This window comes from Mycobacterium adipatum, from assembly GCF_001644575.1.
GTDB lineage: Bacteria > Actinomycetota > Actinomycetes > Mycobacteriales > Mycobacteriaceae > Mycobacterium > Mycobacterium adipatum.
Genome location: NZ_CP015596.1, coordinates 5,760,529 through 5,801,417 on the forward strand (window position 1 = coordinate 5,760,529; position 40,889 = coordinate 5,801,417).

The following is a 40,889-nucleotide window of genomic DNA, read 5'->3' on the forward strand; positions in this document are numbered from 1 at the left end:
CGATTCAGGAGAACATCGGGGCCGGTGTCGGCACGGTCATGTTCGCTGTCATCACCGGCGCGCTGTTCGCCGTCGCGCTGACCGTCGTGTCGGCGACCCTGCAGCGGCACCGGGTGGTGGCCGACCCGCGACTGGTGGCCGTCTTGGTCGCCGGTGCGGGTTTCGTCAGTGTGGCCGCCGTGCCGTGGGTGGCCTACCCGGCCAACCTGCCCGGCGTGGGGGCGCCGGAGACCGCCGGCGATCGCACCACGGCCTATCTGGCGCTGCTGATCGCGTCGGTGGCACTCGCGGCGGTCGCGGGTATCGCCGCGTTGCGCATGGCTGCCCGGTTCGGCGGCTGGGTGGCGGGGGTGAGCGGTTGCGTTGGGTACCTGGCAGCGATGGCGGCGGTGATCATGGCTCTCCCGTCATACGACGAAACACCCGCACCCCTCACGGATCTGGATGGCACCATCCTGTTCCCCGGCTTCCCGGCCGGTCTGCTGGCCGAGTTCCGCAGCGAAGCACTGATCTGCCAGGCCGTGTTGTGGATCGTCCTGGCCGGCAGCTTCGCCGTGCTCCTCCCCCACGTGCTCAAGACACGCCCCGCCAGAAACACCGGAGGTGCACTGTATGCGCATCGTTGAGTTCACGCCCAGCCCCGATCAGTATGTGTGGACGTTCGGCGGCGCCGAACCGGTGCTGGAGGTCGCACCCGGGACGGCGATGCGACTGTGGACCGAAGACGCCTTCGCGGGCCGGGTCACCTCCGCCACCGACCGGCCGAGCGAGGTGCTCAATCCGAAGGAACTCAATCCTCAGACCGGGCCTTTCCACGTCACCGGCGCCGAGCCCGGGGACACCCTGGCGGTGCACATCGTCTCGCTGGAACCGGCGCGGGACTGGGCGGCTTCGACGACGATTCCGTTGTTCGGCGCTCTCACCGGAACCGATCGCACCGCCGGACTGCAGGCGCCGCTGCCGGAACTGACCTGGATCTACGCGGTCGACCGAGCCGCCTCCTCGGCGACGTTCGTCGCGCACGACAGCGATTTCACCTGGGAGCTGCCGCTGGCACCGATGTTGGGCACGCTCGGCGTGGCGCCGGCCCTCCGGGAAGTCCGCACCACCCTGGTGCCCGACTACTTCGGGGGCAATATGGACACCCCCGAACTCCGGGCGGGCACCACCGTCTATCTGGGGGTCAACGTCGACGGCGCCGCGTTCTCGGTGGGCGACGGCCACTACCGCCAGGGCGAGGGCGAGACCTGCGGCACCGCCTTGGAGGGGGCCATGAACGTCACGTTGATCGTCGATCTGATCAAAGGACATGCACCCGCCTGGCCGCGAATGGAGCACGACGACGCCCTGCTCACCGTGGGATCCGCTCGCCCGCTTGAGGACGCGTGGCGGTGCAGCCAGGTCGAGATGGTGCGCTGGCTCGGCGAGCTGTACGGGCTCACCACCATGGACGCGTATCAACTGTGCTCCCAGCTGTGTCGCTCACCACTGGCAAACGTGGTGGACGTCAACTACAGCGCGGTGACCAAGATCCACAAGACGCTCCTGCCACCCACCGACCCTTACCGGGGCATGCACCGGCTGATGCGGCAGCGCGCCGGCGAGTTGACCTAGCGACGGAGTCCCCGGCGGGACCCGAGGCCGTCGCCAGACACGACACCGATGCGGGTGCCCCATGTCGCCGACCGCCGTTGGGCGTTCTGCCCGGTAGCCTCGAACTCGTGGCAGGCAGGGCGATACGGGCGGCAACGTGCATCGGGGCCGGGGCTCTCGCGCTCACCGTGGCGCTGTCGGGCTGCAGTGAGAGCACCGACGGCAATCCGGTCGGTTCAGCGCCCTCGGGTACCGAACCGGATTTCCCGACCTCACGGCCGACCCGCACCACCACGGCCACGCCGGTGCCGCCTCCGCCGTCGGCGACGCCGCGGTCCCCGGGGGCCGAGGCCCTCGCACCGCAGAACGGCTACGTCTACATCGAGACGAAATCGGGGCTGACCCGCTGCCAGATCAGCGCCGACGCGGTGGGCTGCGAGGCGGAGTTCGAGAACTCGCCGACCATCGACGGGTTCCCGGCCAACGGGGTGAACGTGGCGGCGAACGGCGCGGTCACCTGGGTGTCCGGGAACCTCGGCGACATCCCCACCGTGCCACTGGATTACCGCACCTACACCGCACTGGGGTGGACCATCGAGGCGGCCGAGGACGGCACCCGTTTCACCAACGACGGCAGCGGGCATGGCATGTTCGTCCGCATCGAAGGGGTCCAGACGTACTGATGAACCGGGTGGTCACATGAGCATTGCTCGCCGAGAACGCGCTGCACTGGTAGACACCATGCGCGCCGCAGGACCCGACGCAGCCACGCTGTGCGAGGGCTGGACGACCCGCGATCTGGCGGCGCATCTGGTGGTCCGCGAGCGCCGCCTGGACGCCGCACCCGGGATCCTGATACCCAAGTTGGCCGGGTACACCGCACGGGTGCAGGAACGGCTGACGGCGTCGACCGACTGGCCCGCCCTGCTGGCCCAGGTCGAGGACGGCCCGCCGCTGTACTCCCCATTCATCCTGCTGGACCCACTGGTGAACGTCGCGGAGATGTTCATCCATCACGAGGATGTCCGTCGTGCCGGACCATCTTGGGAGCCAAGGGTTCTCGATGAGGACACCACGGCGTCGCTGGCCAAGCAGGTCAGCTCGTTCGCGCGGATGACGTTGTCGAAGACCCCGGCGCGAGTGTCCTTGGCGACGCCGCAGGGCAAGGTGCTGGCGACAGCGGGCAAGGGCTCGCCGGTCACGGTCATCGGCGAGCCGGGCGAGCTGTTGCTGTTCGCCGCGGGACGAGAGCCGGCCAGGGTGACCTTCCAGGGCGCCGCCGACGCCGTCGACGCCGTGCGGGGCGCCCACCGCGGTCTGTGACGCGGGCACGGCACGGCCACTAGGCTTGCCGGCATGCCTTCCCTGGACTTCCGCGTCTTCGTCGAACCACAGCAGGGCGCGAGCTACGCCGACCAGCTCGCCGTCGCGCAGGCAGCCGAACAACTCGGCTATTCGGCCTTCTTCCGGTCCGACCACTACCTGGCGATGGCCGGTGACGGCCTGCCCGGCCCCACCGATTCCTGGGTGACACTGGGTGGCATCGCGCGCGAGACCAGCACCATCCGATTGGGCACCATGGTCACCTCGGCCACCTTCCGGCACCCCGGGCCGTTGGCCATCGCGGTCGCACAGGTCGACGAAATGAGCGGCGGCCGAGTCGAACTCGGCATCGGTGCCGGCTGGTTCGAGGCCGAGCACCTGGCCTATGCCATCCCGTTCCCACCGCTGGGTGAACGCTTCGACCGGCTCACCGAGCAGTTGCACATCCTCACCGGACTGTGGGGCACCCCGGTCGGGGACACCTTCGACTACCCGGGCGCGCACTACACCGTCAAAGACTCACCGGCGCTGCCCAAGCCCGCGCAGACACCACACCCGCCGATCATCATCGGCGGCGGCGGCCCGAAGCGGACCCCGGCACTCACCGCGCAATTCGCCGACGAGTTCAACATCCCGTTCGCCTCGCTGGAAGACCTGACCGCGCAATACGACCGGGTGGCCACCGCGGTCGCCGCCGCCGGGCGCGCCCCCGACTCGCTGGTCTACTCGGCCTGCTTCGTGCTGTGCGCGGGCAGCGATGAACCCGAACTCACCCGCCGCGCCGCCGCGATCGGCCGGGAACTCGACGAGATGCGCGGCAACTCACCGCTCGCCGGCACCGCCGGTGAGATCGTCGACAAGCTGGGCGCCTTCACCCGGGCCGGAGTTCAGCGGGTCTACCTGCAGGTTCTGGACATGTCGGACCTCGATCACCTGGCGTTCTTCAGCTCGGAGGTCATCCGGCAGCTGGAATGATCCGGGGCTACTATCGGTGGCCGTGACGGGCGATCCCAAGTGGCATGAGCGAACGCCCACCCTGCTGGCCGCCAGTGCGGCCGCGCTGGCGGCCATCGGTCTGATCGTGTGGTTGACGATGTTCGTGGTCCGCCAGGTCGACACCACCGAGCCGGCACCGCTGGAGTATGTGGCCCCGTTTTCGGATTCGTCGTCGACCGTCGACGACTCGTCGACCACGACCTCCACGATCACCAGCACCAGTCCCCCGGAGACCAGCGACATCATCGACGTGATCGGCCCGTCGTCCTCATCGGAGACGTCCTCGTCGGAACGTCCGTCCCGCACACCACGCTCGCGGACGAACGACGACGATGATGACGAGGACGAGACCACGACGACCCGGCGGCGGGCCCGTCAGAACGAGACCAGGACGCTCTACCCGGCGCCGTAGCGGCTATCTGCCTCGCGCGTGGAACTCGGCGACCAGGCCCTCGGCGCTGCGCACGGCGGCCCGGCAGGCCCGGGTGGTGAAGGGATCGTTGAGCGGGTGGTCGGCGCGGCGGCGCCACCGTTGGGTGGCCGCGAACGCCGCCCGCGGGCCGTCGTTCGGGGCGTCGGGCCCCAGGCCGAGCCTGCTGGCCGCATCCGTCCCCGACCCGCCGATCAACCGTCGCAACGAAGCCATCTCGTCCTCGGTCAGGGTGGTCGGTCGGGAACGTAGCTGACTCAGGAGGCGCAGTTCCTCGAACGCGTGTGCGTCGGCGAGCAGCGGGTCGATGTCGGCGAGGATCTGGCGGCTCGCATAGATCGGGTTGACCTGGACGAAGCGCCGCAGCGACAGCAAAGCGGTGTGCGCCTTGAGCAGGTCGGAGCGCTGCGCGAACTGCTGGTCGATGACATCGCGCAGCGCGATCAGTCCGCTGCGCTCCAGCAGCTCATCGGCCAGCGACACCGAGTCGCTGATACCGGCGCTGAGCACCGCGATGGAGATCCGGATACCGAACATCCCGAACCGTTGCAGCAGGGCCGCGCGAGTCGCGGCGTCCACCGGCAGCGCGGCGTCCTCGCGCACGAAGCGGTCCACGCTGAGCATGGCCCTGGCCAGCTCGGCGGGCGGCACCCCGGCCAGCTTCTCCAACGCGACGAACTCACTCTGGCGCAGCGTGCGCGCGGTCAGCGCGAGCAGCCCCGACACCGGCACCACGGCCTGGCAGATCCCGGTCTTGTCCATCTCGGCGGTGAACCGGGTGGCGACATCGCGGGCCGACAGCATGGCATCGATGCGGCCGGCGCCGATCTCGTCGGCGCGTGAGGCCACCCCGATCACCCCGAGCGCACCCGAGGATCCGGCGGTGCCCCCGACCAGCTCACCGATCTGCTTGAGCAGCGCGATATCGGCGGCGTTGAGGGTGCGCAGCAGGAACACCACGGCGTCCACCCGCGGCACCCCGTCCTCGGGCACCAGCAGCCGCAGCGTGCGCTGCGACACGTCCCGCGACAACGACGAGGTGCCCGGTGTGTCGATGATCGTGGTGTCGATGAGCTCGGCGGCCGGCCACTGGACGTCGAGATCCTCGACGTCCTCGGGGTCCAGGCCGGCGAAGCTGAACGTCAGGCTGCGTTGCTGGTCGCCGGACGCGCGCGCGATCGGAACGTTCGACCTGCTGCCGTCGCGGTGGTTGGCCGTCACCTTGGGCGCCGGGCCGTGCCGGAACCGGGTCACGATGCGGGTGGCCTCGGTGGCGTCGGTGGGGGCGATGTCCTCTCCGACGAGCGCGTTGACGAGCGTCGATTTACCGGCCTTCAGCGTCCCGGCCAGCGCGATCCGCATCGGTTCGTTGAGCCGGCGCTCGATCTGTGCGAGCTCGGCGTGCACCTCGGGGCGCTGCCGGTACGCCGGATCGGCTCGGTAGGCAGCGATGGTGCCCCCGAGAATTGCGCGGACGTGATCGCTGGTGCTCATGAGTGGCTGCGAGTCTAGGCGGCCACGAGCTTGTCCACGTTGTCGACGACCTGCGTGAGGATGTTGAGCTGGCGTTGAAGCTCCTTGATCCGGGCGTTGCGCTCGTCTTCGGCCATCTTCGCCGACGCGAGGGTGGCCTGCAGCGACTCGTTGAGCGAGCGGCTGGTCTGGTTGGCGATACCGCGGTAGTGGTCGCGCAGTTGGCGTTGCACCGCGCGCAACCGATCCCGGGATTCCTTGTTCACAATGAAGGCGATGTCATCGACGAAGCGGCGCGCATTGGTCTTGGCCTCGTTGCGCACGCGCAGCATCCGGTTCTCCATGTCCTCCTTGTAGGCCTTGCGGCCCAACAGGAATCCCGCGCCCAGGGAGAGCGGGTTGAACATGCCGAGCCCGGCGAACGAGGTGAGCATGCCGAACATCAGGATGCCGCCGTAGGAGCCGCGCATCCCGGTGACCACCTTATGGCCGGCCTTGATCGGTTTGGCCTCCAGCCTGGCCACCGGTTTGAACTCGCCGAAACCGGCACCCATGTCGCGGGCGCTGACCTCGGGGAGCTCCACCACGTCCAGGCCGGCCTCGGTGAACAACCGGGCCACCTCGGCGGCCAGCGCCTCGGCACGCTGGTAGGCCCAGACGAAGTTGTCACCGACCGCCGTCGCGACCGCGTTCTCCAGTTCGGTGCCGATCTCGGCCCAGTGCTGGGTGGGGTCGCAGGAATCGATCACCTTCTCGGTGTGGGCGGTGATGTGGCGGAACCTGTTGCGCAGATCGTGGTCGACATCGGCGGTCAGATCGGCGATCCCGTCGTTGAGGGTCTGCTGCCAGAGCGCGGTCTGCTGCAACGCATCGTGGGCTTCCTCCTTACGCCGCTCCAGTTCGGCGGTGAGCCGCTCCCGGGTGCCGGGATCGTTGAGCACCGACAGCTCACTGTCCACGATCAGCGTCAGATGTTCTGCGGCGGCGCGGATCTCACCGAGCACGTGATCGCGGATCCGGTCGTTCTCCCGGGACATCACCTTCTCGGACAGAAACTTGATGATGGCCGGGAAGTTGGACTCCTCGTTGAGTTCCTTGTCGTTGAGGGTGACGGCATGGCTGCGCAGCACCGAACTCGCCGCGATCATCGGGGTGGCGACCCCGGCGCGCCGCAGATGGGCCTCGTTGGCCGCGACGACATCGCGCCAGTACGGGTACAGGTCGGTCTTGGTGGCGACGATCGACGCGAGCGGGCATATTTCGACGGCCTGCCGGATGAAGGTCATCTCCGGTTCGGTGAACTCCTGGCTGGTGTCGCTGACCATCAGGACGGCGTCGGCGTCGGGCAGCAGGCCCAGGGTGGCCGACAGATGCGGTTGGCCGTGCCCGCCGACACCGGGTGTGTCGATGAAAGCCAGCCCGTTCTTGAGCATCGGACTGGGCACGCCGACCTCGACGCGTAGCACCTCGCGCCCTTCGGCGGCCGGCGCCCGACGCAGGTCGTTCTTCAACTCCGACATGTCTATATCGACGAGTTCGGCGTCGGCGCCGTCGGGGGTCATTACGACCAGCCGCGCGGTGGGCGTCTCGGCGTAGCAGACGACGGTCGGCAGGACGGTGCTCTCGTCGTCGCCGACCCGGGCCACCGGGATGTTGAGCAGCGAGTTGAGCAGTTGGCTCTTGCCCTGTTTGAGCTGGCCGGCGATGACCACCCGAATCTGCGGATCGGTGATCCGCTCCTTGGCGATGCGCAGCCGTTCCGCCAGGTCGGCGCGTTCGTACAGCCCGGCGATCTTGGTGGTGTGGTCGATGAGCTCGACGATCACCTTGACAGGTCGTGCCGGCGCATCGGGTCCGGACTTCGGTTGCGTCATCTCGTCCTCTCCTGCGTGTCAACCGTAGGCGCGCCGACTGGCGGGGACCAGGAAGCGGTCCCCGCCAGTCGGGTTGTCGCGATGGGCGGTGTCAGAACAGTCCGGCGTCGACGTTGGTCTCGATGGTGTTGTCCACGTCGAGGGTGTTGTTGACCGAGTTGTCCACCGAGTTGTCGATATCGGTGTCCACGACGGTGGTGGTCACGCTGTCGTCATCGCTGGCGTCCAGCGAGCCGGAGTTGTCGATGATGGTGATACCGCCACCGTTGCCGGCGTCTCCACCGCTGGAGTGGCCGCCGCCGATGAGGCCGCCCCCGGCCACCGAGCCGCCGCCGTTGCCGCCGCTGGTGTCGACATCGTTGACCACCGGGGCCTCGTTGTCGGAGATGATGTCGTCCCCGGCGATCTGGGAGTTGTCCTCGACGTCGTTCTCGTCGCCGATGATCACCGGTGAGTGGTTGCCGGTCTCGACGTCCACCTTGGTGTTGTCCGTGACGTTGTCGTCGCCGACGACATTGCTGTCACCGGTGACGTTCTCGTCGCCGACCACATTGCCGTTGCCGGTGGTGACGGTGCCGGCGTTGTCGCCGTCGACCACGACCCCGCCGTCGGTGGCGGTGTTGGAGGTCTTGTTGCCGAAGGTGATATCGCCGAAGCCCAGGTTGAACCCGCCCACCTGGGAGTTGGCCCCCGAGCTCTGGTCGGGGCTGAGGAACTCGGCGTTGGTCCGGTTGTGGCTGGCGATGTCGGTCTCCGGCGCGAAGGTGCGCTGCGGGGCGTACATCGGGGCGAACGAGTTGGCCAGGCTGTGGTGGTCGGCGACCGCGCGCTGCAGGCCGAGCACCGGGTCCCCGCCGCCGAGGGCCACACCGGCGGGCGCCGCGGTCGCCGCGACGGCCGACAGCTGGGCGGCGGTGACGTTGGGCAGGCCGGCGTCGCGCAGGGCCTGCTCCGGGTCGGCCACGAAGGCGCCGGCCAGATCGGGGCTGCGGAACAGGTCGAGGATGTAGTCGATGATGGTGGTCATTTCGGTGCCTTCCTAGATTCTGGGGTCAGGATGTTGGTGAGTTCCTGTCGCTGGGTGGTCCGGCGAACTGAGGACAACGTTATGAGCGCGAAGAGTTCGCTGAAACGGGGTTGAATCCCCTCCTCCACCAACCCCGTACCGGGGTGTAGGGGGTGCCCCCATTAGGGGATTAGGGGGTTGTCGGGGGCTATCCAGCGGACACCCGAAAAAGCCCGCCCCACCACGAATTTTCGTGGTGGGGCGGGCTTGGGGTCGAGGGGCTTGGGGTCGAGATCAGTCGAAGATGTCGAATCCGGACGCGTCCGGGGCGTCGTCCCAGTCGAGCCCCGGGAGGCCGTCGGGCCCCGCCACATCCTCGATCACGGTGTTGACCGGCACATCTGCGTATCCGTCATCGAGGCCCTGGATCAACCCGGGCTCGTCATCGGTGACCGCGTGCACATCGGGGACCGGCAGGTCGTCCAGCCCGTCGGCGATCACCGGGGTCGAGTCCTCGATGCCGAAGGCATCGAACGCCGCGGTGGCGGCACCGCTGGCCCAGACGTTGCCGTCGACCGCCGGAAGGGTGCCGGCCCAGCTCGTGGCGTCCAGGCCGGGTAGCGCCGAAGACACCGATTCGGCAACCACCGGGATCAGTTGGTCGACGTCGGCGCTGGTCACATCGGGCAGGTGGGCGTCAGCGATGGTGGCGGCGGGATCGGCGGCGTAGCGTGCGGCCGCGTCAGGGTCGCGCACCAGCGACATCACGAAGTCGAGCAGTGTGTTGGCCATGAGTTGATCTCCGCACCATCTTCCGGGAGTTACATCCGAAGCTTGTGAACCGATGTTATCGACGGCGGGTGCCGCTGAGATCGGTGTTGAACCCAGCCGCCGCCGACACCCATTAGGGGATTGCCCATTAGGGGTTCCGACACGTTAGGGGGATTACCGGTTCGCCGGGGTCCCTGCCATTAAGGTTGAACCTTGCCTACAAGTGAGGGGAGCAGCTCCGTGAGCGACTCGCTCGGTTTGTCCGTCGGGATGACCAATCTGGTGGCGGCCCGCGAGGGGCGGCCACCGGTCACGCGCCGGTCGGTGCTGACCCTGTTCGACGACCGGGCTCCCGAGGTCGGCGTCCCCAGCGAGAACCCCAACCTGAGCCAGCCCGGCCTGGTGCTGGGCGGTTTCGTGGACCGCGTCGGCGACCCGGTGCCGTTGGTGGCCTCCGACGGGTCCTCTCACCGCGGCGATCAGGTGCTCGCCGAGGCACTCGATGCCATGGCCCACACCGTAGGCGGCGGCAGCCCGATCACCATCGCGGTACCCGCGCACTGGGCGCCCGCGGTGGTGGGCGCCCTGCAGACCGCGCTGCGCAACAAGCCCGGGCTGGCCGCCGCGGCGGTGGTGCCGGATTCGCTGGCCGCCCTGGCCGGTCTGCGTGCCGCAGGCAACCTGCCGAGCCAGGGCGTGGTCGCGCTGGTCGATCTCGGTGGCACCGGCACCAGCGTGACGCTGGCCGATGCCGGCGCCCAGTTAGCGCCGATCGGGGCGACGCTGCGGTACCCCGATTTCTCCGGCGAGCAGATCGATCAGGCTCTCCTCGACCACATCCTGACCGGCATCGCCGATGCCGGGAGCGCCGACCCCGCGGGCACAGCCGCGGTCGGGTCGCTCGGTCGCCTGCGCGATGAGTGCCGGCGGGCCAAGGAGAGACTGTCCGCCGAAACCGCCACCGTGGTGCCGGTGGAACTGCCCGGACTGCGCTCCGATGTCCGGGTCACCCGTGCCGAACTGGACCAGCTCATCGATCCGCCGCTGGGCGGCCTACTTGCCGCGATCGAAGAAGTATTGCAGCGCAACGGCATTGCGCCCGGGCGGCTGAGCGCGGTGGCCACCGTAGGCGGAGGCGCCGCCATTCCGCTTGTCACACAACGACTCTCCGAGCGCCTTCAGGTTCCGGTAGCCACCGGGCCGCAGGCCGCGACCCTGGCGGCCGCCGGCGCAGCCCTGGTCGCCGACCTTGCCTCCGAAGCGGGCGCGGCGACCGGCCTGGCACCGGCCGCGAGCCCGGATTCGGCTCCCACCGGAATGGCGCCGACGATGGGCTGGGCCGGTGGGGCCGCCGCTGCCGACGCCGGAGCTGCCGGCGGGCTGGCATGGTCCGAGGATCAGGAGGCGCCGACGGGTGAGCCGGTCCCCTACCAGGGTCCGGATTACGAGACCGGTTATGCCGCAACACCGACCGACGCCCGGCCGCCGGTAGCGTTCGCCCCTGACGAGGATGACTACCCGGTCGAGCCGGAACCGCTGCCCTGGTACAAGCGCCCACCGCTGCTGTTCGGTGCTGCCGCCGCGGCCGCGCTGCTGGCGGTCGGCGGACTCGCCGTCACCCTGACCGGCACCAGCAGTCCCAGCGGCCCGGTCACCGAGACCGCGACGAGCTTCTCCACCGAACCGGGCCAGCCCGGTGAACCGGTGGCGACCGAACCCACAACGGTGACGATCACCGGCGACAACGGTGTGGTGACCACGTCCGTGGCACCGCCGCCGCCGTCGTCGACCACCACGACCACCACGACACCGTCGACGACGTCGTCCACCACCACCACCACGACCACCACCACCACGACGACCACCACGACGACGACCACGACCACCACGACCCCGCCCACCACCACGACGACGAAACCGGTCACCACGACCACCCAACCGCCCGTCACCACGACCACGGTGGCGCCCGCGCCGGAGCCCGAGCCCATCCCGGAACCCGATCCCGTGGAGCCTGTCATCGAAGGCGCATAGCCGTCGTGCGCGCAGACTCCGACGCCGTTTCGGCACTGATCAACGCACCGACCGAACCGGTCAAGGTGCTGGTCTGCGGAGGCATCGGTACCGGTAAGACGGCGCTGCTGGGCACGGTGCGCGCGGCGCTCCGGGAAGCCGGGGTGCCGGTGTGCGCCCGCGCCACCGACGACGGACCGGGCGCGTTGATCGTCGACGACGCCCATCTGCTCCCCGATGACGAACTGGAGCTGTTGCGCCGGCGGGCCGCCGAACCCGGGCGCACCGTCGTGGTCGCGGCCGAACCACTGGCCCAGCAGCACGCCTTGCGGGCCCTGACCCTGGCACTGACCCGGGAGAACCCCGCGGTGACGTTGGGCGCCCGGACGGCAGCCGACCTGACAGCTCTCGAGAACGCCGATGCCGTACTCGAAGCGACGGCGGGGATACCGTTTCTGGTCGAGGCGGCCGCGGTCGCCGACGTGCCGGCAGAGGCCGCCCGGTTCGCTCTGGTGGAGCGGCTGCGCCGGCTCGACCAACCGGTGCTCGACACCCTGCTGCTGTGCTCACTGGATGCCGGCCTGGGGCCCGACGATATCGCGGCGGCACTGCGCGTGGATACCGTTGCCGCCCAGTCCCTTGTGGACCGCGCCCGGGCCAGCGGGCTGTTGGAACCCGGGCCACACCAGGCGTTCCGGCAGACCCTGCACGACGCGGTGGCCGAGATCGTCGGCACCGCGCGCCACCACGACACCGAAATCGCACTGCTGCGTTCACAACTCGACATGACCACGCTGTCAGCCGATCTGGCGCTGCGGCTGGCAGAACACGGGCTGCGGGACACCCGGCTCGCGGAGGCGCTGGCGGCGTTGGCGGCACGCCACCGCGACGAACCCGCCCGCGCCGCCCGGCTGTACCGGGCGGCGTCCGACGCCGACTCGACACAGTTGAGTACCGACCTCGGTGATGCGCTGGCGTTGAGCGGGGACTGCGCGACAGCGGCGCGACTGGCCGATGGACTGTTGGGTTCCGGCGATCCCTCCCAGCGCGCCGCGGCGGTGCGCATCGCGGCGAGTGTGTCCATGCATGACGGCGGCGCCACGGCCGCTGCCGACCTGTTCCGCTGGCTGGGGCCATACCCGGATGCGTTCGTCGCGTCGGCGGCCGCCGTGGTGGCGGTGGGCGCCGGGGACGCCGGCGCGGCGCGGGCCGCCCTCGATGTTGAGGACACCGGCCCACCGACCTCGACGGCCCGCGCGGCGCGCAGCCTGGCCGAGGGCCTGCTGTTCACCCTGGATCGTCCGTTCCCGGCCGCCATCGGCCGGCTGAATCAGGCCATCACCGCGGAATGGTCCTCGGCCTTGGTCGCTCCGGACAGCCCCGCGGCCCTGGTGACGTTGGTCGCGCTGCACGGCGGAGATCCGGTACGCGCGCGCAGCATCATCGGGCGCGCCGCCGGCACCGCACCCGGGCACGGCGCGGTTTTCACCGCCCACCGACATCGACTGCTGCTGGGCTGGACCCGGATGCTGGACGGTCAGCTCAACCGGGCCACCGCCGATGCCACCGCCGCCGGCTCGGCGGCCCTGCACCGTCGCGACGCGCTCTGGGCGGCGGCGCTGCGGACCGCGATCGCGCGCCGCAGCGGTGACACCGGTGCGATGCAACAACACTGGTATGCGGCGATGGAGGTGCTCGCCGAGTACTCGCTGGACCTCTACGCACTGCTACCGCTAGGCGAACTGTGGATCGCCGCCGCCCGGTTGCGTCTGGTCGAGCGGATGCAACACCATCTCGACGACGCCCTCGGCCTGCTGGACACGCTGGGCCGGCCACCGCTGTGGTCCGTGCCGCTGCACTGGGCGGGCGTGCACGCCGGCATCTTGGCCAACTCGCCGGATGCGGTTGCCCCGCACGGTCAGGCACTCACCGCGGCCGCGGCCGGAAGCACCTACGCGCGGGCGCTGGCGGCGGCCGGCCGGGCGTGGCTGCGGGTGTTGGCCAACCAGGTCGATGTCGACGACGTGTCGGCCGCGGCGCGGGCACTCGCCCAGTTCGGGCTGACCTGGGATGCCACCCGGCTGGCCAGTCAGGCCGCGTTACAGACACCGGATCCCCGGGTGTCCGGGGTGATGCTGCAACTCGCGCGGGACCTGAAGTCCACCAACGCCGACGCCCCGGTGGAACCGGACGCCCCGGATGCCGTCGAGCCCGCGGTGCGGCCGGCGGGGATCGGCGGGCGTCCCGGCGCGGTGCCGTCATCCCGGTTGTCCGAGCGCGAGCGCGAGGTCGCCGAACTGTTGCTGCTGGGCATGCCCTACCGCGATATCGGTAGTCAACTCTTCATCTCGGCAAAGACCGTCGAGCATCACGTCGCCCGTATCCGGCGCCGCCTCGGCGCGGGATCCCGAACGGAGATGCTGTCGATGTTGCGGGCCCTTTTGGGAACCCCGGCCTGAGCGTGCAGACCCCGCACAATGGCGACCAACTAGTGAGTTAGGACAGCCTTGCTAGCGGTACGACAACCGGTGATGTAACTATGAGCAGGCAAATAGCCTAAGTTACTGATCAGTAACTATACTCAGGTTACCAGCCAGTAACTTAAAACTCGGGGAGGCACGCGGTGCAGCACACGCTCGAAGTGAGCAGGTTGGTCCTCGCAATGCTGATGACCGCCGTCGTCTTGGTGTTCGCCGCCAAGCGCGTGCTGTGGTTGACGAAGCTGATCAGCTCCGGCCAAAAGGTCGGCGACGAGCGTGGCCGCAAAGACCATCTGGTCACCCGCTTCCTGAACCAGAACAAGGAAGTCTTCGCCCAGTCGAAGCTCTTGAAATGGTCGATCCCCGGCATCGCGCACTTCTTCACCATGTGGGGCTTCTTCGTCCTCGCCACGGTGTATGTCGAGGCCTTCGGCGTGCTGTTCAACCCCGAATTCCACATCCCGCTGGTCGGCCGCTGGCCGATCCTGGGCTTCCTGCAGGACTTCTTCGCCCTCGCCGTGCTGCTGGGCATCGTGACGTTCGCCATCATCCGTATCGCCCGCGAGCCCAAGAAGATCGGCCGCGAATCGCGTTTCTACGGATCGCACACCGGCGGCGCCTGGGAGATCCTGTTCATGATCTTCCTGGTCATCGCCACCTACGTGCTGTTCCGCGGCGCCGCGGTCAACGTGCTCGGCGAGGAGTTCCCCTACCAGTCCGGCGCGTTCGTCTCCGACGCGATGGCGTGGCTGCTGGCCCCGTTGGGCGCGACCGCCAACATGTGGATCGAGACCCTCGCACTGATGGGTCATATCGGCGTCATGCTGGTGTTCCTGCTGATCGTGCTGCACTCCAAGCATCTGCACATCGGCCTGGCGCCGATCAACGTCACCTTCAAGCGGCTGCCCGACGGCCTGGGTCCGCTGCTGCCGATGGAGCACAAGGGCGAGCTGATCGATTTCGACGATCCCGCCGAGGACGCGGTGTTCGGCCGCGGCAAGATCGAGGACTTCAGCTGGAAGGGCTACCTCGACTTCACCACCTGCACCGAGTGCGGCCGCTGCCAGTCCCAGTGCCCGGCCTGGAACACCGGTAAGCCGCTGTCCCCCAAGCTCGTCATCATGAACCTGCGCGACCACATGTTCGCGAAGGCGCCCTACCTGATCGAGGGCAAGGAGATGCCCGAAGAGGGCTCCGTCGACTTCGAGAAGCTGGGCGACAGCCTGCACGGACACGGCGTGCCCGAGGACGGCTTCGCGCGCATCGAGGGCTCCGGCCCCGAGCAGGCGCTGCGCCCGCTCGTCGGCACCGCCGAGCAGGGCGGCGTCATCGATCCCGACGTGCTGTGGTCGTGCACCAACTGCGGCGCCTGCGTCGAGCAGTGCCCGGTCGACATCGAGCACATCGACCACATCGTCGACATGCGCCGTTACCAGGTGATGGTCGAATCCGAGTTCCCCGGCGAGCTCGGCGTGCTGTTCAAGAACCTGGAGAACAAGGGCAATCCCTGGGGCCAGAACGCCAAGGACCGCACCAACTGGATCGACGAGGTCGACTTCGACGTGCCGGTGTACGGCCAGGACGTCGACTCGTTCGAAGGTTTCGAGTACCTGTTCTGGGTCGGTTGCGCGGGCGCCTACGAGGACCGCGCCAAGAAGACCACCAAGGCCGTCGCCGAACTCCTGGCCACCGCGGGGGTGAAGTACCTGGTGCTGGGCACCGGCGAGACCTGCACCGGCGACTCGGCGCGGCGTGCCGGCAACGAGTTCCTGTTCCAGCAGCTCGCGGCGCAGAACGTGGAGACCATCAACGAGCTGTTCGAGGGCGTGGAGGCCGTCGACCGCAAGGTCGTGGTTACCTGCCCGCACTGCTACAACACGATCAACCGCGAATACCCGCAGCTGGGCAGCAATTACACGGTGGTGCACCACACCCAGCTGCTCAACCGCCTGGTCCGCGACAAGCGGCTGATCCCGGTGACCTCGGTCGATCAGCAAGTCACTTACCACGATCCGTGCTTCCTGGGCCGGCACAACAAGGAGTACGAGGCCCCGCGTGAGCTGGTCGGCGCGGCCGGCGCGACACTCACCGAGATGCCGCGGCACGCCGATCGCGGACTGTGCTGCGGTGCCGGTGGCGCGCGGATGTGGATGGAAGAGCACATCGGCAAGCGCGTCAACACCGAGCGCACCGAGGAGGCCATCGACACCGGCGCCTCCACCATCGCGACCGGTTGCCCGTTCTGCCGCGTGATGATCACCGACGGTGTCGACGACGTGGCGTCCACACGCAGCATGGAAAAGGGCCCCGAGGTGCTTGACGTGGCCCAGCTGCTGCTGGGCTCGCTGGACACCAGCCTCTACACGCTGCCCGAAAAGGGCACGGCCGCAGCGGCTTCCGCGCAGCGCGCCGAGGCACGCGCCGCCCTGGAGGCCGAGGCCGAAGCGGTGGCCGCACCTGTTGTCGAAGAAGCGGCCGAGGAGCAGGCCGCCAAGCCTGCCGCACCGGCCGCCGCCGCGGCACCGGTCACCGGTCTGGGCATCGCGGGCGGCGCCAAGCGCCCGGGCGCCAAGAAGGCCGCCGCACCCGCGGCAGCCGCACCCGCTACCGAGGCTGCCGCACCCGCGGCACCGGTCAAGGGACTCGGAATCGCCGGCGGGGCAAAGCGTCCCGGCGCCAAGAAGGCCGCCGCTCCGGCAGCCGAAGCCGCCCCGGCCGCCGAGACCGCTCCCGCCACGCCCGAACCCGAGGTGAAGGGGCTCGGCATCGCCTCCGGCGCACGCCGTCCGGGTGCAAAGAAGGCGCCCGCCGCGGCGGCGCCCGCTGCCCCGAAGCCCGCGGAGACCGCGTCCGCCGAGCCGGCCGCGACCGAGCCCGCCGAACCGGGCAAGCCCGAGCCGCCGGTGGTGGGCCTGGGTATCGCCGCCGGCGCACGCCGCCCCGGTGCGAAGAAGGCCGCTCCCAAGGCGCCCGCCGCCGAACCGGCTCCGGCCGCCGAACCCGCCGCCGAGGCCGAGGTGCCCGCCGAGGCACCCGAGCCGCCGGCGTCGTCGAACGGCTCGGGAGGCGACGACCGCGTCGTCGGTGACGAGGCACCGGTGAAGGGGCTCGGCATCGCCAAGGGCGCCCGCCGCCCCGGCAAGCGCTGAGGCTCCATCTGCGCGAGTGGCCAGTTATGACACGGTTTCAGCCCGAATACGTGTCATAACTGGCCACTCGGCCTGGTTCTAGACCTGTTTCAGCTGGAATGGCGTCGCACTGGTGATGCCGCCCGGACAGGCACCATTGGAATCGGCGGACAGCACGCCGCGGAGCGTCGCCGGATCGAGCTCCATCGAAATGACCGCCGGCTGGAAACTGCCATCGGCACAAATGAAACCGTCGGGTTTGGTCACCGAGAAATACCAGACGCCATTTGTCAGGGTCATCGGGCTCGTCCAGCCCTGATTGCTCGCGACGGTCCCCGCGCAGCCGGCCGGCCCGCAGGTACTGGCGATCTGCCAGATGTTCTCCGGATCGCCCTCCGCACCGGAGAAGGTGCCGTTGAGCAGCGGGGGCTGCGCCTGCGCGGGAGCGGCGAATGCCACACCCACCGCCATCGTGATACCGAATACCGCACCCAGCGAACGTGTTATCGACGTCATAATGATCGGGAAAATAGCACCACGCCACCGTAAAACGGCGCATACGCACCGGATATCGCCGTCAATTTATGGCCAGGGTGTCGAATTGTTACGTCACTCAGAAAATCGGTTTGCCCGACCGTGGGAGACTTGATGCCGTGAGTACCCATCAGCTGCCGGACAAGACGTGGCATTCCAGCCAGCAGCCTCGCCTGCGCACGTTCGCCCAGTCGACGAAGCTGCAGGACGTTCTCTACGAGATCCGCGGCCCGGTACACGAACACGCCTCCCGGCTGGAGGCCGAGGGCCACCGCATCCTCAAACTCAACATCGGCAACCCGGCGCCGTTCGGATTCGAGGCCCCCGATGTGATCATGCGCGACATCATCGGCGCCCTCCCGCACGCCCAGGGCTACTCCGATTCCAAGGGCATCATCCCGGCGCGGCGCGCGGTGTTCACCCGCTACGAGCTCGTCGAGGGCTTCCCCAAGTTCGATGTCGACGACGTCTTCCTGGGCAACGGGGTCTCCGAGCTCATCACCATGACCCTGCAGGCGCTGCTCGACAACGGCGACCAAGTCCTCATCCCGGCCCCGGACTACCCGTTGTGGACGGCCTCGACCGCACTGGCCGGCGGCACCCCGGTGCACTACCTGTGCGACGAGACCCAGGGCTGGAACCCCGATATCGCGGACCTGGAGTCCAAGATCACCGACCGCACCAAGGCGCTGGTGGTGATCAACCCGAACAACCCGACCGGCGCGGTGTACAGCCGCGAAACGCTGGAACAGATGGTCGCGCTGGCCCGCAAGCACCAGCTGTTGCTGCTCGCCGACGAGATCTACGACAAGATCCTCTACGACGATGCCAAGCACATCAGCCTCGCGACGCTGGCACCGGACATGCTGTGCCTGACGTTCAACGGCCTGTCCAAGGCCTACCGGGTGGCCGGATACCGCTCGGGCTGGCTGGTGATCACCGGCCCCAAGGAGCACGCCAGCAGTTTCATCGAGGGCATCAACCTGCTCGCCAACATGCGACTGTGCCCGAATGTGCCTGCCCAGCACGCGATTCAGGTCGCGCTCGGCGGACACCAGAGCATCGACGACCTGGTGCTGCCGGGCGGCCGGCTGCTCGAACAGCGCGATACCGCCTGGACGAAGCTCAACGAGATCCCCGGGGTCTCCTGCGTCAAGCCCGAGGGTGCGCTCTACGCCTTCCCGCGGCTCGACCCGGAGGTGTACGACATCCACGATGACGAGCAGCTGGTGCTGGATCTGCTGCTGCAGGAGAAGATCCTGGTCACCCAGGGCACCGGATTCAACTGGCCCACACCGGACCATCTGCGCATCGTGACGCTGCCGTGGTCGCGGGATCTGGCCAATGCGATCGATCGGCTCGGCAACTTCCTGGTCAGCTACCGGCAGTAGCCCCAGGCCCGCCGCCTACGCTGTTGCGGTGGCGCATTCACATTCGCATTCGCTGAGCGGTCCGGCGCCGCTGGGGCCGCTGGCGGCCCGCATCGTGGTCGGCTTGCTGATCGCCCTCGGTGTGCTGACACTGGCCGGCGCGGCCTGGCTGTGGCCCAGCCAGCAGAAGGTCGACATCCCGCTGCCCTTCCAGAGCTCGGCCGGTGGCAGTGTCAGCACCGAGGCCGGGCACGTGCAGGCCGTCACCATGGCCCAGTGCGGGGGCCCGTCGGTGGGCGTGGTGATCACCGCGCCGCCGGCGCCGACGACCGGCGCGGACGCGCACTGCACCCAATCGTTCATCGCCATCGATTCCGGCCCCAATGCCGGCGCCTACACCCTGCTGGAATTCAGCGGCGGCCCCGGGCAGCCGCAGCTGGCGGTCGGCGACGATATCCGGATCACCCGCGCCGTGGATCCCACCGGGACCACCGCGTACTCGTTCTACGACTATGAGCGGGCCTGGCCGTTGGCGGCGCTGGCCGCCGCCTTCGCGGTGGTGGTCGTCGCGATCGCAGGCTGGCGGGGGCTGCGGGCACTGATCGGTATCGTCGTCGCGTTCGGGGTGCTGGTGGTGTTCATGCTGCCCGCGCTGCGCGACGGCGCCGGCGCGATACCCGTCGCGCTGGTGGCATCCTCGCTGATCCTCTACGCCGTGCTCTATCTGGCGCACGGGGTGAGTCTGCGCACCAGCGCGGCGCTGCTCGGTACCCTGACCTCGCTGGTGCTCGCCACCGTGTTGTCCTGGGGTGCAATCGAACTGACCCAGCTGACGGGGTTGTCCGAGGAGGAGAACAACGCCGTCGCCACCTACCTCGGCGGGGTCTCGATCACCGGACTGCTGCTGGCCGGGTTCATCATCGGTTCGCTCGGCGTGCTCAATGACGTGACCGTGACGCAGGCGTCGACGGCCTTCGAACTCGCCGAGCACAGCGACTCGCGCCGGGCGGTCTTCTTCGGCGCCATGCGGGTGGGCCGTGACCATATCGCCAGCACCGTCTACACCCTGGTGCTCGCCTACGCCGGCAGTGCGCTGCCGTTGCTGCTGCTGTTCAGCGTGGCCAACCGCTCGCTGGGCGACGTGCTGGTCAGCGAGAGCGTGGCCATCGAGATCGCCCGGTCCGCGGTCGGCGGTATCGCGCTGGCGCTGTCGGTGCCGCTGACCACGGCGATCGCCGCGGTGCTCTCCACACCTACCGTCGCAACAACTCCAGCAGATACCCCCCGTAACCCGACTTGAGCAGACCTCGCGCCCGAGCGGCGAGCTGATCGTCGTCGATGAAGCCCAGCCGCCACGCCACCTCTTCGGGAGCGCTGATCTTCAAGCCTTGGCGCTGTTCGATGGTCCGCACGAAATCGCTTGCGTCCAAGAGGGAATCGAAGGTCCCGGTGTCCAGCCACGCGGTGCCGCGCGCCAGCGTCTCCACCGACAACCTGCCCTGCTGCAGGTAGATCTGATTGATTTCGGTGATCTCGTACTCACCGCGCGCCGACTTCTCCAACGACCGGGCGATCTCCACCACATCGTTGTCGTAGAAATACAGACCGGGCACCACGTAATGCGATTTCGGCTCGGCGGGTTTCTCCTGCAGCGACAACGCCGTGCCGTCGGCATCGAACTCGACCACACCGTAGGCGGACGGGTTGGCCACCCAGTACGCGAAAATGGCTCCGCCGCTGACATTCTGGAAACGCCGCAGACCGGTACCCAGGCCCGGCCCGTAGAAGATGTTGTCGCCCAACACCAATGCCACCGTATCGTTGCCGATGTGCTCGGCCCCGATGACGAAAGCCTGCGCCAGGCCGTCGGGTTGGTCCTGCACGGCGTAGGTGAGGTTGATGCCCAGAGCCGAACCGTCGCCCAGCAGCCGGTGGAATGCGGGCGCATCGTGGCCGGTCGTGATGATCTGGATATCGCGGATGCCCGCCATCATCAGTGTGCTCAGCGGGTAGTAGATCAGCGGCTTGTCATACACCGGCAGGAGTTGCTTGCTGATCCCCAGGGTGATCGGGTGGAGCCGGGTGCCCGACCCGCCGGCCAGGATGATGCCGCGCATCTAGGTGTCGAGGTCCCGTTCGGACAGGCCGGTCGCGGCCAGCGCAGCCTCCAGGGTCTCGTGCCGGAACACGGAGGTGACGTGGTCGTGCACCACCCGGAACGCCGAGGCATCGGGTCGTCCGTCGGCACCGGTGGCGGTCTGTTCGGCGACGACGACGCCGTCGTGCACATAGAGCCTGCCGACCTCCACCACGCCACCGCCGGAGTTCTGCACCCAGTCGAGCAGGGCCTGGTGTCCCTGCAGCGCGCCCTCGGAATCGCCGACCTCGATGTCTTCACTGCACAGGGCGAGCAGGGTGTCGTAATCGGCGGCGTTCAGTGCGTCGTGCCAGGCGAGGACGGTGGCGATCTCCGAGGTGCTCATGGGTACAACTCTAGGGTCCGGCGGGCAGGCGCGAAGCGACCCGGGATCAAAAGGGCGTGCCGGCCAGCCAGCCGTCCCACACCGCGGCGTCGCCGAGGATTTCCAGACCGGCTTGCGCGGCGGTGCGGCGGCGGGTGATGGCCAGCAGCAGATCGACCGCCCGGCCGCGCACGGCCGCGTCTCCCTTGCCGTGGGCGTGCGACCAGGACAGCCCGTCCTCGTCGTGCACGATGGTCCACTCGCCGGTCGGACCCAGCCCCTCGTCGGTGGCGTGCAGGTGCAGCGTCTGCCCGCGTGCGATGGGTGTGTACCGGGCGGTGGCGAGGTCGATCCACTCGCTGACACCATCGGCGGCCAGGTCGGCGGGCAGGGTGAATTCCCTGCCCAAGGCCATGGCGGCGTCCGCCCGGTGCACGATCTGCTCGTGCACGCGGCGCCGGATCCACCAGCCCGGAATGTGCGGGCCCACGAAGGTCCACACCTTGGTGTGCGGGCCGATGCGTTCCACGGTGTCGATGAGGGCCTGCGCGCCGTCATTGAGCCAGTCGATCGCGGCGTCGAGATCCTCGGGCGGTTTACCCTCGCGGACCTCGCGCGGGTCCAGCGGCTCGGTACGGCGTTCGGCGATGATCTGTGTGCACCAACGGTTTCCGCGCCCGACATGGCGGAACAGCTGTTTGAGCGTCCACTCGGGGCAGGTCGGGACCGGGGTCGAGGGATCGGCGTCGCGAATCAGCTCGCCGAAGCTTCTGGTCTGCTCGAGCAGGGCGGCTCGGAAATCCACACCTACGACCGTAGCGCGGTGCGGGAGTCACCGAGGGCGATTGGCAGGCTGGACCATCCGCGCAGCACCCGGGTTTCGCGGCGGGTGCCGTCCCCGGCCAACCGGGCTTCGGGGAAGCGCTCGAAGAACGTCCGCAGCCCGACCTCACCCTCGGCCCTGGCCAGCGCCGCCCCCAGGCAGAAGTGCCGCCCACTGGAGAACGACAGGTGCCTGCCGGCGTTCTCGCGTTCGATGTCGAAGCGGTGCGGGTCGACGAACACGTTCGGGTCCCGGTTGGCCCCGGCGATGTAGACGAGCACCCCGGAGCCGGCGGGTATGTGCCGGCCACCCAGCTCGAGGTCCTTGACCGCGATGCGGGCGCTGAGCTGTACCGGGGATTCCAGCCGCAGAATCTCCTCGACGGCGGTCGGCCACAGCTCGGGACGGTCGGCGAGGGTCTGCAGGTGCTCCGGGTGCTCCAGCAGCAGCCGAATACCGCTGCCCAACAGGTTGACGGTGGTCTCGAAGCCGGCGGCCAGCACCAGCCCGGCGGTGGCCACCAGCTCCCGGTGGGTCAGCGGCCCCTCCTCGGAGGCCTCCGAGGCGCGGATGATCTGGCTCATCAGGTCGTCACCGGGGTTGCGGCGCAGTTCCTCCAGGTGTGCCGAGAGCCAGTCGTTGAAGCCCTGGACGGCCTCGCTGACCACCTTGTACTGCGCCCAGGTCAGGCCGATGTCCAGGCTCGCGGCTCCGTGCTCGCCGAATTGCAGGACGCGCCCCCGATCCTGCGCGGGCACGCCCAGGATGTCTCCGATGACGGTGACCGGCAGTTGGCCGCAGTAGCGTTCGACGATATCGACGGTGCCGTGTTCGCCGATGAGGTCATCGAGGAGCCGGTTGGCGGTGTCCTGCACTCTGTCCCGCAGCGCGGCGACGGCGCGGGTGGTGAACACCGAGGACACCAGCTTGCGGTAGCGGGTGTGCTCCGGCGCCTCCACCGACAGCATCGAGGGCGGCTGCAACGGGTGCAGCACATCTGGTTTGGTGCGGTCGATCACCCATTGCAGCGGGGCGGGCAGGTTCGATCCCAGCGCGAGGACGCGGAAGTCCTCGGAGCGCAGCACATCGCTGCAGATCTTGTGGTCGACGCTCATGTACACGACGCGCGCCTTGACGATCGGGCCTCGGGCCCGCAGTTCCTCGGTGAACGGCACGGGGTTGGCCCGCACCGAGAGGTCGGCGATCAACCGCCCCTGCGGATCCCCGCGGCGGGCGAAGCGTTTGGAGACGCCACGGATGACGCCGTGCATGGCCAGCCAGTGGATGCGCTGCTTGATCGGGCCCTGCGTCATGACACGCTCCTAACCGAATGACCGTTCGGTACCGTGCTCGCAGCTTACCGAATTACAATTCGGTGTGGCAAGGACCAGGATCCCGGCGGCGCAGCGGCGCGCACGCATTCTCGACGCGGCCGTCGAAGCCTTCGCCGAGCACGGGTTCGCCGAGGCCAAGATGCAGGACATCGCCAAGCTCGCGGGCGTGGTGCCCTCGGTGCTCTATGACCACTTCGGATCCAAACGCGAGTTGCACATCGCCGTTCTGGAGCTGCACGCCGAGCAGTTGCGGGAACGTTCCCTGCGCCGGGTCGAGGGCGCCACCGCCGAGGAACTGGTGCGCGCCAGCATCTCGAATTACTTCGAGTTCGTCGAGGCCGACCCGTTCATGTGGCGGTTCCTGCACCGCGATCCCCCCGCCGACCCGCAGACCGCCGCGGTGGTCCAGGAGATCGCCGACCGCGGCACCGCGGCGATCGCCGATCTGATCCGGTTCGGCGCCGGGGACACCAAGTCGGTGCGGGGTATCACCCTCGACGATTCGGCGTGGATCCTGGCGCGCGCCACCCAGTCGGCCTGCCACGGGGTAGCGACGTGGTGGTACGAGAACCGCTCGGTGCCCCGTGAACGGGTGGTGGAACTGGTGTCGATGCTGTTGTGGCAGGGCTTCGACGGAATGCTCAAGCAGGCATCGCGTTAGGCGTTGCCTCAGTTGCAGAAGATCAGGAAGCAGTTGCCGCCCTGGCCGCCACCCTGGCCCCCTTGGCCACCCCCGGACTCGCCGCGGTCGTAGTCACCGCGGCCGTAGTCACCACGCGAGCCGGAGTCACCACGAGAACCCTCGGAATTGCCTGAGCCCGAACCGTTTCCACCGCTACCACCGGTCGGCCACGGCCACTGCGGTTGCTGCGGCTGCTGCGGTTTGGGTTGCTGCGGCTGCGGCTGTTGGGGTTGTTGCGGCGGGTAACCCGGGTAGTCGTCGTCATAGTCCGGGTAGTCGGGATAGTCGGGCTGCTGGGTCTGGCGTGGCTTCTGCTCCCACGGCGGGCGCCAGACCGGCCACTGCGGGCGCGGCAGCACGATCACCGGGGGCGGCAGCACCACCGGCGGGGTCCACACCGGGGGCACGACGGGCGGTGCGACCGGAGCCGGGGCCGGCGGCGGAGCCACCGGGGCCGGGGCGGGGGCGGGAGCCTGCGGTGCGGGAGCGCGCTCGACATACACCTGGCGTGGCGCCTGTTGTGGCGCCTGCTGCACCACTGGGATGGGCGCTTTGATGGTCTCGGCCGCCGCGGGAGGCGGCGGTGGGGCCGGCTGCACGGGCAGCGCTTCGGGCACCGGGGCGGGGGCGGGGGCCTGCGCGCTCGGTGCGACGGCGGCGCGCGCCGGCGCGGGCCGCTCGTCGGCGGTCGGCCGGATACTGACGGCCAGCGAGATCGCCAGGGCGACGACACCGATCACGAAGATCGAGGCCATGCTTCCCACCAGCAAAAACGGCTTCGGCCCCTGCTCGGCGGGCGGTTCGACGTCCAGGCCGGTGAGATCGTCGGGGACCTCGGCGTAGTTCGGGACCGATGAGGCCGCCAACTGGGTATCGGCGGCCGCGGCGAGCACCGAACCCGCCGTGGGGCCGTCGGGGTCCAGCGAGTAGGCCAGCCCGACGGTGGACGCTTCGAACGCCGGGGCGCTGGCCGAGGCCAGTGCCGCTCCCCGCGCCAGCGCGAGTCCGGATTCCTCCGGGGCGCTGACCGGGATGTCGACGAGCGCGGCCAGGTGTTCCTTGACCGACGCCACATCGACGCCGGAGCCGACGACGAACATGCCCTCCGGGGCGGTGTCCTGGCCGGCGACCGCGGCGGCCATCTCGCCGAGGACGGCCATCGCGTCGGTGCTGTGCAGGCTGCGGCTGAGCACCTTGACCACCGAGCCGTCTTCGGCACGCACCACCGAGAGGGTGGCGGTATCCCGGTTGAGGAATAGCAGGGCGGTGGAGTTGTAGCCGACAGCGCGCCCGGCCGCCTGGGCCAGCGCGCCGGCGGCGTGCAGTTCGGATACCAGCATCACGTCGTTGATGCCGTGCGCGGCGAGCGCCTCACGTAGTGCGGACGCGTCGGTGTGGTCGGTCCAGGTGACACCGATGGCTTTGAGGTGGTGACCGCCGGCCTGCGCACTCTCCTGAGTTCCGAGTACCGCCTGGACGACCTGATCGGCCACGCTCAGCGTTGCTGAATCATCCGATCCCGCCACCTCGAAGACATCATGGTCAACGGTGGCGCCATCGCCCTTCTCACCCTCTACCAGCACCATACGTACTGCGGTAGGGGTCATCGACACACCCAGTACGATGTCCACTTGCCCCTCCAAAGTGTTTGCTACGTAGCTCGTTTCATCGGTGTCGGACCCTCGACACAAACCGGCGACTAGATAGTTCATCGCCGTGAGCGGCACCGCCGTTACAGCCGGCGGCGTTAGCTAAAGCACGTAACAGACCCTACGCGGGTTCACGGTTTGACGAAGTTCAGATACGACTTCGACGGGGTCGGTCCGCGTTGCCCCTGGTACTTGGAACCAGCCTTGCTGCTGCCGTACGGATGCTCGGCGGGACTGGTCAATCGGAGCAGACACAGCTGCCCGATCTTCATACCCGGCCACAGCGTGATGGGCAGGTTCGCCACGTTGGACAGCTCCAGGGTGATGTGCCCGGAGAATCCCGGGTCGATGAACCCGGCCGTCGAGTGCGTCAGCAGCCCGAGCCGCCCCAGCGAGGACTTGCCCTCCAGCCGGCCGGCCAGATCGTCGGGCAGTGCGCAGCGTTCCAGCGTCGAGCCGAGCACGAACTCGCCAGGGTGCAGCACGAACGGCTCTCCCTCCTTGGGCTCGACCAGGGTGGTTAGGTCGTCCTGGCGCAGCGCCGGGTCGATGTGGGTGTAGCGGGTGTTGTTGAACACCCGAAACAGGCTGTCCAGACGCACGTCGATGCTCGACGGTTGGATGAGGGAGTCATCGTGCGGGTCCAGCGCCAGCCGGCCCGCGGCGATCTCGGCGCGGATATCGCGATCGGAGAGCAGCACGCGACGAGCGTAACCGGCTCAGGTCATGGACATGCCGGTGGCGCGTCGGCACGCACCGGGGCATCGGCGGGCAACGTGTAGGTGACCACGGCGTTGGCGTCATGCGGGCTGTCGTTGCGCACGACGTGCGGTGTACCCGCCGGAATGACGATGGCCTGCCCGGCCAGATACGGCGTCGGCGCGCACTGATCGGCGGTCTGCAGCGTCACGGTGCCGCCGGTGATGACCGTGTGCTCGACGCCCGGGTGGGTGTGCCAACCGCTGCTCGACGGCGGGTGCAGCAGCAGCTCCTGGACGTAGAGGGTGGTCGGGCCGGTGGTCTCGATCAGTACCGGCTCCGCGGAGGTGCCGGTGGCCAGCTCGGTACGTTCGACGTCGCCCTCGGCGGGTGTGGCGTGCGCGGCCGGGGCGCTGATGAGCGCGCCGACGAGTGCCAGGAATGCGAGACGTTTCATGACTCCCCCATGGGTCGCGTCCTATCGGTGACCAGCGGATGCTAGCCTTCCTGATCGAACATGCCGATGTAGTTCAATGGCAGAACATCAGCTTCCCAAGCTGAATACGCGGGTTCGATTCCCGTCATCGGCTCCACGAAACCCCTGTTAGGTGGGGCTTTGCACCTCTCCTGGCGGCTTCTCGGCAATTTTTTGACCGCCGTTTGACCGTGGCCCTGCGACGCGATCGATGCGTTGTTGTTTGCTGCCCCTGCCGATGCGACGTGCGACGATCCTCGGCATGGGCAAGCGCATCATCGAAGGTCACGAGATCGACATCGCGGACGCCAAAGACCTAGAAGGGGTCGTTGGCAAGCCGATCAAGATGGTTCCCGACGATCAGGGAATAATTAGCTCAACGATTCCAGTTCACCCCACAAAATCCATATTTGCGAAATTCGAGCTGGCTGGCGAGAATCTTCCGCACGAAGAATATTTTATTCTGATTCCACCGGGCGAAAGCCGCACGAGAATCGGAATGTCTGAAATACGACCCTTCCGTAACGAATGGACGCTAGAAGACATAGCCCATCAACAGCAATTATTTGACGCCATTGGCAAAATCGCAGTCTTCGGCGGCCACGTCGAAATGGCCATGAAGAAGGTCCTAATCACGCTTCGTGGCGGCAACCGTGACCTTCTGGATCCCACGCTACCGAGCGACTGGGACGGCTTAGAAAAAGAGCTTCGCAAATTATGCGATGGATCCGACGACGTCCGCACAAAGCTCTCGGCTATCCTGAATGATTCTGATGAGAAGCAACTACGAGACAAACGCAATGACGCCATTCACGGGTACTGGTGGTTAATTCCCGCTCATGGCAGGTTGATAAACGCCCGCTATTACCGTCCCAAAAAGGGCAATACTCAGATGCCCGTATCGATTTACGGCTCTTCATGATTGAGGGTGTAGAACGGTCAGCTGCTGTCGGCCTGTGATTGGGGTGTCTGGTTGGCTGGGTGTGTGCCGGAGGAGAAGCGGAAGAGTAAGAGGAAGAGCGCGGTGTCCGGGGGTGGTGTGGACCTGTCGATGCTGCAACAGCTGATGGCCGATGCTGGCCGGGATTTGTTCGCGGGAGTGTTCGATGAACCGACACCCGAGGTGGGAGCTGTGCCGGAGCGTGTGCGGGGTTTCCGGGTGCGGGTCGACCTGATGTACGCCAAGCCGCCGATCTGGCGTCGTCTGGTCCTGCCGGGTGACCTCGTGCTCGATGAGCTGCATGACGTGCTGCAGGTTGCGATGGGCTGGCAGGACGGTCATCTGCATAAGTTCGGTGTCGGGGCGGACCGGCGTACCCGTGCCTACTTCGTCACCAGATTTGATCTCAGCGAAGGCGACGACGGTCTCGTCGAGGACGGTGTGCGCCTGGATCAGGTGGTCTCCGGTAAGGGCGACCGGTTGTTCTATGACTACGACTTCGGCGACGGATGGGAGCACGTGCTGGTGGTCGAAGACGTTCTCGATGATCCACCTTCGGCTCCGGTGTGCCTGGCGGGCAAGATGGCCTGCCCGCCGGAGGATTGTGGTGGCTTGGGCGGCTATGAGGAATTGGCTGCGTGGGTTCGTGGCGGGTACGACCCGCGGGCAACACCGATGGGGCTGGGTGCGCAGGAGATGCGCGACTGGCTGCCCCGAGGCTGGCACCCCGATCGTTTCTCGGTGACCGAGACCAATGACGCTCTGGCCGCGTCGAATATGCGTTGAGGACTCTTCACTGCCGAGGTGCAAGGAGCTGAGTTCGGAAGCCTCCGGTCTCGAGCAGTGACCGGGCGATGTAGTTGGTGAGGTTGCGGAAGCCCAGCGCGGATCCGCGCAGGTGTTCGAGGCGGCCGTTGATCGCTTCGGTGGGCCCGTTGGAGGTGCCGGGGCGGTCGAAGTAGGCCAGCACGTCGGCGGCACGCTTCTTCAGGGTCCGTCCCAGGGTGATCAGTTCGGTCAGCGGCTTGGGAACGCCGGTGCTCAGCGTGGTGATCAGCGCCGCCATCATCGTGCGGCCTTTCGTGCGGTCGGGTTCACGATACGCGGCCACGGTGCGCTGATACATCTGCCAGGTGGCCTCGACTTCTGCGTGGGCGTCGGCGGCGAACAAGGCGGCCAGCCGGGTGCGCTGGCGGTCGGTGAGCAGATCGGCACCGGTGTGCAGGGTGCGTCGGCAGGTGTAGAGCGGGTCGGACTTGCGGCCGCGGTGCCCACATGTCGCCAGCTGCACCCGGCGGCGGCACTCATCGAGGGCGTTGCCAGCCAGGCGCACCACGTGGAAAGGGTCCATCACCGTCGCCGCCTCGGGCAGTTCCTCGGCGGTAGCGGTCTTGAACCCGGAGAAGCCATCCATAGCAACAACGTCCACGCCGTCACGCCAGTCCTGCGGCCGCTCGGCCAACCAGTCCTGAAACGCCTTTTTTGAGCGACCCTCGACCATGTCGAGCAGCCGAGCCGGACCGGTCCCGTCACGCACAGGGGTGAGATCGATGATGACGGTGACGTACCTGTCACCGCGACGGGTGTGCCGCCAGACGTGCTCATCGACGCCGATCACCGCCACGCCGTCGAAACGGGCCGGATCGGCGATCAGCACCCGTCGGCCTTCTGCCAGCACCGCGTTGTTGGCGGTGTTCCACGACACCGCGAGCGCTTCGGCGATGCGAGCCACGGATAGATGCTGGCAGACAATGGCTTCCAGCGCCCACCGCAGAGCACGCCGCGACAGCTTGGCACGTGGTTCGGCCATCCTGGTGGTGTCTTGTCGCCACACGTGGGCGCAGCCGGCGCACCGGTAGCGACGGATGGTCACCAGCAGTGTGGTGGGGCGCCACCCGAACGGCTCATGGGCCAGAGTACGGGTGAGGCTGTCGCGTGGGATGCCTTCTTCGCCGCAGCGACGACACCACCGGTCCTCGTCGGTCACCCGGCACGCCAGCACAGCACGGCCGGGCTCAAGGCGTTGTCCGGTCACCTGCAGCCCAAGTTCGTCGAGGCGGCAGAAAGTCGTCAGGTCAGCGCAGGCGAAGCCCGCCCGACCGGTAGCGTCAGGCACGTCGAGGTCTTTCGGATGAGGAGTGTAGGAACCCTCATTTTCGAGAGACCTCGACCTCTATCCCGGCAACGACGCGCCAACCACCTCTACACCCTCATCTGTGAAGAGCCGTAAATCGACAGCGTCGTGGTGACTTTCGCGTGACCCATAAAGCGCGAAAGCTGCAATGGAGGAATCCCGGCCACGACGCACAGGCTCGCGTAGGTATGACGCAGGGCATGGAACTTCAGCGCGGGCGGCAGAACGGGGTTTGATCCGCCAAGGCGGTTGGCGCGCGCGACCGCAGGACGGAACACCGCCTTGCAGAACGTTTGGTGTCGGATCGGTTATGACCAATCCAGCACCAGACGTTCGGCAGCCTTCGAAACGACACACCTACAAGCGCAACCGCAAGGGTCAGTTTGTCTCTAAGGCCAGCCGGTCAACGCGGGTCAAACGGTCGCTGCCGATGTGCGTCGTTCGCGGGTCGGTTCGTCAGACCGTGCGCGTTGGTCGCGTCGGTCCGGGCGGCAATACGCCGGGTTTCGCGCCGGGGTCGAACTCAAGCCGCGCAAGGATTCTGCGCGCTACTACGTGGGCGTGAGCGCCGGTAGCAAGATCCCGACCACACTGATCGCAGCCATCGCCGGGCAGCGGTGTCATTTACGATACCGCGCCTGGACCTCACGCGACCATAGAAAATACATGTCTTTGAGTTGAATATCGCGTGATTCCTCAAAATATTTATGAACCGCCTGCAGGGTAGTCCCACCGAAAATTGCAATTCCAGCAGGCAACAAGAGTGGGGCGTTGAATGCCAATCCGGCGATCGTCAAGACGGTGCCCAGTCCGACAGAAGTCGCCACTTTCTTGTTGAGTAAATTCTGAGACTTAACCATCGCATCATCTACCTCTCGCAGAGAGGGTCCGATGACATCGTTGATAATGTCGGCCGCGACCCCACTGGAAGGCGAATCACCGCTGGCCGCGACGGCGTCATTCATCCCAGCCCTCAATGCATCCCGGAATCGATCAAAGCTGCCGCCCTCGGCAGCGCGAATTTTCATCGCATCCTTCGGAGGTACGTCCGTGAGGATGGGCAGGTCCAACGCAAGTGCAACGTTTTCGTCGGACAAGTGGTCGGCAACCAACCGGTCATGCACGCCGGTGCCTAGGCCAAGCGGCGTCCCCAGCATCTGAGCCGTCACTACATCAGATGTCAGATGGCTCGCGAACCGCACAAAGACTCCCTCGGCGGCGGCTCGTTTGATGACCTCAGGGTCGCTCACATCGGCATGCACGTCGAGGCAAGGCCATTCCGTATGCTCAAGCATCGGATGGGTGAAGGTGCAGTGCAGGTGGTCACCGTGTGGTTCAAAATCCGCCACGGTGCCGTTTTGCATCAATTCTGCGACGATTGATTCGGAATTGCTCAGAATATGGTCGAGGCCAGCTTCCGATAGATGCTGCCTATAATGGACTCTGCACGCCGGCGCTTTTTCCGTAAATACGAGGAATTCTTCCGCCCCGACCTCCCGGATGTACAACAAACCGCGCATTAGTGACTCGACATTATGCTTCGCTTCATCGATAGACGCCCCATCTACAAGGTGGCTGACTACCTGTTTGCTCGGGCCTCGCACCGCAACCTGATCGAAGTAGAACCATGTCCGCGAAAGCAGCCGATCAAGATCCCGACGTAGACAATCAAAGGCCATGCAGCCAAGACTTCCCGAGAGATCGAGGCCGTGCGCCGCTAGAACCGTGTTCCCGGCGGATTCCAGAGGCACCAATGAGTACGTCTCATCAGCAGTCGCAACATCGAAGACCTTTGTCGCGAAGTCGCCGTTTCTGAGCGCCTTCTCTAGTTGCGCAGGTTTACGAATCTCACTCTCGTCCAAGAGATCGAGCAGCCAGAAACCCACCTAGCCCCCTTGCAGTCGATGGCAACGTTGTCCTTGCTTGTTTATACGCTCACAAAACGTTTGCTGCCATTGACCGTAGATTGACCGCGAACGGCGGGTTTACGCGGGATCGCGACAGATCTCAACAGTTCGCAGCTGGTGACTCAAAGCTATCCTCACCAGCTGAGAAGTGTTGCGACCCTGGCGACCTGGCCTGATCGAGTTAGAGCAAATTCCCAGGCTGAATACGCGGTTCGATTCCCGTCATCGGCTCCAGGTTTTCGCTGTCGACCACACCAGCTCCCCGACGCGCCGGCCGTGTCCCTCGGTCAGCACGCGCTCCCTCACCTGAGCTGGGGAAGCACGTCCTTCTCCCAGGCGGCGAAGAAGCCCTCCTTGTCCGGTCCGATCTGCTGGACGTAGACCTCGTCGATATCGGCGTCCAGATACGAACGCACCTGTGCGACATGCTTGTCCACGTCCGGCCCGCAGGTGATGCTCTCGGTCACCGATTCCCGTGGCACCAGCGACATCGCGTCCTCGAAATCCTGTGGCCGCGGCAGGGTCTGCGCGAGCTGGCCGGGCAACATGTCGTTGGCCCACAGCCGGTGCGCGGCGTCGATGCCGGCGTCGGTGTCACGATCCCAACTCACCTTCATACCGCCCTGCACCGGCTTGTCGCCGCCGCCCGCGGCGCGGAAGGTCTTCACCAGGTCGGCGTCGGCCATCGTCAAGCAGTAGCCGTCGCCGATGCGGCCGGCGAGTTCTGCGGACTGGGGACCGAACCCGGACACGTAGATCGGCACGGGCTGCTCGGGCAGGGTATAGATCCGGGCCTCCTGCACCTCGTAATGCAGGCCGTGGTGGCTGATCACCTTCCCGGTGTGGAGCGCGCGGATGACCTCCACCGCCTCTTCGAGCATCTCCAGTCGCACCCCTGGCGACGGCCACGGGTCACAGAGAATGTGCTCGTTGAGCGCCTCCCCGCTGCCGACACCGAAGACGAAGCGCCCGTCGAGCTGAACGGCCGCGGTGGCGGATGCCTGCGCGAGGATCGCCGGATGCATCCGGATGGTCGGGCAGGTCACGGCGGTGGACACCGGCAGCGACGTCACCTCAGACAGCGCGCCGATGACACCCCAGACGAACGCGCTCTCACCCTGCTCGTCGTTCCACGGGTGGAAATGGTCGGAGATCCACAGCCGGTCGAAGCCGGCGGCCTCGGCGCGACGCGCCTGATCGACCAACTCTTTGGGGTTGTACTGCTCGGCCGACAGGAAGTATCCGATGCTCGTCATGGCCCTCGGTTACCCGCTGCTTCGGCGATGAACCAGGCGTGGCACTCGTGACAACTGGTTCAGGCGGTCGACTGGTGCATTTTCAGGCCGTCGATCCGTGTGCGGAGCAGCTGCGCAAGAAGCCCGGTTTCCCTGTCACCGAACCCGATCTGCTCGCACCGCTCCGGCCAAGGCTCCGCAGCGTCGACAACGGCGTCGATCATCCTGACGACCGCGCGTTGCCGCAGCCCGAGACGTTCCCCCGCCTCGATGAAATTTGTCCGGCTCAGCTTATTGGCGCGGCCGTACAGATTGAGCGCCATCGGGTCTTTCCAGCCCACATAAGGCTGGGTGCACAGCAGGTCGTAGGCAGGAGTCGGTTGCCATATTCCGTTCGGATTGTAGATCGACAGGTTCTTGCCATGTAGATCGCCGTTGCCGATAAGCCACGAAAACACAACGGTTTTGAGCAACTCGACAACCGCGGCAACCCTGGAACCTCCGCCTCGCGCACATGCCTCGGCGAGTCCGGTGATGGCGGTTTCGGTCTTGATGCGGTATTTCGAGGCGGGATAGACATCAGCGACCTGGCACGCATCCTCCTGCGCAAGCCTGACGGAGCCTTCACGGTCGAAACGCGTTACCAGCAAGGCACTTCGTCCCTCGGCATCGTGCAGCACCGACGTCTTGGCAACCCTGAGACCGCACGCCGCGGCCATCGTCATGAAGAAATGCTCGTTCTCCACGAGCAGCGGATACTGCGCGGGACTGAGCTTCAGGATCGCCGGCCCCGACCTGGTCTGTGTAGGCGTTGACAACATGCCGGCGCTAACCTTGGGTTGAACCCCCGCCAAACCCACCGGGTCTGCCTCGACGGAGCCGGTCATCTTGGCAAAAACGGCGCGGAAGTCGGTGTCACGTTCGGGGTCGAACAGCGGTAGTGGCCGGATCGGATCCGCCCCGGCGGGGAACACCCGGACGTTGCCGATCGTGTCGGCTCCGATGGCAAGCAGCAAGGTGAGGTGGTCATCGGCAGAGGTTTTGGTCGACGACGTCACCACGCCCAGCCGGACACCCTCGGGGAGGAGCCCGGCGAAGAACGCCGGCACCGACCCGCCCGTCGTGACCACTGGATAGTCGCCCGAACGCAACAGTGACCACGAAACCGACCGGTCACGGACCCGACCTTCGAGATTGGCCCCTGCGTTGAGGTAGGCGAAACTGACGCCGTCACCACCTTGTCGCACCAAATGGGCAGCAAGGTCGTCGCCGATGTAGACGTCGGCCGTGTCGACCTCGCGCAGGTCGAGACGGTGCGGATCAGTCATTCCGCCATCGCGCTCACGTCGACGTGGAGCCCCAAAGCGTCAGCAATCTCGATGACAGACCCGAAGCTGATCGATCCGCTCCCCCGCTCAAGTGACTGAACACTGGAGCGGGACACCCCAGCCAAGTCAGCCAAAGTTTGTTGCGTGAGCCGCAGCGCGATCCGCCTCTCAGCGAACGCCACACCTATGCGTGCGATTTCAGGCATAGCACCATCGCGTTGCGATTTCCTACGCCTGGGACCCATGACCGCGCTCCTTATGCCTCCGATTTCATGCGTAAGACCATCGTGCGGCACATCCCGGTACCGTGTCAAGGCTTATGCATGCAATTGGAAGCATTGAGCGCGGAGGGCCCTGAATCCGCTCTCCGCGTCCCGCTATGTTAGGTATTCCACGCTTAAGGACCACGAAGTCGGTCGTCCTCGCCGAGCCTGACATCGCTCAGCCGGCGGCCACCGCCTCCAGATTCCGCGGGTGATGACACGCCGCCAGATGCGCCCGCTCCCGTTCGATCATGTCCGGCTCCTCGGCCGAACAGACCTCGGTGGCCCACCGGCACCGGGTGTGGAACCGGCACCCCGACGGCGGATCGATCGGACTGGCACATCACCCTCCAGGATCAGCCGCTCCCGGGCCGCGTTGCGCCGCGGGTCGGGGATGGGGACCGCCGATAGCAGCGCGGTCGAGTATGGATGGAACGGCTTGTCGTACAGCTCGGTGGCCGAGGCGGTCTCGACGATCTTGCCCAGGTACATCACCGCCACCCGGTCCGAGACATGGCGCACCACACCGAGATCGTGCGCGACGAACAGATACGACAGCCCGAACTCGTCCTGCAGATCCTCGAGCAGGTTGATGATCTGCGCCTGCACCGAGACGTCCAGCGCCGATACCGGCTCGTCGGCGATGATCAGCTTGGGCCGCAACGCCAGCGCGCGGGCGATCCCGATGCGCTGGCGTTGCCCGCCGGAGAACTCGTGCGGGAAGCGGTTGTAGTGCTCGGCCTGCAGACCCACCCGGTCCAGCAGATCCTGCACCTGACGCTTCACCTCGGCGCCGCTGGCCAACCCGTGCAACTCGATCGGGTCGCCGATGATCTGCCCGATCCGCTTGCGCGGGTTGAGCGACGCATACGGATCCTGGAACACCATCTGGATGTGGCGGCGGATCGGCCGCAGGTCCCGGCGGGACCGGCCCACCAACTCTTCGCCCTGGAAGCGCACCGACCCCGAGGTCGGTGCCATCAACTGCAAGATCAGCCGGCACAGCGTCGATTTCCCGCACCCGGACTCGCCGACCAGCCCCAGTGTCTCGCCCTCGCGCAAGGTCAGGCTGACACCGTCCACCGCGCGTACCCGCCCGACCTCGCGCTCGATGATCGCGCCCGCCTTGATCGGGAAGTGCTTGACCAGGTCGGTGACCTCGAGCAGGGGCTCGCCGGTGCTCACAGGCTCACCACCTTGCGCAGCCCGATCCGGCCGTCCACCTCACGCAGCGTCGACTTCTGCGCCGGCTCCAGCCAACACCTGTCCAGATGGCCGGTCGCCGCCCGAGTCTCCAATGATGGTGCCTGCGAGCACTTCTCGAACGCATGCGGGCAGCGCGGCGCAAAACGGCACCCGGGCGGCAAGGACAGCAGCGACGGCGGCGCTCCCCGATCTGCGGCAGCCGCGAGTGCTGCGGCGCGTCGAGCGGGGTCAGCGATCCGAACAGCCCCCAGGTGTAGGGATGTTGGGGGTCGTAGAAGATGTCGTCGACGCTGGCGTCCTCGACCACCTGCCCGGCGTACATGACCAGCACCCGGTCGGCCACCTCGGCGACCACGCCGAGGTCATGGGTGATCAGCACCACCGCCAGTCCACGCTCGGCGTTCAAATCGGCCAGCAGCCGCAGGATCTGCGCCTGGATGGTCACATCGAGCGCCGTGGTGGGTTCGTCGGCGATCAGCACCTCGGGTTCCAGCGACAGCGCCATCGCGATCATCACCCGCTGCCGCATACCGCCGGAGAACTCGTGCGGGTAATCGCGCACCCGACGCTCGGGATTGGGAATGCCGACGGTGCGCAGCAATTCGATGGCACGGTTCACGCGCTTCGGCGCGGGAGACGTCGCGGTGGGCCCGGATCATCTCGGTGATCTGGTCCCCCACCCGGTAGACCGGATTCAGCGATGTCATCGGATCCTGGAACACCATCGCGATGTGCTCGCCACGGATGGACTGCAGTTCGCGGTCGTCGAGCGCGGTGAGATCCTTGCCGCCGAACCGTACGGCACCTCGATGGTCGCGTTCGGTGCGCGGGTCAGGCCGAGCACGGTCTGGGCGGTGACGCTCTTGCCCGACCCGGACTCGCCGACGATCGCGAGCACCTCACCGGCGGCCAGGCCGAACGAGACGCCGTCGACGGCGCTCACCACGCCGTCCTGGGTGGTGAAACGGACTCGCAGATCCTCGACTTCGAGTAAGGGACTCATACCGGTGCTGCCTCTCCGATCCGGATGCGCGGGTCCAGGAATGCGTACGCCACGTCGACAGGGTGTTGAACAGCACGATGAAGAATGCGCCGAACATGGTCACCCGATCAGCGGCGGCAGATCCAGCGTTCCGATCGCCTGTCCCGCATACAGGCCGACACCGTTGAGGTTGAACACGGTCTCGGTGAGGATCGCCCCACCGCCGACGACCGCGCCGAAATCGAGGCCGAACAGCGTCACGACCGGGATCATGGAGTTGCGCAGCACGTGTTTGATGCGGACCTGTCGCTCGCTGATCCCCTTCGCGCGGGCAGTGCGCACATGGTCATCGTTCATCACGTCGAGCATGTTGGAGCGCAACACCCGGCTGTAGAAGCCGACATACAGCACCGCCAGCGTCAACCACGGCAGGATCAGGTGATACGCCCAGTCCAGCGGGTCCCTGGACAGTGGCACGTAACCACTGGTGGGAAAGAGTTCGGCCTTGAAGCTCAAGTAGTACAACAGTATTGCCGCCAGCCAGAACACGGGTACGATATGCCGACCAGCGACAGGATGGTCAACGCCCGGTCGGTGAACTTGCCGGCAATGCACGGCGCTGAGATAGCCGAACCAGATGGCCAGCACCATCCAGAGCACCGCGGCGCCGATGCACAGCGACAACGTGGCGGGCAGACCCTTCCAGATCTGTTCGACGACGTTCTGCGAGCTGGCATACGAGGTCAGCTGGCCGGTGAAGATCTGCTTCATCATCGTCAGGTACTGCACATACAGCGGCTGGTCGAGTCCCAGATCCGCACTCACCCTGGCGATCAGCTCCGGTCGGCGTTCTTGCCCGCGATCCTGGCGCGGGGTCGGAGTTGGGAATCACGTTGAAGATCAGGAACACCAGCACCGAGATCGCGAACAGCACCGCGACCATCCCGCTGAGGCGTCGAATCACGAATCGCAACACGTCAGTGCTCCAACCGGATCTTGGCCCGCGGATCCAGCGCGTCCCGCAGCCGTCACCGAACACGTTGAGCGACAACACGGTCAACACGATCATCAAACCGGGCACGATCGTCAGGTGCGGCGCGGTGTAGATGGTCTGATAGCCGTCGGCGATCATGGTGCCCCAGGAGGCATTCGGCGCCCGCACGCCGGCGCCCAGGAACGACAGCGCGGACTCCAGCAGCATATTGTTGGCGATGTTCAAGGGTGAAGAACACGATGATGGTGGACACCACGTTCGGCAGCAGTTCGCTCACCATGATGCGCACCGGCCCCTTTCCCTGGGCCACTGCCGCTTCCATGAACTCCTTCTCCCGCAGTGCGAGGATCTCACCGCGAATCGGCCGCGCCATGTAGGGCACGTACACCAGACCGATGATCATGATCGGTATCCACAGCGAATCGCCGGCGATCTGCAGCGCACCGATCTTCAAGCCGCCCAGTGCGAGTGCGGTGCCCAGCGCGATACCGAGCAGCAGCACCGGGAACGCCCAGACCACATCCATGATCCTCGACAGCGTCGCGTCGACCCAGCCGCGGTAGTAGCCGCACAGCAGCCCGACCAGGACGGCCAGCACCGTGGTGATGGCCGCCGCCGCAACACCGATGTAGATGGACGTCCTACCGCCATACATCAGGCGCACCATCACATCTCGGCCGTTCTGGTCGGCGCCCAGCAGATAACGGCCGTGCAGGCCCGGCCCGATCGGAGTGCCATCCGGTGACACGACGTCGGTTTGCTGCCCGTCGATCAGCACCGTGTCGGTGATGTGGTTCTCGTTGGGACCGGTGTGCGCCACCTGGTCGGCCCACAGCGGCGCCGCCAGGCAGAACAGCACGATCAGCAGGAACAGCGCCCCGAAAGCGAGGCTGATTCTGTTGCGCCGCAGCCGAAGCCACGCCAGATACCAGGGGCTTCGGCCTCGGATCCGCGCCGCGGGGACCCCCGCCGGTGGGACGGGGTCCCCGGGCGCTTCAACGGCGTCAGTGGGCGTAGCCATACCTACTTCAGCGCCAGCGCCGACCAGTCCTGGTTGAACAGGAGATGATGGTAGGCCTTGTCGAAGTCGATCCGGTCGGAGACGAAGGTGGTGAACTGTTCGTTGCCGTACGGCGCCCACGCGGCCCGCTCCATATAGGCCTTGTCCAACGCGGCGTATTGAGCCTCGGTATCACCCTCGGTGAGCTGCTTGGTCAGCAGCTCGTCCATCTTGGCGTCCAGCTCCGGGTAGGACGCGCGGGAGAAGTTGTTGCCGTTGGTGGGCAGGATCGCGTCGCTGTTGAGCAGCGGCCGGAAGAAGTCGTCCGGATGCGGGAAGTCCTGGAACCAGTTGCCGAACCCGGTATCCAGGTCCGGGGTCGACTGGTTGCCGATCGTGGTGAAGTACACGTCACCGGCGATCACCTTCAGCGTCGCGTTGAAGCCCAGCTGGTTGAGCACGTCGTGGTAGTACTCACCGATCCGCTTGCGGTCGGGCTCGTCGTTGGTCCACACCGTGATATCGCGGTCCGCCGGGTTCGCCTCGGCCAGCAGCGCTTTGGCCTTGTTCATATCCGGCCCCGGGTAAAGCTTGTATTCTTCGTAGCCCGGCATGCCCGGCGGCAGGATCTGCTGCGTCGGGTGCAGCCGCCCGCCGAACACCCGGTTGAGCGCTTCGGGGTCGATGGCGTAGTTGACGGCCTGACGCACCCGCACATCGTTGAACGGCGCGGTCTGGTTGTTCATCCAGAAGTAGTAGGTATTGATCGACTCCTCCATCCGGAACCGATCGCCGAAGCGGGTTTTGACCTCCTGCAGGCGGTCCGCGTCCGGCGGGTCGACCATGAAGTCGATGGTGTTCTGCTCGACACCGGTGACCTGAGCGGAGTTGCTCTTGTTCTGGGTCACCACGATCTTGTCGACATTGGCATCGGCGACCTCGGTGGCCCCGGCATCGAGCACGCTCTGGAAGTTCGGGTTGCGCTCCATCGTCATGCTCTGCGGGGCTTCCACGCTCGTGATCATGAACGGTCCGCTCGATGGGGGCGGATTGTTCGTCGCGTCATCGGCGAGCGGGTGCTCGCCGGCACGGGCGCCGCGAACGGCAATCCCAGCACGTTCTCGAAGGTTCCGTTCGGGGCGTCCAGCGTGATGGTGATATCGCCGGTGGCATCGTCGGTGACGATCCCGGAGATGGTGTCGGCGGTGCCGTCGGCGTATGCGGGCGCACCGACGATGCCCGAGTAGAACACCGAACCACCGAGTCCGCCTTGAACAGCCGCTGAATGGCGTAGGTGAAGTCCGAGGCCTTGATCGGTGTGCCGTCGGAGAACTTCATGCCCGACCGCAGCTTCAACTTGTAGGTCTTGCCGTCGTCCGAGATCTCAGGCATCGCTTCGGCGAGACCCGGCACCACCGCGGTGCCCTCTTCTCCCCTGGCGTGTTTATAGGTCAGTAGCGGCGTGTAGACGTTGTAGAGCACCTCCCACCCTTCGAGGGTGTAGGACAGCTGCGGGTCGATGTAATCCGGGAAGGATGTCATCGAGATGTTGATCTCACCCCCGCCACCGGAGGCGCCGGAGCCGTCGTCGCTGCCGCACGCGGCGACCCCGAAGACGGCGACGGCGGAGATACAGGACAGGACAGTTACCTTGCGCAGGGCTGTGCGCAGCTTGCTCATCTGGCTCCCTCAGTTCGCGGCACGGGCGAGTCCCGTCCACGTTTACGCCTCAAAAGCGATCCGGGTAGCCATCTTGGACGGGAAATCTAAGAGATGGCATCCCGAATG

35 protein-coding genes, 1 tRNA gene and 3 pseudogenes (1 of these 39 running past the window's edge) are annotated in these 40,889 nt (G+C 66.9%); 15 read left to right on the top strand and 24 right to left on the bottom strand.

Translation table 11 applies throughout. The features are described 5' to 3' along the window. From A7U43_RS27490 to A7U43_RS27515, 6 genes are all read left to right on the top strand, one after another. Window positions 1-626, top strand: the 3' portion of a protein-coding gene (locus A7U43_RS27490) for a CbtA family protein (protein WP_068001565.1). It extends 187 nt beyond the left edge of the window; the window shows 626 of its 813 coding nt (coding positions 188-813); its start codon lies beyond the left edge, outside the window; its stop codon occupies window positions 624-626. Further along, window positions 613-1,614 (top strand): acetamidase/formamidase family protein, encoded by a 1,002-nt coding sequence (locus tag A7U43_RS27495; protein WP_068001569.1) that lies wholly within the window; start codon window positions 613-615, stop codon window positions 1,612-1,614. The genes A7U43_RS27490 and A7U43_RS27495 overlap by 14 nt, the downstream gene beginning before the upstream one ends. 107 nt (window positions 1,615-1,721) lie before the next feature. Next, complete coding sequence (locus A7U43_RS27500) at window positions 1,722-2,276, top strand: hypothetical protein (RefSeq protein WP_082902490.1); 555 nt, start codon at window positions 1,722-1,724, stop codon at window positions 2,274-2,276. 16 nt (window positions 2,277-2,292) lie between these two features. Next, the gene (locus tag A7U43_RS27505; RefSeq protein WP_068001572.1) at window positions 2,293-2,916 is read left to right on the top strand and encodes a TIGR03085 family metal-binding protein; all 624 of its coding nucleotides are present in this window, start codon (window positions 2,293-2,295) and stop codon (window positions 2,914-2,916) included. Between the two features lie 33 nt (window positions 2,917-2,949). Then, window positions 2,950-3,891, top strand: coding sequence for an LLM class F420-dependent oxidoreductase (locus tag A7U43_RS27510; protein ID WP_068001575.1), 942 nt, complete (start codon window positions 2,950-2,952; stop codon window positions 3,889-3,891). A gap of 22 nt (window positions 3,892-3,913) precedes the next feature. Then, window positions 3,914-4,324 (top strand): hypothetical protein, encoded by a 411-nt coding sequence (locus A7U43_RS27515; RefSeq protein ID WP_231963487.1) that lies wholly within the window; start codon window positions 3,914-3,916, stop codon window positions 4,322-4,324. A 3-nt stretch (window positions 4,325-4,327) separates the two neighbouring features. Here the strand turns inward: A7U43_RS27515 and A7U43_RS27520 are convergent, their stop codons facing one another. The 4 genes from A7U43_RS27520 to A7U43_RS30160 all read right to left on the bottom strand — a co-directional run bounded on the left by A7U43_RS27520 (window position 4,328) and on the right by A7U43_RS30160 (window position 9,487). Then, on the bottom strand, window positions 4,328-5,836 hold the full coding sequence (locus A7U43_RS27520; protein WP_068001581.1) for a dynamin-like GTPase family protein: 1,509 nt from the start codon (window positions 5,834-5,836) through the stop codon (window positions 4,328-4,330). A gap of 14 nt (window positions 5,837-5,850) precedes the next feature. After that, window positions 5,851-7,689, bottom strand: coding sequence for a dynamin family protein (locus A7U43_RS27525; RefSeq protein ID WP_068001584.1), 1,839 nt, complete (start codon window positions 7,687-7,689; stop codon window positions 5,851-5,853). A 91-nt stretch (window positions 7,690-7,780) separates the two neighbouring features. Beyond that, a complete protein-coding gene (locus A7U43_RS27530; protein WP_068001587.1) occupies window positions 7,781-8,716 on the bottom strand; it encodes an IniB N-terminal domain-containing protein in 936 nt (311 codons plus the stop codon). Between the two features lie 273 nt (window positions 8,717-8,989). Further along, on the bottom strand, window positions 8,990-9,487 hold the full coding sequence (locus A7U43_RS30160; protein WP_197499931.1) for an Rv0340 family IniB-related protein: 498 nt from the start codon (window positions 9,485-9,487) through the stop codon (window positions 8,990-8,992). Window positions 9,488-9,706: 219 nt separating this feature from the next. Between A7U43_RS30160 and A7U43_RS27540 the strand changes: the two genes are divergently transcribed. From A7U43_RS27540 to A7U43_RS27550, 3 genes are all read left to right on the top strand, one after another. After that, a complete protein-coding gene (locus tag A7U43_RS27540; protein WP_068001590.1) occupies window positions 9,707-11,497 on the top strand; it encodes an Hsp70 family protein in 1,791 nt (596 codons plus the stop codon). After that, a complete protein-coding gene (gene iniR, locus A7U43_RS27545; RefSeq protein ID WP_068001594.1) occupies window positions 11,494-13,935 on the top strand; it encodes an isoniazid response ATPase/transcriptional regulator IniR in 2,442 nt (813 codons plus the stop codon). The genes A7U43_RS27540 and iniR overlap by 4 nt, the downstream gene beginning before the upstream one ends. Window positions 13,936-14,138: 203 nt before the next feature. Further along, window positions 14,139-17,105, top strand: coding sequence for a (Fe-S)-binding protein (locus A7U43_RS27550; protein ID WP_068001597.1), 2,967 nt, complete (start codon window positions 14,139-14,141; stop codon window positions 17,103-17,105). 78 nt (window positions 17,106-17,183) lie between these two features. Here A7U43_RS27550 and A7U43_RS27555 read toward each other — a convergent pair whose 3' ends face one another. Continuing rightward, the gene (locus tag A7U43_RS27555) at window positions 17,184-17,555 is read right to left on the bottom strand and encodes a hypothetical protein (protein ID WP_231963489.1); all 372 of its coding nucleotides are present in this window, start codon (window positions 17,553-17,555) and stop codon (window positions 17,184-17,186) included. A gap of 113 nt (window positions 17,556-17,668) precedes the next feature. Between A7U43_RS27555 and A7U43_RS27560 the strand changes: the two genes are divergently transcribed. Together A7U43_RS27560 and A7U43_RS27565 are read left to right on the top strand one after the other, a co-directional pair. Next, a complete protein-coding gene (locus tag A7U43_RS27560; protein WP_068001602.1) occupies window positions 17,669-19,009 on the top strand; it encodes a pyridoxal phosphate-dependent aminotransferase in 1,341 nt (446 codons plus the stop codon). A 28-nt stretch (window positions 19,010-19,037) separates the two neighbouring features. After that, entirely contained in the window at window positions 19,038-20,288 is a 1,251-nt protein-coding gene (locus A7U43_RS27565; protein WP_067989680.1) for a YibE/F family protein, read from the top strand. Here the strand turns inward: A7U43_RS27565 and rfbA are convergent. From rfbA to A7U43_RS27585, 4 genes are read right to left on the bottom strand one after another with little or no spacing between them, the layout of a single operon-like run. Then, window positions 20,242-21,105 carry a glucose-1-phosphate thymidylyltransferase RfbA gene (gene rfbA / locus A7U43_RS27570; protein ID WP_067989682.1) on the bottom strand — a complete coding sequence of 288 codons (864 nt, stop codon included), beginning with the start codon at window positions 21,103-21,105 and terminating at the stop codon, window positions 20,242-20,244. The two genes, A7U43_RS27565 and rfbA, sit on opposite strands and share 47 nt — an antisense overlap. After that, a complete protein-coding gene (locus A7U43_RS27575) occupies window positions 21,106-21,471 on the bottom strand; it encodes a nuclear transport factor 2 family protein (protein WP_067989684.1) in 366 nt (121 codons plus the stop codon). It lies immediately after the preceding gene. Window positions 21,472-21,517: 46 nt separating this feature from the next. Further along, window positions 21,518-22,255, bottom strand: coding sequence for a maleylpyruvate isomerase family mycothiol-dependent enzyme (locus A7U43_RS27580; RefSeq protein ID WP_067989685.1), 738 nt, complete (start codon window positions 22,253-22,255; stop codon window positions 21,518-21,520). Window positions 22,256-22,257: 2 nt separating this feature from the next. Next, window positions 22,258-23,586, bottom strand: coding sequence for a cytochrome P450 (locus tag A7U43_RS27585; protein WP_082901964.1), 1,329 nt, complete (start codon window positions 23,584-23,586; stop codon window positions 22,258-22,260). Between the two features lie 64 nt (window positions 23,587-23,650). Between A7U43_RS27585 and A7U43_RS27590 the strand changes: the two genes are divergently transcribed. After that, a complete protein-coding gene (locus A7U43_RS27590; RefSeq protein ID WP_067989687.1) occupies window positions 23,651-24,268 on the top strand; it encodes a TetR/AcrR family transcriptional regulator in 618 nt (205 codons plus the stop codon). Between the two features lie 8 nt (window positions 24,269-24,276). On the opposite strand, the gene A7U43_RS27595 is transcribed toward A7U43_RS27590, so the two are convergent. From A7U43_RS27595 to A7U43_RS27605, 3 genes are all read right to left on the bottom strand, one after another. Continuing rightward, the gene (locus A7U43_RS27595; RefSeq protein ID WP_082901965.1) at window positions 24,277-25,920 is read right to left on the bottom strand and encodes a DUF7159 family protein; all 1,644 of its coding nucleotides are present in this window, start codon (window positions 25,918-25,920) and stop codon (window positions 24,277-24,279) included. 149 nt (window positions 25,921-26,069) lie between these two features. Further along, window positions 26,070-26,639 carry a dCTP deaminase gene (gene dcd / locus A7U43_RS27600; protein WP_067989691.1) on the bottom strand — a complete coding sequence of 190 codons (570 nt, stop codon included), beginning with the start codon at window positions 26,637-26,639 and terminating at the stop codon, window positions 26,070-26,072. A gap of 23 nt (window positions 26,640-26,662) precedes the next feature. After that, a complete protein-coding gene (locus tag A7U43_RS27605) occupies window positions 26,663-27,094 on the bottom strand; it encodes a cupin domain-containing protein (protein ID WP_067989693.1) in 432 nt (143 codons plus the stop codon). 62 nt (window positions 27,095-27,156) lie between these two features. Between A7U43_RS27605 and A7U43_RS27610 the strand changes: the two genes are divergently transcribed. The 3 genes from A7U43_RS27610 to A7U43_RS27620 all read left to right on the top strand — a co-directional run bounded on the left by A7U43_RS27610 (window position 27,157) and on the right by A7U43_RS27620 (window position 28,838). Then, a tRNA-Gly gene (locus tag A7U43_RS27610) sits at window positions 27,157-27,230 on the top strand. 144 nt (window positions 27,231-27,374) lie between these two features. After that, window positions 27,375-28,034: a hypothetical protein gene (locus A7U43_RS27615; protein WP_156525798.1), complete on the top strand. Its 660-nt coding sequence runs from the start codon at window positions 27,375-27,377 to the stop codon at window positions 28,032-28,034. A gap of 102 nt (window positions 28,035-28,136) precedes the next feature. Continuing rightward, window positions 28,137-28,838 carry a plasmid pRiA4b ORF-3 family protein gene (locus A7U43_RS27620; RefSeq protein ID WP_052543539.1) on the top strand — a complete coding sequence of 234 codons (702 nt, stop codon included), beginning with the start codon at window positions 28,137-28,139 and terminating at the stop codon, window positions 28,836-28,838. 7 nt (window positions 28,839-28,845) lie between these two features. Here A7U43_RS27620 and A7U43_RS27625 read toward each other — a convergent pair whose 3' ends face one another. The 12 genes and pseudogenes from A7U43_RS27625 to A7U43_RS30455 form a co-directional block, all read right to left on the bottom strand. Next, a complete protein-coding gene (locus A7U43_RS27625) occupies window positions 28,846-30,168 on the bottom strand; it encodes an ISL3 family transposase (protein ID WP_052545499.1) in 1,323 nt (440 codons plus the stop codon). Between the two features lie 86 nt (window positions 30,169-30,254). Next, window positions 30,255-30,464, bottom strand: coding sequence for a tyrosine-type recombinase/integrase (locus A7U43_RS29425; RefSeq protein ID WP_335582830.1), 210 nt, complete (start codon window positions 30,462-30,464; stop codon window positions 30,255-30,257). Window positions 30,465-30,806: 342 nt separating this feature from the next. Further along, window positions 30,807-32,072 carry a hypothetical protein gene (locus A7U43_RS27630; protein WP_067989697.1) on the bottom strand — a complete coding sequence of 422 codons (1,266 nt, stop codon included), beginning with the start codon at window positions 32,070-32,072 and terminating at the stop codon, window positions 30,807-30,809. Window positions 32,073-32,395: 323 nt separating this feature from the next. After that, window positions 32,396-33,349, bottom strand: coding sequence for an LLM class F420-dependent oxidoreductase (locus A7U43_RS27635; protein WP_067989700.1), 954 nt, complete (start codon window positions 33,347-33,349; stop codon window positions 32,396-32,398). A gap of 59 nt (window positions 33,350-33,408) precedes the next feature. Then, window positions 33,409-34,656, bottom strand: a complete 1,248-nt coding sequence (locus A7U43_RS27640) for a type II toxin-antitoxin system HipA family toxin (RefSeq protein ID WP_067989701.1) — start codon at window positions 34,654-34,656, stop codon at window positions 33,409-33,411. Beyond that, complete coding sequence (locus tag A7U43_RS27645) at window positions 34,653-34,901, bottom strand: helix-turn-helix domain-containing protein (protein WP_335582831.1); 249 nt, start codon at window positions 34,899-34,901, stop codon at window positions 34,653-34,655. Before A7U43_RS27645 ends, A7U43_RS27640 begins: the two co-directional genes overlap by 4 nt. Before the next feature lie 196 nt (window positions 34,902-35,097). Then, a pseudogene (locus A7U43_RS27650) lies at window positions 35,098-36,104 on the bottom strand (ABC transporter ATP-binding protein). Next, window positions 36,101-37,128, bottom strand: a pseudogene (locus A7U43_RS27655) (ABC transporter ATP-binding protein). Before A7U43_RS27655 ends, A7U43_RS27650 begins: the two co-directional pseudogenes overlap by 4 nt. Window positions 37,129-37,227: 99 nt before the next feature. Continuing rightward, window positions 37,228-37,932 (bottom strand): ABC transporter permease, encoded by a 705-nt coding sequence (locus A7U43_RS30440; RefSeq protein ID WP_250637284.1) that lies wholly within the window; start codon window positions 37,930-37,932, stop codon window positions 37,228-37,230. 152 nt (window positions 37,933-38,084) lie between these two features. Then, window positions 38,085-39,122, bottom strand: a pseudogene (locus tag A7U43_RS27665) (ABC transporter permease). Between the two features lie 2 nt (window positions 39,123-39,124). Continuing rightward, window positions 39,125-40,126: an ABC transporter substrate-binding protein gene (locus A7U43_RS30450; protein ID WP_231963490.1), complete on the bottom strand. Its 1,002-nt coding sequence runs from the start codon at window positions 40,124-40,126 to the stop codon at window positions 39,125-39,127. Between the two features lie 37 nt (window positions 40,127-40,163). After that, window positions 40,164-40,781 (bottom strand): ABC transporter substrate-binding protein, encoded by a 618-nt coding sequence (locus A7U43_RS30455; protein ID WP_231963491.1) that lies wholly within the window; start codon window positions 40,779-40,781, stop codon window positions 40,164-40,166. Between the last annotated feature and the right edge of the window lie 108 nt (window positions 40,782-40,889).

What these genes read in the sequence shown, in the direction of transcription:
- A7U43_RS27635 (WP_067989700.1), bottom strand. Translation starts at nt 33,349, where the DNA reads ATGACGAGCATCGGATACTTCCTGTCGGCCGAGCAGTACAACCCCAAA.
- A7U43_RS27530 (WP_068001587.1), bottom strand. Translation starts at nt 8,716, where the DNA reads ATGACCACCATCATCGACTACATCCTCGACCTGTTCCGCAGCCCCGAT.
- A7U43_RS30455 (WP_231963491.1), bottom strand. Translation starts at nt 40,781, where the DNA reads ATGAGCAAGCTGCGCACAGCCCTGCGCAAGGTAACTGTCCTGTCCTGT.
- A7U43_RS27555 (WP_231963489.1), bottom strand. Translation starts at nt 17,555, where the DNA reads ATGGCGGTGGGTGTGGCATTCGCCGCTCCCGCGCAGGCGCAGCCCCCG.
- A7U43_RS27585 (WP_082901964.1), bottom strand. Translation starts at nt 23,586, where the DNA reads ATGACGCAGGGCCCGATCAAGCAGCGCATCCACTGGCTGGCCATGCAC.
- A7U43_RS27615 (WP_156525798.1), top strand. Translation starts at nt 27,375, where the DNA reads ATGGGCAAGCGCATCATCGAAGGTCACGAGATCGACATCGCGGACGCC.
- A7U43_RS27575 (WP_067989684.1), bottom strand. Translation starts at nt 21,471, where the DNA reads ATGAGCACCTCGGAGATCGCCACCGTCCTCGCCTGGCACGACGCACTG.
- A7U43_RS27510 (WP_068001575.1), top strand. Translation starts at nt 2,950, where the DNA reads ATGCCTTCCCTGGACTTCCGCGTCTTCGTCGAACCACAGCAGGGCGCG.
- A7U43_RS27605 (WP_067989693.1), bottom strand. Translation starts at nt 27,094, where the DNA reads ATGAAACGTCTCGCATTCCTGGCACTCGTCGGCGCGCTCATCAGCGCC.
- A7U43_RS30160 (WP_197499931.1), bottom strand. Translation starts at nt 9,487, where the DNA reads ATGGCCAACACACTGCTCGACTTCGTGATGTCGCTGGTGCGCGACCCT.
- A7U43_RS30450 (WP_231963490.1), bottom strand. Translation starts at nt 40,126, where the DNA reads ATGATCACGAGCGTGGAAGCCCCGCAGAGCATGACGATGGAGCGCAAC.
- A7U43_RS27495 (WP_068001569.1), top strand. Translation starts at nt 613, where the DNA reads ATGCGCATCGTTGAGTTCACGCCCAGCCCCGATCAGTATGTGTGGACG.
- rfbA (WP_067989682.1), bottom strand. Translation starts at nt 21,105, where the DNA reads ATGCGCGGCATCATCCTGGCCGGCGGGTCGGGCACCCGGCTCCACCCG.
- A7U43_RS27550 (WP_068001597.1), top strand. Translation starts at nt 14,139, where the DNA reads ATGCTGATGACCGCCGTCGTCTTGGTGTTCGCCGCCAAGCGCGTGCTG.
- A7U43_RS27520 (WP_068001581.1), bottom strand. Translation starts at nt 5,836, where the DNA reads ATGAGCACCAGCGATCACGTCCGCGCAATTCTCGGGGGCACCATCGCT.
- A7U43_RS27560 (WP_068001602.1), top strand. Translation starts at nt 17,669, where the DNA reads ATGGCCAGGGTGTCGAATTGTTACGTCACTCAGAAAATCGGTTTGCCC.
- A7U43_RS27640 (WP_067989701.1), bottom strand. Translation starts at nt 34,656, where the DNA reads ATGACTGATCCGCACCGTCTCGACCTGCGCGAGGTCGACACGGCCGAC.
- A7U43_RS27525 (WP_068001584.1), bottom strand. Translation starts at nt 7,689, where the DNA reads ATGACGCAACCGAAGTCCGGACCCGATGCGCCGGCACGACCTGTCAAG.
- A7U43_RS27645 (WP_335582831.1), bottom strand. Translation starts at nt 34,901, where the DNA reads ATGGGTCCCAGGCGTAGGAAATCGCAACGCGATGGTGCTATGCCTGAA.
- A7U43_RS27505 (WP_068001572.1), top strand. Translation starts at nt 2,293, where the DNA reads ATGAGCATTGCTCGCCGAGAACGCGCTGCACTGGTAGACACCATGCGC.